The sequence below is a fragment of the Acinetobacter pecorum genome, from assembly GCF_014837015.1.
In the GTDB taxonomy this organism is placed as follows: Bacteria; Pseudomonadota; Gammaproteobacteria; order Pseudomonadales; family Moraxellaceae; genus Acinetobacter; species Acinetobacter pecorum.
In genome coordinates, this window is sequence record NZ_JACSPT010000002.1 from 1 (window position 1) to 57671 (window position 57671).

Genomic DNA, 57671 nt, shown 5'->3' on the forward strand with positions numbered 1-57671 from the left:
GCCATTTCTTGTATCTCCAAAGTTAACGTTACGTTATCTTTAGAGGGAAGTACTGTCCATTATTTTGGCTAGGATCAAATAAAAGGGTTTAGATTTGATAATGGATAGGTGATACGGCAGATTGATGAAGTGGTAGAGATAGGTTATCAGTGTTGCGTAAAGAAGTTTATATAAAATAAATACTAGCTTTAAATTCTTGTATTTCCTTTAATTCTCAGTTGTTTTATGATGATTTATAATCATAAGTATTTGTTCTAATTTAAACTTACTTATACGAAAAAATTGACAAAAATAAGTTTTTGAATGGGGGTAACATGTTACTAAGTATGAGTAATATCAAGAAATTTGGGTTATTTCACGATTTTAAATGGAATGATACCGTTCGTGATCAAGGAAATAATATTCTAAAATTTAGTAAGATGAATATTATTTATGCAAGGAATTATTCAGGTAAAACAACTTTATCTAGACTTATACAATGTATAGAAGCAAAACAAAAAAATCCTTTCTATCAAAATGCAGAATGTGATTTTTACTTTCAGGACACTCAGTTTTCATTAGACAACCTAGCTCAAAGTTCTAAAAAAATAAAAGTATACAATGTCGATTTCGTAAAAAAGAATTTAGATTGGCAAAACGATATAAATGGAAATATTAAACCTTTTTCTGTAGTCGGTGAGGTAAACATAGATATTGAACAGCAGCTTACTTTTTTTGAAAAATACTTAGAAAAAGAGTCGCAAGGTATTCATACGTTTGAATTTTATATTGAGCAAGCTGCTGAGGAGTTAAAGCAGGAAAATTTAAAATTTACAGCATTGGAAAGACAAATAAGGGCATCATTGGCAGAATATGCTGTTTATATGAAGAGTAATACGCAATATTTCAATGTGCCGATTACTTTTAGACAAGATCAACTAGAGCAAAAAGTAAGAGAAATATTAAATTTACAATATGTTCCATTCGTAGGCGAAATAAAAAATACGAAAGAAATTAAAGTTAAAGAAGTTATAAAAGATATAATAGATGTTAAATTTAAAAAAGAATTTAACCTGGAAAAAGTAAAAAATGACGCTATAAATTTACTCAGTAAAGAGGTGAAGCCATCAATAATATTAGAAAGAATAAATACACCTATAGTTGAAGATTGGGTGTTAGAAGGCATTCATATTCATAAAAAAAATCATATAGAAAATTGTAGTTTTTGTGGTTCCAAGTTAGAAAAAACAACATTAGAAGATTTAGATGCATATTTTAATAAAGAGGTTTTAGAATTTCAAAAAGAAATACAAAACTTAATACTTCATGTAGAAAATTATATGAATGAACTAAAGGCTTTATTCAAAGGGTTACCTGATAGCTCACTTTTTTATTCTGATCTATCAATAATATACAAAGATGAATTATCAAAGTTTAAAGGTGATATTACAGAAAGTGGTCTTTGGTTAAAAGATTTGAGAGATAGATTAGACCATAAGCTAAAAAACCTCTTTATAAGTATTGATTCGAATGTTAGTGAAGCTCCAAAGAAGCTAATTTTTATAAATTTAGAAAAAATTATAGAAGATCATAATCTAAGATCAAGCCAATTTAATGAAAGTATCGAAGCGGAAAAGAATAGTTTAACACTACAAGCATTTTTCGAATATATTGTTAAAAATGAGTATGATTCAAATCTTAAGCAATTGAATTTACACTCTAAAAAAATAGATGAAGCTCTAAAAAAAGAACGAGAAATAGATGAAAGAAAGAATGCCTTTTCCGCTGCAATCGATGAATTGAGAAAGAAAAAAGTATCAGAAGTATCGGGTATAAGAATTGTTAATGATTATTTAGAGCATTTCTTTGCAATTAATCATTTAAGATTGATTGATTATGATAATGGCTCTTCATTCAAAGTTGAAAGAAGCGGAGAGTTGGCTCATCATTTAAGTGAAGGAGAATGCAGTCTTATTTCCTTCTGTTACTTTATGGCTAAGTTAAAGGAATTAGAAAACCTTAAAGAAACTATTATATGGATAGACGACCCAATTAGTAGTCTGGATTCAAATCACATTTTTTATATTTTTAGTCTTATCGAAAATGAATTGGCGAAACCAATAATTATTCCGAATAAACCTAAAGAGTATAAATATAAACAGTTGTTCATTAGCACTCATAATTTGGATTTTTTAAAGTATTTACACAGAATTTCTCAACCAATTATCAAGAAAGATCAAATCGTACAAGCTTGTAATCATGCACCACAATGTACTAAAAAAGTCGATAGCAATGAATGTTTATATTTTATTCTTGAGCGTTCAATTGACAAAAGCTTGTTAAAGCCTATGCCTAAATACATGAAAAACTTTTCTACAGAATATAACTATCTGTTTTCTAAGATATTGATGGTTGCCACAATTCCTTTGTCTGATTTAAATGAGGATTATGTATATAGTTTCGGGAATAATCTAAGAAAATTTCTGGAAGCACATCTATATTTTAAATATCCAACGAACAAAATATCGGATGAAGATAAACTTTTAAAATTTATTTCTGATCCAAAAATTACAACGATATGCCAAAGAATTTCAAATGAAATGTCACATTTACAAGAATGTTTCGACAGAGGAATTTCAGTTTTAGATATACCTGAATGTCAAAAGTTGGCTAAGGCTGTTCTAGAAATTTTGAAGGCAAGTGATCCTGATCAATATGATGCTTTGTTTAAATCAGTTACTTAAATGATCACAAAAAAATCCCCTCGATTGAGGGGGATTTTTTATTCTATACGAATGGATTCTTCCCCCTTTGAAAAAGGGGGATCGAGGGGAATTACACCACAGAATCATCCAAATTCGGCGCTAACCAACGTTTCGCTTCATCCAATGTCCAGCCTTTGCGCTTCGCATAATCTTCCAACTGATCGCCAGAGATTTTACCCACGTTAAAGTATTCAGTTTCAGGGTTTGCATAATAGAAACCGCTCACTGATGAAGGTGGCCACATTGCAAAGCTCGAAGTCAGGTAAGTACCCATCTTCTCTGTCGTACCTAACCAGTCGAACAATGGCGCTTTTTCAGAATGTTCAGGACACGCAGGGTAGCCCGGTGCAGGACGAATACCCACATACTTCTCTTTAATCAACTCATCATTGGTTAATTGTTCGTCTGTCTGGTAGCCCCAGAACTCTTTACGGATACGTTGATGCAAGTGCTCAGCAAAAGCTTCAGCAAAACGGTCACCCAAGGCTTGAACCATAATCGCGTTATAGTCATCGCCTTTGGCTTTGTATTCTTGCGAAAGTTCTTCCGCACCAAAGATCGACACGGTGAAGCCACCCAAGTAATCCTGAGCCACATCTTTTGGCGCAATAAAGTCAGCCAGAGAGTAGTTCGCTTTACCGGTGACTTTGTCAGACTGCTGACGAAGGTGCTCGAAGCTATGCGTCACATTGCCATTTTCATCAGCAACCGCAACCGTATCTGCCGCCACACGGTTCGCAGGGTAAATGCTAAACGTCGCACGGGCATCGAAACGTTTATTCTCGATGATGTCTTTCAGCATTGCTTGTGCTTGTTCATACAAATCCCGTGCTGCTTCACCCACCACTTCATCTTCAAGGATTTTCGGGAATTTACCCGCCAGGCTCCATGAAATAAAGAACGGTGTCCAGTCAAAGTATTCCACCAAGGTTTCTAAAGGATAGTTGGTGAATGTTTGTGAGCCAATGAAATTTGGTTTAACTGGTGCATTCTTGGCAAAGTCGATCTTGAAACCATTTTCAACTGACTCAGCATAAGAAAGCTTCGCAGCTTTCGGCTGCTTATTGGCAAGACGGATACGGATTTTTTCATAATCCGCGGCATAGTCTGCTGCCAGTTTTGGTTTCATCTCGGCAGAAAGCAATTGCGTTGCCACACCCACCGCACGAGAAGCATCAGCCGTGTAGTACACGCCATCATTATGATACTGCGGTGAGATTTTCACAGCGGTGTGCGCTTTAGAGGTCGTCGCACCACCAATCATCAATGGAATGTTAAAGCCTTTACGCTGCATTTCTTTAGCAACAAAGACCATTTCATCCAATGACGGTGTGATCAGACCAGACAAACCGATGATATCGACTTTTTCATCAATCGCAGTTTGTAGAATCTTCTCGCAAGGTACCATTACGCCTAGATCCACGATGTCATAGCCATTACAGCCCAATACCACGCCCACGATGTTTTTACCGATATCGTGTACATCGCCTTTCACTGTAGCCAAGAGGATTTTACCTTTGGCTTCAGCCTGGGTTTTTTCAGCTTCAATGAACGGGTTTAACCATGCGACGGCCTGTTTCATGACACGTGCTGATTTCACCACTTGTGGCAGGAACATTTTACCGGCACCAAACAAGTCGCCGACCACGTTCATACCCGCCATGAGCGGACCTTCAATCACATCCAGCGGGCGCGTCGATTTTAAACGGGCTTCTTCCGTATCCTGATCGATGTAAGTGGTGATGCCTTTTACCAGTGCATACTCAAGACGTTTTTCAACTGACTCAGCTCGCCATTCAAGGTTTTCTTCAGCTTTTTGCTGACCGCCTTGACCACGGTATTTTTCTGCAATGGTCAATAATTTTTCAGTTGCTTCCTGACCGCTTTCGCCCTGGTTGCGGTTCAAGACTACATCTTCAACGGCATCTTTAAGCTCTTTGTCGATGTCATCATAAATCGCCAGCTGGCCGGCGTTCACGATCCCCATGGTCAAGCCTTTCTGGATCGCGTGATACAGGAACACTGCATGGATCGCTTCACGTACAGGCTCGTTACCACGGAATGAGAATGATACGTTTGAAATACCGCCTGAAATCATCGCATTTGGCAGATTTTCTTTAATCCAGCCGGTTGCTTCAATGAAGTCCACGCCATAGTTGTTGTGTTCTTCAATACCCGTTGCCACCGCAAATACGTTCGGGTCAAAGATAATATCTTCAGAAGGAAAGCCCACTTCGTTCACAAGTACATCGTATGAACGCTTACAGATTGCTTTTTTACGTTCTGCTGTATCGGCCTGACCATTTTCATCAAATGCCATCACGATCACGGCTGCACCGTACTGATGGCACAGGCGGGCACGTTCTACAAACTCGTCATAACCTTCTTTTAAGGAAATCGAGTTCACAACGGCTTTACCTTGAACGCATTTCAAACCTGCTTCAATGATCTCCCATTTAGAAGAATCCAGCATGATAGGCACACGTGAAATATCCGGCTCAGACGCAATCAGATTCAGGAAGTGCACCATCGCACCTTGTGAATCAAGCATGCCTTCATCCATGTTGATGTCGATGATCTGCGCACCAGCTTCAACCTGTTGACGGGCAACGTCCAACGCTTCTGTGAAGTTTTCTTCTTTAATTAAACGAAGGAATTTTTTAGAACCAGTGACGTTGGTACGTTCACCGACGTTCACAAATAACGAATCTTTAGTGATGTTAAATGGTTCTAAACCACTTAAACGGCATGCAGGCTCAATTTCAGGAATCTGGCGAGGGGCAATACCTTCAACCGCCTGCGCAATCGCGCGGATATGATCTGGCGTAGTACCACAGCAACCACCGGTAATATTGATTAAACCACTTTCAGCAAATTCTTTAATGAATGCCGCAGTTTCTTCGGGGGTTTCATCATAACCACCAAACGCATTTGGCAAACCTGCGTTAGGATGCGCAGAAACGAAGGTGTCGGCAACGTCAGACACGGTTTTTACGTGTGGACGCATGGCATCTGCACCAAGTGCACAGTTAAAGCCGATTGAAATCGGTTCTGCATGACGCATTGAGTTCCAGAACGCTTCAGCGGTTTGACCTGTTAATGTACGGCCTGATGCATCGGTAATCGTGCCTGAGATCATGATTGGCAGTTCATAACCCAGTTCCTTGAACACTTCTTTTACTGCAAAGATGGCAGCTTTAGCATTGAGTGTATCGAATACAGTTTCGATCAGGATGATATCAACACCACCTTCAATTAAGGCTTTGGTCGATTCGATATAATCAACTTTCAGGGCATCAAAGGTGATGTTACGAAATGCTGGGTCATTTACGTTGGGCGAAATAGAAGTAGTACGTGATGTTGGCCCGATGACTCCGGCTACAAAACGCGGTTTTTCCGGCGTTGAATATTTAGCACAGGCTTCTTTGGCAAGACGCGCAGCAGTGCGATTAATCTCAGGAACCAGATCTTCCATATGATAGTCAGACATAGAAACACGCGTACCGTTAAAGGTATTGGTTTCAATAATGTCTGCGCCGGCTTCAAGATATGCTTCATGAATGCCTTGGATAATCTGCGGTTGGGTCAGGACTAAAAGGTCATTGTTGCCTTTGAGGTCAAAGGCCCAATCGGCAAAACGTTCACCACGATAATCGGCTTCTTCCAGTTTATGGCGTTGGATCATGGTACCCATCGCACCATCGATAATTAAAATTCTTTTGGCAAGAAGTTCTTTTAAGGTGGTTAATGTCGACATTCAAACGTTCTCAGCAGTCTTTTAAAACGGCTGTAATCTTAGCAGATTAGTGAACTGATTTCTGCTGACATTGCTCAGAATGATGGATAAGTATGATATGAAAATTTGATAAGTCAGTAGATAAACAGGAAATTATGAAATCTGGACCAGAAAATATAGTTAACCTGGCTCTGATTTGACCGGTTTAGGGCAGGGCAGAAACACAAAATTGAACTGAGGCATCTATTCATAAAAATGTCATATTCATTCCTTATGCTATGCAACTGAAACTTTATTCAGCCTGCTGACAGGCAGGGCTTCGATGGTTTTAGTAGTAAAATGTGTGTGCTTTTTGAGCATAAACAAGCTGGAATGCTATCTCAAGTGAATGATTTATAAAATCAAAATTTAGTTTTTTAGTCGGAATTAAACAGGACGAATGACAGCAAGAAAATCCAAATAATTGCATCATATGACAACAGTTTGTCATATAATTGTCACAATTTAACTGAACAATATGAGGATCCTTGAATCCTCTATTCCTGCTTGCATGAATCCTAATCCAACTCCCGTAGATTCAGCACACAAGTCGGCTTCGAAAAAGTCGACCAATGTTCATGTGCCAACACCGAAATTTTTTATGCCGGTGTTCTTGACTCTTATTATCACTACGCTGATTTATATCGGCTTCCAATTGTCTTCAGATTTAGCACATGTACCGGCCTTAAGCCTGTATTCAGTTATTTTGTTAGCAACTGCACTTTTTATCGCGTTGAGCTTTGAATTCGTCAATGGCTTCCACGATACAGCCAATGCTGTTGCTACCGTCATTTATACCAATGCACTCTCAGCTCCCGTCGCAGTGATGTGGGCCGGCTTCTGTAATTTCCTTGGGGTTATGGTGGCCAGTGGCGCGGTTGCTTACGGTATTATTGCGTTATTGCCGGTTGAGCTGATTATGAATGTCGGCTCTGGTGCAGGCTTTGCCATGGTCTTTGCCATGCTGATTGCGGCCATTCTCTGGAACCTTGGAACCTGGTTCCTTGGTATTCCTGCATCCAGTTCGCATACCCTGATCGGTTCGATTCTGGGTGTTGGCATCATGAATTACATTCTGAATGCCGGCAGTGGCGCTTCAGGTATAGACCTGGAGCAGGTGATTAAAGTTGGTAAGGCGCTATTATTTTCGCCTCTCATCGGTTTTGCATTTGCAGCGGTGCTGTTCCTGCTGGTGAAAAAAATCTTCAAGCGTCAAATGGAACTGTTTCAGCCACCTGAAGGCAACAAGCCACCACCTCCATTGATTCGTGCCATGCTGATTTTTACCTGTACAGGTGTGAGTTTTGCACACGGTTCAAATGACGGTCAAAAAGGCATGGGTCTGATCATGCTGATTCTGATTGGATGTGTACCTCTGGCGTACTCGTTGAACAAGAATCTGGATGCCCAGCATATTCAGTCTTTTGGCCAGTTGTCGGCACAAACAGCCAATGTGATCTATCCAAATCATCAGGATATTCCGGATGAGCAAGCCCGTGCTGTCATCACCAAGTATATCCAGACCAAGGAAATTACCCCTGAAGTCATTCCGGCACTGGCAAGTTTGACCGATCATCTGGGTGAAAAAGTAGCTAGCTACAGCAACATTAAAGATGTGCCTGAAGCTCAAGTTTCTGAATTCCGTAACGACATGTACCTGAGCACAACCGCTTTTAAACGTCTGGATAAAGCAGAAGCTTTACCTGCGATGTCTGCTGCGCAAGAAAAAACGGTGGATAAATACCGTGATAATCTTGACTCATTCCTACAATATATTCCAACCTGGGTGAAAGTTGCAGTTGCGCTTGCACTGGGTCTAGGTACCATGGTGGGCTGGAAGCGTATTGTTGTGACCGTGGGTGAGCGTATTGGTAAAGAACATATGACCTATGGACAGGGCATGTCTGCCGAGCTTGTTGCGATGTCGACCATTGCTGCGGCAGATGGCTTCGGTATGCCAGTATCCACTACCCATGTACTGAACTCAGCAGTAGCCGGCACCATGGTGGCAAACAAGTCAGGACTGAATTTCCAGATGGTGAAAACCATTCTGTCTGCCTGGGTATTTACCTTGCCAGCAACGATCTGTCTGTCAGGTGGTTTGTATTGGATATTGTTAAAAGTGTTTTAAGTTATTTAGACATAAAAAAAGCTGCTCTAGAGCAGCTTTTTTTATGGGTGATTTTTACCTCTCCCTTGCGCACTCAGAATATATTCTGAGGATGCTCATCTCCTAAGAGGAGAGGGGATTTTATATAATATATCCAAATATGGGTATTGACGCTAAATCTTGCTCTTTTACCTCATGGAAAAGTAGCTTGGAGGCAGATATCTAATAGTTACTAAAATTTATGATGGATACTCCCTCTCCCTTTGGGAGAGGGTTGGGGTGAGGGGATAAACATTAAATAAAAGTTTATCTAACGTAGAAGAAGTTTCGAAAGAAGGAAATAAATTACTTCTTCAACTTACTCAATAATCCCATTGGTAACTTCTCCGTCGCAAAACCATATAGCGCAGCAAAAGGTAGTGCGGTACGCGCCAGATAAGCCACTCGCCACAAACCACCATGATTCGCACCATGCATCATCAATTCAAGTGGATGGTTCAGCTCCACTTCAGGATTGGCCACCGATTCCGGATTGCGAAGGTCATGAATCCATAATGCTGCCATCAATGCATTGGTGGTTTCAGGTGCGAAAGCTTCCACATCAAACAGGCTTGCGCCATTGAATGCGGCTTTTAATAGCGGATTTTTGGTAACAGAATGAGTGGTCGTAGAAGGTGCAATATTGATGCTGACCCGTTGACCTTGAGCACGCGCCAAGGTTGCACGCCATTGCTGAATACGTTTTGCCAGCGCATAGTTTGGACCTTGTTCAACCACCAGACAGTCACAAATGCCATATGCCTGATCGCCAGACTGAATCAGCTCATGACTATTTTTCTGGAAAAAGTGTTTACGGCTTAAAGTCGCAACACTTTTAGAAATCAGGGTCTGTGCCTTGGAGCGTTCTGCATATTTTTCTTTTGAGGCTTCGATCACTTCAGCTGGAACGGCATATACATCAGTCGGCGTACACATATACATCAGGCTGGTATTGGCTTTTTGCTGACTAACATAGTGCATGATGGCATCCATCGCCATGGAAACGCGGACATGCTTTTCACCATCCAGATAGGCAATTGCAGCCAGATCCAGATCCTGCTCGAATTGTAATAACCATTTGGCAATTTCGGGAATCTGGGTGAGCAAATTTGCGCCCAGTTTTTCTTTTAAGATGTTCGGTGAAGTATCGGCAGGCAGGTCTTCAGTACAAGGTGCATACAGGGTGGCATTGCCTTGGCTGACGGTATCGATAATCTTGCCCCAGACCCGGCTATTCGGTAAATCAATCGCCACAATATTGGCTTTCCATTTTGTCAGCCAGGTCAGAGGTCCTGCTTCAGATGCAGCACCAAACAGCACTGTGGTCCGATCTGACAGGTCAAACCATTCCGGATGCACGGCACATTCACGTAGGGCATTGGCATGGCTGGTTTCCATGATGCCTTGAGTTTCCCAGCGTTCAATCTGCTCCAGTAAGGCATCACCTTGCAGCTTTTGCCCCTGGTAGGGCACATACCATTCTGGTGCTGATTTGCTATGACCTGTCAGTTTGAAGGTATGCAACTGGCCTGCGGGCAGGGAGAAGACCTCCTGCAGTAAATGCTTTTGACCGTCACGATAAAACTCAAACGTCTGATGGGCCTGTGCCAATCCATCCTCTGCAATTTTCAGGCTGGCCTCAGGAGAGCTCAGACCCTGCTCGACCAGCTTTTTAAAATGTACGGTGTAGAGTTTGCGCCAGTTTTTTTCTGATTGTGCCTGTGCAGAACTGTGAGGGGCGACATTGGCTAGCGCTGCCGCGATAATTGCGCGCCCTGCTTTTGAGCTACTGGGTTTTTGTTGTGGAGACTGAAGAGGAAATTGGAGACCGTCTGGTGTAATGGACATGCAAAATATCTCGATAATGACAGTGATTAATATACAGATGTATACATTATCGCTGCAAAATTCACTTCAAGATTGGCATTAAGTGACATCATGGCTTTCTAATATATTACGAGATGTTTCAACTGACCAAGAGAGCCGCAGCTCTCTTGTCGATTTTTAGTGAAAAACTCCGGCCCAACTTACAGCTGATTAAGTTATCTCAGGATTTAAAAATCCGCGTTAAAACGGAATCTGCATCAGTTTATTCAGGAAGTGCGGAATCAGGCGTGGCTCCAGAATAATCGTCATAATCACACCATAGGCTGCTCCCCATAAGTGCGCACTGTGATTAATATTGCTATTGCCTTTTTTGCCTGACCAGATGCTATAGGCCACATACAGCACAGCAAAAATAATTGCAGGAACTGGAATGAAGAATACAAAAATCAGTTTCCATGGTTCAAACAGAATATAGGCAAATAGCACAGCCGACACTGCACCGGAAGCGCCTAGACTGGCCCAGCGCGCATCATTTTTATGCTTCAGGTAACTTGGCAGAATCGCAGCAACCAGAGCACCCAGATAGAACAGGATGAAACCCAGGTCGTACAGATATTGACGATAAAAGCTTTCAATTACACTGCCAAAAAAGAACAGGGTAATCATATTGAACAGCAGGTGGGTTCCATCCGCATGAATAAACCCATGCGTAATAAAACGGTCATATTGTCCACGTTGCAGTGCCGGAGGCCAAAAAATCAGCCGGTTCATTACCGTCTCTTTGGAGAAAGCAATAAATGACACAATACAGGTGATCAGAATAATGGTAACAGTATGATTAAAAGGTAAATCAAGCATATAAATGATTCTAATGGTGCCTATTTGCTAATTATCATGCCATTAAAATTGAGCTAAAGTTGTACTTTTATAATAAATCCGACAATTTTAGTTGATTTTTAAAAATTACCCCGCATCTTCAGTTAAAATGGTCACTTGAGCTTGAGGAAATTATTGTTATGTCGACTGAGAACAGCAGCACTCCAGTTGTTGGTGAAATTCCCAACTTATTGATTACACCAACAGCACAAGAGTATTTAAAGGATTTACTGGATAAACAGAACACCCCGGGTATTGGTGTGCGTGTTTTTGTAGAGCATCCGGGTACTCCTCGCGCTGAATGTTGCATGGCCTATAGTGCACCTGATGAAGTTGTACCGACAGATTATAAGCAGGAATATCCTGATTTCCCTGCTTTTATCGACTCGCCATCTATTCCGTATTTACTTGATGCCGTAATTGACTACAACAAAGACCGTTTTGGTGGTCAGTTGACCTTCCGTGCGCCGAATTCTAAAGTGCCGCGCGTGGGGCCAGATGCATCAGTAGAAGAGCGCATTACCTATGTCTTGCAGTCTGAAATTAACCCGGGTCTGGCAGGCCATGGCGGTAACTGTGCACTGGTTGAAGTCAAAGAAGACCCTGAAAAAGGTTTAACCGCTGTACTTAAATTTGGTGGTGGTTGCCAGGGTTGTTCAGCGATTGATATCACCTTGAAACAAGGCGTAGAAACAACGCTAAAACAGCATATTCCTGAATTGATGAATGTCGTTGATGAAACGGATCATAGTCAATCTGAAGGTGCGTATATGAAATAAGCTGTTCTATATAAACAGTTCATTTATAGCATTTAAAAAAACCTCGAAAGTTCGAGGTTTTTTTATATCTGGCTTAAAATTTAGTGAATATTAATGATAATAATTATCAATAGCAATTGCATTTGAGTGAAAAGCTGTTACACTTCGCAACCGAATAAACATGATCTCTTCATAAATATTGGGGCGCGCAAGGTATGAATAAGCCATTCTTAAAAACCACTTTGGCATTTGCTGTAACTTCAGTCATGACGGGTAATGCATTTGCAGTCGAAGCTGTTGTTCCACAGGCGGAAGCGACTAAACTGCAAACGATTGTGGTGACCGCAACAGGTTATGAGCAAGATTTGGCTAAAGCACCTGCTTCCATTACCGTGATTGATCGTGAAGAATTGGATAAACGTGAATATAACGACATTACTGATGTGCTGCGTAATACGCCTGGCGTAGTGGTTTCGGGTTCAGGTTCTGCACAGACCATCAGTATTCGAGGCATGAGTTCAAACTACACCTTGTTTCTGGTCGATGGTAAGCGTCAATATGGTAAGGATGTGAACCCGAATGGGGATGATGGCGGTTTTGAGAAAAATATTCTGCCACCGCTTGCCGCCATCGAACGGATTGAAATTATTCGTGGTCCAGCTTCTACACTGTATGGTACGGATGCCATGGGCGGGGTAGTCAATATCATTACCAAAAAAGTCTCGGATGAATGGTCTGGTCATGTCGAATTAGGAACCACGCTTCAGGACAGTAGTCGTTCAGGTGATATTAAAAATGCTTCTGCATATCTTACCGGTCCTTTAATTGCAGACAAGCTGGGCTTGCAGCTAGCAGTCAATAAGCAGGAACGTAATGAAGACCGTTATGTTGGCGGTTTTCGTGGCACAGAACGTGAAAGCTTAAATTCACGTCTGAGCTATGCCATTAATGATGATCATGATGTGCAGGTTGAAGCCAATTTTGTGCAGCAGGAATCCACGACTTCAGTCGGTAAGACGGTAGCAGCCGTTCAAGGCGCTGCAGATTCATTCTCGCGTAATTACCGTAACGTTTATTCAGTAACCCATAATGGCCGTTATAGCGATAACTTGGACAGTTCATCTTATATCCAGTATGAAAATTCAAAAAATCCGGATCGTGGAAATACGGAACTCGGCACCAAAGGGATTACCCTGGATACCTGGACAGCAAACAGTCAATGGAACTGGGCCTTAGGTGATCACATGCTGTCATTCGGTGGGTATCTTAAAGATGAAAAACTGGTCGATAAAGCCACTAACCGGAATCCCACTGCACCTGAATTTAGTGAGTTAACACGATGGTCTGCTGCTGCATTCCTTGAAGATACTTGGGGCATGACAGATCGTTTCGATTTAACCGCCGGCCTGCGTTATGACCATGATGAAAACTATGGTGGCCATTTATCGCCACGACTGTATGGGGTGTACGCGGTAAATGATAACTTTGTAGTAAAAGGTGGTGTGGCCACAGGTTATAAACAGCCTGATATTCGTGCAGCCACAGAAGGGTTCTATAGCGTCACGGGTGGTGGCGGTTCACCCTTGCCAACAGGCCGTGGCATTATTCGTGCCAATCCGGACTTGAAACCTGAATCAAGTGTATCGACTGAATTAGGTTTCAACTGGAAAAATGATTATATCAATACATCGTTAACTGGCTTTATCACTAAATATAAAGACCGGATTACGGAAGTTCGTGCCTGCGAAACCGATACTGATGGCACAACAACAAACCGTAATAACTGGCAGAATTGGAAATGTTTCGAAGGAGATATTCCATTCTACTTTATTAGTGAACGGATTAATGTAGATGAAGCGGAAATTCGTGGTGTAGAAGCAACGATAGAAGCCAGTCTGAATGATTACACGACCATGACTGCAAACTATACCTATACCGATTCAGAGTTTAAATCGGGTGCTTTTAAAGGCCAGCCACTGAACCAGATGCCAGAACACATGTTTAATATTGGTGTCGATTATGAGCTAAACGATGCATTAAATGTATGGAGCCGCTTGCACCACCGTTCTGAAACCTCTGCATACTTGAGCCGTACTTCGATGGCTCAGCCAAATCCAGGCTACCAATTTGTAGATGTCGGCTTTAACTATAAATTCAGTCCGAATTTGACTGGTAAATTCGGCGTCTATAACCTGCTGGATGAAAAAGCTGAAGATATTGATGGGGATCAATTATTGGATGGCCGCCGTTACGGTATCAGTCTGAATGCAAAATTCTAAGCACACAAGAAAATAAAAAAGCCGCTATAAAGCGGCCTTTTTATTTAAATTTTAAGGATTTTCAAAGTATCTTCATGATAATAAAATTGTTCCAGATATTTTCGTGCGCGTTCACGTAAATGGCCTTGAGAAACCATCTGCTGGATTATCGGGCTGAGCAGTTGCTGCAATTCATTCTGAATGAGAGCTTCATCAATATTCAGATCACGTAAAAACTGATCAAAAGTATGTTCCTGATTGCGGACATACCAGGTATGAATTCCGTCATGTAACTGCTGCTGCAGATAGTCGGTCTGGCGTATGTGATCCCAGATGTCATGACCTAAGCCGACCGTCTGATTCAGATCCTGTAGCTCAATATACTTCTTCAAGACAGATACAGGCATGACCTTGATTTTATGCCAGAGATTAGCCTGAAAATGATAGAGTTTTTCATCGTCAAAATGTTGGTTTAGCACATGCTCACTCATCTGGCTGAGCTTCAAAATGTTCTTTTGCAGATAACGCGCAATGGTGCTATCGAGGTTGGTGTCGGTGACATTTTCCAGAACGGATTTGCCCATTTTCATAAAGCGGGAGACCCCGGGCACACTTTTGGCAATCATGGAGTTATCCAGATAATCCTGAATGGAGTGCTGGATCAATTGGGTAATCATGGCTGAAAATGCCGGATTATTGACTACGGTTTTAATCAGACGCTGCCGATGGTCACTTTTGCTGGCCACATACTGGGCAATCTTGTCTATGGTCAGTACTGGAATCAGATCGGCAATCGTGGTGGTGTCATTGGCTGGATGCACCAGTGCAAAACGGATATGCTCGGCAATCTGTTCAATCAGAAAGCTACTGGTAGCTGTATCCAGAATCTGTTTCTGTAAAAGCTGATTGATTGCTTCACAGCTCCACAGCTCTTTTAGTGTCTGTTTACGCAACCACAAATAAAATGCATGAAACTCGCTTTGAATCGTTTCAGATTGAGAAAATGCCTGATCGAGAAAATCAAGTTGAGCATCGATCAACTGCTCAATCATCGGGTGTTTCTGCATAGCATCTCTGAAACTTAATATAAAGGAATGAGTTTATCAGCAAGCGGGTTTTTTAGGGTCTGCGTCTTGGCCAGAAAAGGTAAATAATGCTGTGCGACCTGTTTTTCTGCTTCCAGAATCGGCATATGCCCGACATTATTCAAAATCACCGGTTTTTCGGCACGTTTCAGCAGGGCATGCAGTTCTTTGACCACCTCAACATTAATGATCCGATCCTGTCTGCCCCATAAAATCAAGGTGGGTGCTTCAACTGTACGGGTCAGACGGGCAAAGGTTTCCGGTGTATAAATCCGGTTTAGCATCACCACCTGATCAATCGATTTGCTGGTTTGTTCAGCGCGTGAAATCAGCAGTTTTTCCTGTGCATGCCGCAACTGATAAGGAATTACTGGCGGGTTCTGCATCAGCTCTTTGGATACATCCTGTAGATCGCCGGGTTTGCTGACGATCAGATCTTTTAAGGCTTGTGGGTCTTTGGTGTAGGGAGTATTCCCCATTTTGTAAAGACCAGCACTATTAATGAGAAATAGACTCTGAGTATCGAAAGGATATTGTGAAGCATACACCGTAGCAATCGAGCCACCCAGAGAGTGGCCGGCAATGTGTAAATTTTCATCCACATTTAAGGTTTCAAGGAGCAAACGCAGTTGAGAGGTAACATTGGGCACTGAAACATCAAAATCGTCTGGTACTTTGGTATCGCCATTGCTCGGCAAGTCAGGAATGATGACATGATAATAAGGTGTCAGAAACTGGGCCACCCGATTCCAGTTGTCACGGGTGCCGGCCAGACCATGAATCAGTAGAATTGACGGTTTGTTCTTGGACCCGCCTTCGCTATAGCTCCAGGTCACCTCTCCAATTTTGAGGGTCTTGGACTTGAGTCCGGCAAGGCTACGTTCCTGCAACAGATGTTGCTGCAATACTTGGGCAGACTTTTCACTTTTCTGGCCAAACAGATTTTGACCATGGGTCAGGCCTGGTAATGCCATGCTTAAGGCAACCAGGGTTGAACAGATCATTTTCGAGCGCAATCTTATTATTTTCTTCATTGGCTATTCCCCAAAATAAACCCACTAAGCAAAATGCTCAAAATACTTCCATGTTATCGATTTGCAATTTATAGATGAATCAAATCGTAATCTTTCAACTTATTTTAAAACATTCCTTAATATTGTACATCTGTTAATGAATAGTCTGGGCAGAAAAATCCTGAATGAAATGTGATGAATTTCACAGAAAAATACACAGAACAAGAAATCATCAAAAAGCTAAAAAATTTAAACGGGTAATTTTTTTGCAAGTGACATTCAAAAAATCTAGCAGTAAGATATTCCCACTAAAAACATCGATGGTAAAAAAGAATGCTCACAGCTCAGGAAGCTATAGATCGTCTTAAAAAGGGTAACCAGCGCTTTGTCAATGGTGAAACGCAGCATTTAAAATTATTATCGCATCAGCAACGCGCTGAAATGGCAGAAAGTCAGGAACCATTTGCTATTGTTTTAGGATGTTCGGATTCGCGTGTCCCGGCAGAAATGGTATTTGATCAGGGGCTGGGTGATCTGTTTGTGATTCGGGTAGCAGGCAATATTGTGGCACCCTCTCAAGTCGGCAGTGTTGAGTTCGCTGCAGACAGCTTTGGCTGTCCAGTGGTTATTGTATTAGGTCATACGCATTGTGGCGCAATTCATTCTACAATTGAAGCTTTGACCAATCCGGCAACACCGCCATCTGCAAATTTGATGTCAATTGTGAACCGGGTACGTCCATCAGTCGAAATTCTGATGCAAACTGAATTAAAAGATGATTTGGACAAACTGTCCATACATGCTATTCGATCGAATGTATTCGCTTCAGTAAACCAGCTTCGTCATGGTTCCGCCGTACTGGAAAACCTGATTGCCAAAGGTAAATTACTGGTCGTGGGAGCAGAATATTCACTTGAAACAGGTGAAGTTACATTCTTTGATTTCTAAGTCAGATTTTAAGATTTGAATATATTAAAGGCGCTTTATAAAGCGCCTTTAATATATGGATAAGCATTGTTTAACAGGATGGTTTGCGCTTTGGCATTCGGATGAACCAAATCTTTTTGCATCAGGGTTTTGTTGCCGGCCACACCCTCCAGGAAGAAAGGCAATAATTTCACCTTATATTGCTGACTGACCACTTTATAATTATTTTCAAAAGCCTTGCTATATGCCTGACCGTAGTTAGGCGGCATTTTCATACCAAATACAATAACCTTGGCTTTGGCTTTCTGGCTCTGCTGAATCAGGCTGGCTAAGTTTTTTTGAATCATTTGTGGCGGTTGTCCACGCAAGCCATCATTGCCACCTAACTCAATCACCACAAGGTCTGGACGATGCGTTTGTAGCAATTTTGGTAGTCTGGCCAGCGCTCCGCTGGTGGTTTCGCCACTGACACTTGCATTGACCACTTTATGCTGTTTCGGATACTGTTGCTCTAAACGCTTTTGTAACAAATTTACCCAGCCTTGCTGAGGCTGGATACCATATCCTGCACTTAAACTATCACCTAAAATCATAATCGTCTTTGCTGAAACTCCAAGAGGTAACAGGCACAGACTGAGCAAAAACAAGTAAGGCAATAGCCGGGTTTTCTGATTAAGATTTTTCATATAGGACACGTATGATTCAAAGCAGCAACGATTCGACCATCATGCCACAGGCTATTATTTCTGCCCAGAAATTGACACAAAAGATACAACTTTCACAAAAACAGCTCACCATTTTTGAGAATCTTGACCTAGAAATTCGGGCTGGGGAACAGGTAGCGATTACGGGTCGTTCCGGTTCCGGAAAATCCACATTACTGGGTATTCTGGCAACACTGGATCAGGCCAGTTCAGGTCAGCTTATGGTCTGTGGTGAATTGGTGTCAAGTCTGGATGAAGAACAGCGTGCACTGGTGCGTTTGAAAAATATCGGCTTTGTATTTCAGTCTTTTCAGCTGTTGCCACATCTGACTGCACTTGAAAATGTGATGCTGCCCCTGCGCCTGCAACCCGATTTTAAATATGCAGAAGCCGAGCAAAAAGCCTTGGCACTACTGCATAAAGTAGGGCTGGATCGACAGGCGCAGCAAACCCCGAAAGTGCTGTCGGGGGGAGAGCAGCAGCGTGTGGCGATCGCCCGGGCACTGGTCAGTGAACCAAAAATCATTTTTGCCGATGAACCCACGGGTAACCTCGATGGCGAAACTGCCAAAGAAATTGAACAACTGCTATTTCAACTAAATCGGGAACTGGGAACGACCTTGGTGCTGGTGACGCATGACCGAAAACTGGCACAGCAGTGCCAGCGGCATTTTGAGCTGCTGAATGGCGAGCTGATTGAACATCCGAGTGGAGGATGAAATGAATCCATTATTTCGTCCTTTACTGACACAAAGCTTTAAAACGACCGGGATTTATCTGCTGATTATTGCCTTAACACTGGCGATCAGTGCGACCACTGCGCTTAAATTTAGCAATGAGCAGATTCAAAATGCAGTCGCCTTGCAGGCAGCAGAAATGCTGGCTGCTGATCTGGTACTTTCAGACAATGAACCTTTGCCTGAGCAGTGGCGTGATCAGGCCAGACAGCTGGACCTAAAGCAGTCAGAAGTTATTGTGTTTAGCAGCATGGCCTATACTGATGCAGAGTTTGTCATGGTCAATGTCAAAGCGATTGATCAGGCTTTTCCTTTGCGTGGTGAGCTGCGGGTGCAACCGGCCAAACGCTCGATTCAATCTGGTGAAATCTGGCTCAGTCAACGGGCCATGGATCTACTCAAGGTCAAACTGGGCGATCAGCTCCATATTGCCGATGCTGCGTTTAAAGTTACTGCAAAGATTGAACAGGACTCCAATCAGGAGCTTGGATTTTCCGGCTTTTCGCCAACGGTGATTATTTCCCAGGCAGATGTAGCAAGAACCAATGCCATTCAGGTGGGGAGCCGAATCGAATATCGCCTTCTCATGGCGGGCCGTCCGAATGATACCCAACAATTTGAAGCCTTATTCAAGCAGCACAAGTCAGCAAACGACACCTCAGAAACGCCAGCAGAAGTACAGGGGCAGGAGTTTGAGGAGCAAAGCAGTCTCAAGTTGCGCAATGCCAGTGAGGGTAATACCCGTTTGATGAAGCCAATCGCCAATCTGGATACTTTTCTGCAACTGGCGAATATTCTGACCATTTTATTATGCGGGATTGCCATAGCCTTAACCGCACAGCGTTATGTGCAGCAGAATCAGGATCATATTGCCTTGATGCGTTGTATCGGTGCCACCAAGCAGCAGATTCTGTCAGCTTATCTGGCTTTACTCGGGATGGTGCTGCTGATTGCCATGCTGATCGGTACTGTGCTCGGGATCGGTCTGGGTTATGGATTGTTACAGTTAATGTTGCAGCTGATTCCAAATTTGCAGATTGAATTTTCTGCCATTGCAATGTTGCTTGGACCATTGCCGGTCGCGATGCTGACCAGTGCGGTGGTGCTGCTCGGTTTTGTGATGCCTAGCTTATTGCAACTGCTAAATACGCCGCCGATTCGGGTGATTCGCCAGCAGGAAAAATCAGTACAGTCCATGCTGTGGATGCTGCTGACCGGAACGCTCAGCCTGATTATTTTCAGTGTGATTTTGACTGAAAACTTGCTGCTGACCGCCTGGGTGATTGGCGCGATTATTGTGTTATGTGTGGTGCTGTATGTGACGGTCTGGATGGTGTTAAAGCTGCTGCGGAATATGAAGCTAAATCTATCATCGTATGTCAGAACACCTTCACATACCGCCTTGCAGATTACGGCGTTAGCTTTGGGTCTGAGCCTGATTACGGTACTGGCAGTATTACGTACTGATCTGCTAGATCGTTGGCAGCAACAGTTACCAGAAGGTACGCCGAACCAGTTTGTTTATGGTTTACCACCTTTTGAGATGCCAGCCCTGAAAGCCCAACTGGAGCAGAATGGCTGGAAAAGCACACCACTCTATCCGAATATTCGCGGGCGTCTGGTCGCCAAAAATGATCAGCCTTTTGCTGATGAACTGGTCAAAAGCAGCAATACCTTAAAGCGTGAGCTGAATCTGACCCAGTCAAACCGCTATCCTCAGGATAATGTCATTGTTCAGGGTAAGGCAGAATTAAAACAGCCGGGTGAGGTTTCAGTCGAGGCCAATACGGCCGAAGAATTAGGCATTAAGATAGGAGATAAACTCAGTTTCAGTCTGCCTGAAGGCATACTGGAAGCTAAAGTCGTTAATCTAAGAACCGTCGAGTGGGAAAGTTTTAGTCCGAACTTTTTCTTTATTTTTGCCCCGAATAGCATGGATGCCAATGCAGGCAGTTATCTGGGCAGTTTTTATGTGCCGGAGACAGATAAAGGCAAACTGGTGTCGGTAATCCAGCAATTTTCCAACACGGTTTTTATTGATGTCAGCCTGATTCTGGAAGAGATCAAACGCCTTGTGAATGTGCTGGTGCAAATCGTGACGATTCTGGCGGTACTGGTCAGTATTTCCGGTTTTCTGGTGCTGATGGCCTGTTTGAACCTGTTAATGGATGAACGCAAACGTGAAGTGGCTTTGCTACGTTCATTTGGTAGTTCCAAGCAGAAACTGAAGACCATGATGAGTCTGGAAATTGGTTTTATCGGGCTGTTTGCCGGAATTGTTTCCTGCCTGTTTGCCGAAGTCATCAGTGCAATTGCCAGCTATAAAATGGATTTGATGATTCAGCCGCATTGGGAAATCTGGATTATCCTGCCGATCTTTATGACCGTTTTATGTATGTTAATTGGCCGTTATCGTCTGAGTTATCTGTCGGATATTCCGCCTTTACAAAGCTTGCGCGAGATGAATCAGTAAGATTCATCTCTTGGGCTTTTAAACCGGTTCTGATTTAAAGTTGTAACTGCTGCTGCATGAGTTCCAGCATTTCTTGCCAGAGTGGACGAATGGGTTCAAGCAAGACTAGGTTATATTGATAAAGCAGGACACACAGCCCAAAACCGATACACAAGGCTATCAGATTGAACAGGCGGCTACGCTGCATTTTTTGACCCATATACCATAACAGGGTGAGCAAAGCACCCATCAGCATGCCGCCTATATGGGCGGCATTGTTGATTCCGCTGATCATAAAGCCCAATGCCAGGTTTAGACCCAGAACCATTACCAGGGTTTTTTTATCCAGAATAAAGCGTTGCTGGGGTAGCATCGGCAATAAGGCCAGCACTGTCAGTGAAGCCCCGAGTCCCATCACAGCACCAGATGCCCCGGCACTGACTGCAGGTAATAGATCTGGATTGGCGACACCACCTTCAATCAGGTTATAGCTGTTTTGAATATTTATATAACCACTGAGCAGACTACCCATCAGACCGGCGCAGAGATATAAGCCGATAAAATACATCCGGCCAAAAAGTTGTTCGGCCACACTACCAAAAATATACAAGGCCCACATATTCAACATCAGATGAATCAGGCCAAAATGAAAAAACATGCTGCTAAACAAGCGCATGGGTTCCGCTATATAAGTTAAAGGTGCATAATCTGCACCCCAGAGAATAGCATCTCGGGTACTCGGTTGGGTCACGTCCATGCCATGCATGACTTGCCAGACAAATAATCCCACATTGATGCCGATTAAAATGGCGGTAATCCACCAGAGATGCATATCAAGTTTGCGATGTGCGACAGGGGGAGAGTATTCAGACATGCTATTTTTTTGCTGTGATTGTATATTTCGAATAAGCTTAACACGAAAAATTAAATTTTCAGGAGTAACGCACTGACATGAAAGCCTTTCTGATCCGCACGATGCTCGTCATCGTCAGTGTGATCCTGCTGGTTCAATTGTGGATCTTTGCCAGTCTGGCCTGGTGGCGCACCCATCCGGTAAACACCACCATGATGATGCGGATCGATTACTGGTCAGAACCTTCCAAACCGATTCAGCATCAGTGGCGGCCCTACGACGAGATCAGCCTGAATCTGAAACGTGCAATTGTCACTGCGGAAGATGGAAAATTTATTCATCACCATGGTTTTGACTGGGAGGGCATTCAACAGGCGCTGAATAAAAACCGGGATCAAGGCCGAGTCGTCGCAGGAGGTTCCACCATTTCCCAGCAACTGGCGAAAAACCTGTTCCTCGTCAATAAGCGTTCATTTGTACGTAAAGGACAAGAAGCTGTCGCCACCTGGATGATGGAACGCATGTGGTCCAAACAGAGAATTCTGGAAGTGTATATGAACTCGATCGAGTTCGGGGACAACATCTATGGAGTGGAAGCCGCGGCCAAACATTATTTTGGTAAAACCGCGCAAAGCCTGACCCAGGATCAGGCTATCTTTCTGGCTGCCATTCTCACCAATCCGAAATATTTTCAGGATCATCGTAACTCGTCTGCTTTAAATGCACGTAAGCGGATGATTAAGCGTTATATGCGTTATGCAGAATTACCTTAAGATATTATTTAGAGAGAAAGCCCAATTATTTGGGCTTTTTTTATGAAATTGTCATAAAATTGAAGCATACTTGGAACGATAAGCACAATTTTAAATCCACGTAGGTTTGATATGAATACGGCAGCCAGCAGCACTTCAGTACAGCCCGAATATACGTATAATGATCGTTATATCAATCGTGAACTGTCTATCCTGGACTTTCATTTACGCGTTCTGGAACAGGCTGTCGATCCTTTACATCCATTGCTCGAACGCATGAATTTCCTGTTGATTTTCTCGCGTAATCTGGACGAGTTTTTTGAAATTCGCGTTGCAGGTGTTTTAGAGCAGCTTGATCTGGGAAATGAAAGCCGCAGCCCGGATGGTCTCACACCCAAGCAGGTCATGGAGCAGATTTCTAAAACTGCGCATGCCGCGATTGAGCGTCAGTACCGTATTTTGAATGAAGAAATTTTGCCAAAACTGCGTGAGGAAGATATTTGTTTCCTGCGCCGTGGTGAGCTGACTCCAGCACAATCTGCCTGGGTTAAAAAATATTTTCAGGAGCAGGTGGCGCCGGTTCTCACGCCGATCAGCCTAGACCCAGCGCATCCATTCCCGCGGCTGGTGAATAAATCACTGAACTTTATTGTGACGCTGGAAGGTAAAGACGCCTTTGGTCGTCAGATTGATCTGGCCGTAGTGCCTGCACCGCGGTCATTGCCACGCGTGGTACGTTTGCCCGATGAACTGACCGATGGCAAAGAACATCATGTGATGCTGTCTGCCATTATTCACGAGCATGTCTCCGATCTGTTTCCGGGTATGACGGCGACCGGCTGTTATCAGTTCCGTGTTACCCGTAATGCCGATCTGGCCTTGAATGAAGATGTGGAAGATCTGGCCAAGGCACTCAAAGGTGAACTCAGTTCACGCCGGTTTGGTCGAGCGGTACGTCTGGAAGTCACAGAAAACTGTCCACAGCATATTTATGAATATCTGCTGAATGAATTTGATCTGGATGAGGATCAGCTTTATAAAGTTGCTGGCCCGGTCAATCTGGCACGTTTGCTGTCTAACTTTAAGCGTCCACATTTACGCTATGACTCGCATACGCCGGTTATTCCCAAAGTACTAAAAAAATCTGAAAATATTTTTAGTGCAATGCAGAAACAGGATATCTTGCTGCATCATCCGTTTGAATCTTTTGCACCGGTCATTTCATTATTACGTGAAGCGGCACGTGATCCACAAGTCTTGGCGATCAAACAGACCTTATATCGTAGCGGACCGGATTCTGAAATTGTGCAGGTACTGGCTGAAGCTGCCCGTAATGGCAAAGAAGTCACGGCAGTGATTGAATTGCGCGCGCGTTTCGATGAGGAATCCAATATTGAAGTCGCCAATGTACTGCAGGAAGCGGGTGCGGTGGTGGTGTATGGCATTGTGGGCTACAAGACCCATGCCAAGATGATTCTGGTGGTACGCCGGGAAAATAATAAACTGGTGCGCTATGTGCATCTGGGTACCGGTAACTATCATGCCGGCAATGCGCGAATCTATACCGACTATGGGCTGTTAACTACGGACAAAGACCTGTGTGAAGATGTGCATCGGATTTTCCAGGAACTGACCGGTATGGGGAAAATGGCCAAGCTGAAAAAGCTGCTACATGCGCCGTTTACCTTGCATGCCCAGTTACTGAACTATATCGATAATGAAATTGCCTTTGCCCAGGCAGGTAAGCCGGCGCAGATCATCGTCAAAGTCAATGCCCTGACCGAAATGCAATTGATTAATAAACTTTATGAGGCCTCTCAGGCCGGGGTGCAGATTGACCTGATTATCCGTTCGATTTGCAGTTTGCGTCCGGGATTACCGGGCCTGTCTGAAAATATTCGGGTACGTTCAATTGTCGGGCGTTTCCTGGAGCATACCCGTGTGTATTATTTCAGCAATAATGGCAATGCACGGATTTACTGTTCAAGTGCCGACTGGATGGATCGTAACCTGTTTAACCGGGTCGAAGCCTGTTTCCCGATAGAAGATGAAGGCTTGAAAAAACGTATCTATCAGCAGGGTCTTTTTAATTACCTGAAAGATAACCAGCAAGCCTGGTTATTGCAAGGTGATGGAACCTGGGTGCGAGCACATCCGCAAGAAGGTGAAAAGCCGCATAATGCACAACGTGTTTTGCTAGAGCTGTTTAAATAGGTTTAGGTATTTCCAGAGGCTGAATCTTCAGCCTCTTTTTCATTCTGAAAAGAGGATTTAACTGTGCTGCAGAATAGGTGCAGGTGCAGTAAATGAAATGATCTGATATTTATTTTAGACTGCTTATCTTCTATCTCGGAATATTTTTACTCATGTTCAACCTGAGGCCTTGCTGGCTTTATTTGAGTTGGAGTATGAGTTTTAGGATATAAAAAAAGGAGCACGCTTGTTGCTCCTTTTTATCATACTGGGATTAAGCGCCGTCGTGACGGGTAATCTTCTGGAAAATCTGTAACAACACATCAAACTCGCTTTGTAGCGGAGTGCTTTTACGGGTTACCAATGCCAAGGTACGACTTGGGGCTGACTCGATGGCTTTTACCTGAATCTCAGGGTTAGCTTTTACCATATTGGTATGGATCGCAATTTCAGGCAACAGGGTAAAACCAAGATTGGCTGAAACCATTTCGATTAAAGTCGGCAGTGAGCTGGCTTTTAGCCGATGATCATTTTTACGCTCACCAATCGGGCAGGCACTTAAAGCATGATCACGCAGGCAATGACCTTCTTCAAGTAACATCAGGCGAGACAGGTCCAGATCTGCCAGAGAATTGGCTTGTGCCGCATGCTGATCAGATTTTTGATAAACCAGATACAGATTCTCTTTGGCAATTTCAGCGACTTTCAGACCACGGGTGTCGAAAGGCAATGCCAGTGCCACCATATCCAGATTACCGTGTTCCAGCTTTTCTACAATCTTTTCACTTTGTGCTTCATGCAGATGCAACTGAATTTTTGGTAACTGTTTATGCACTTCGTCTAGCAGCTGGGACAACAGGAAAGGAGCGATCGTTGGAATGATTCCGAGATGTAAATCACCGGTTAAGGGTTCACTCATCTCACGACTTAAACGCATTAGATCCTGAGCATCGGCCAGTAGAACACGTGCGCGAGCAACCACTTGTTCACCAAGAGGCGTTAAACGAACATTCTGACGGTCGCGTTCAACAAGTACGCCACCGAGTAAACGCTCCAGCTCCATGATGCCGCCAGACAAGGTAGACTGGGTGACAAACGAGCGGCGAGCAGCTTCTGTAAAATGCAGCGTCTCTGACAGTGTTACGAGGTATGACAGCTGTCTTAGGGATGGTAATGCAGCCATAGTGTCCTAATGTTTATGATTTAAAATGATCAGCAAATAATTCGCTAAGATATGGAATAAAATGCGGTGGGATATCATGCCCCATTCCATCAATTAATTCAAATTTAGCCCCTGAAATTGCTTTCGCAACGGCCTTGCCATGGCTAGGAGGTAGCAATCGATCTCGAGAACCATGGATCACCAGGGTATCTTGTTTGATTTGCTTGTCCAGTTGCAGCAATGAGCCTGTACATAATATTGCTAAAAACTGCTGAAGTATACCGGCAGGATAGTAACTTCGCTTATATAATTTGCGTGCGGTCTGCACTGCCTCCAGATGATTGACATAACCTGGTGAGCCAATGATCTTAAACAGTTTCAAGCTATGGTCGACAATACCATCTTCATCTGTTGAAGATGGTTTGTCAATTAAACTAAAGAGCTGCTTGGGAAAGGGTGGTGGTAACAGCGGCTGGTTATTGCTGGTAAATAATAACCCCAGTTTTTTAACTTTGTCCGGATAGCGGGCTGCCAGAATCTGCGCAATCATACCGCCCATTGAGGCACCCAGCACATAGACCTGCCCCAACTGCATTTTTTCAATCAGCAGACTGACATCTTCCGCCATATCATACAGATCATAAGGTGCACCCTGATTGCCCAGACCCAGAACAAAACGGCTCATCATTTTCAGGGTGTTCAGACGTGGGCCTTTATGATGGATTTTTGAAGACAGCCCAATATCACGATTATCAAAACGTACAATATGATAACCTTTATCAATCAGGGATTTACAAAAAAAATCCGGCCAGTATAGCATTTGCCCACCCAGACCCATAATCAGCAGAATGGTAGGATGTTCCGGATTGCCACCAACCTCGACATGTAGCTGGATCCCATTACCAAGATCGACCTTAGTTTCATGCATGAACGGGGTATAAGGGGAAAGATTAAGCTGTTCTAAGCTATACATGGTCGCTGTCCTGATAAAAGGATATTTTGTTTAAAAAATATCCTTGCTATTAAACCTCTAAACTGCCGCAGGAATCAAGTCAGGAACCTGCTTGGTCAAGGCCAGACGCTGTTTGGCTGCAGTGGCACCCAAAAGTACGAAACCGCGTAAGGTTCCATGGGTGTCAATTGCTTTAGCCAGCATGCCATCGTCAAACTCTTCAGTTTCCCAGATGACATCAACATCGACGGGTGCAGGCAATACCGTTAAAGGTGCAGCAGGTGTTTTAACTGCCACAGGCATGGCAGGATAATGTACGGCAGTGTGTTCACCGTTCAAGGTTTTTGCCAGAGCGCGAGCTTGTTGCATGATGGGCATGACGTAAGGCAGTAAGATTCCATTGACTTCGGCACAGTCACCTACAGCATAAATATCGGCCTGACTGGTTTCCAGTTGTGCTGTGGTTAAAACTCCGCGACTGGTATGGATGTCTGCCTGTTTTGTCAAAGAAATATTTGGCTGCAAGCCTACCGCAGATAACACCACATCTGCGACCAGAGACTGGCCATTGGCCAGCGTGACCAGATAATCACCGTTATTGGCTCGAGAAACTTTTTCGACCGTGGTGCCCAAGACAAAGTGGATGCCGGTTTCTTCAAGATTTTTCTGGAATGCTGTGGCAACATATTCCGGCAATAAACGGCCAAGCGGCTGCGGTGCCAAATCAATGACTGTAACTTGGTGATCGGTATTTTGCAGGTCGTTGGCAAATTCACAGCCAATCAGGCCGGCACCTAAAATCACCACACGCTTATCTTCACGTGCTGCCAGATTATTACGGAAAGCTTTATAGTCATTTAAATTGTTGACGACATGAATATCATCGCTGGCGTCCCCGGCAATGGCCAGACGTACCGGATTAGCACCGACTGCCAAGACCAGTTTGCTATAAGGTTGCGTGCTTTCCTGACCATCTTTTTCAAGAATAAGCTGATGATCTTCCGGATGAATCGCTTTGACCCAGGTGTGCTGTTCAATGTGCATATTAAGCTGTGCTGACATTTTAGCTGCATCGCCCAGTGGAATCTGTTCAGGTGCTTTATTGCCGGCCAGAGCATTGGAAAGCGTCGGTTTAGCATAATTGACTGCATCATCGGCACAAATCATTAGCAGTTCATGCTCTGGATTCAGCTTGCGAAATTCACGTGCTACGGCATAACCCGCCATACCTGAACCAATAATGACGATAGGATGCATAGTTGTTTCCATATGGTAGAGCTCCATGCTGTATAAATGATAGAAAGGCATAAAAAAAGACCATATAGATATGGCCTTTAACTGGGCGTCATTAGACTTCGATCATTTCGAAATCGACTTTAGACACGCCACAATCTGGACAGGTCCAGTCATCCGGAATATCTTCCCACTTGGTTCCCGCTACGATTCCGTCTTGAGGCCAGCCTTCTGCCTCATCATAAATCCATCCGCATACGATGCATTGAAACTTTCTCATGTAACTCTCCAAAACTAAGCAATTCTAGGCGTCAGCTTAAAATCCATAAAATAGCAAGACTCTAAAAGAATATAACTTTTTAACAGTGAACATATTTGGCTAAATTTTTACGCAGTTCTGTTCAGAAAGTAAAGTGAATAAAAGCTTAATCAGCGAAATTAGCAGCAGAATAGAGCTCGCATTCCTTATTTATCAGGAAACTACTTTATCAGGAAACTACTTTTCATCTGCTGTTGTAGGTGGTTGAAGATACCAATCTGATTATGAGTAAAAATTACAGTTTTCTGGTGTGACCGACCAAAGTCTTGCAGTAAAAATTCTCCTTTTCAGGTAATTTAAAATAGCTAAAGTCTGGATTAAATATTTTTTAAAATAAATGAATTAAATAAAATCAAATAGTTGTTATTAAATATCGGGTTTTTATTATACAGCTTGGCTTGTCCACATACCTCAAATAAGTTTAAAATTCTTACATTCCTTTTCTTTTTTTAAGATCTCCCATGAGCAATTTGTCTACTTCTTTGTGGTCTCACATTCGTACGGTCCAAGATTTTCCAAAACCTGGAATTTGCTTCTATGATTTGACACCACTTTTCATGAGCAATATTGGTCCATTGACTGATGCCTTGATTGCTAGCATTCCTGCTGACAAATTGGCAGAAGTAGAAAGCTTTATTGCGGTTGAAGCACGTGGTTTTGTCTTGGCAAGTTTGTTAGCGCAACGTACAGGTAAAGGCTTATTGCTGGTTCGTAAAGCAGGGAAATTACCACCTCCAGTGGTCGGTGTCGGTTATAGCCTGGAATATGGGCTGGATCGGTTAGAAATGTCTGCGGAAGTTCAATCCCAAAAAGTAATTATTGTGGATGACGTTCTGGCAACTGGTGGAACTCTAAAAGCGGTTCATGAACTGGCTCAAAAATGCCAGCATGAAGTTCTAGGTGCAAGTATCTTCCTTGATCTTCCTGACCTGCATATGGAATTAGGCATGGAGATCTGGTCAGTACTGGATGATAAATCCCAGCCTGAAGCTGCAGTAGCCTAAGCTTAAAGCATATAAAGAAGCCCCGGATATTGGGGCTTTTTTATTGTCGGATAAAATGATATTCGATTTCCTGAATCAGCTCGTTCACCTGTTCTGGGTGTTCCAGACGATGATGTCCGCCATCAATAGCATGAATCTGCATATAATCTTCCAGCTGAGCTTGTACAGCATGCATATCCAGAATTTCATCGCCTAATTCCAGATAAGCCATTTGCGGAATATCGTGCTGCAAATCACTGTCGCAAATTGCAGGATAGTCATCACGAAAATTGGGTTGCAGGCTGGGATTTGCAATGACGCATGGAATCTGATGGGCATGGGACATTTTCAATGCCCAATAGCCGCCCAGACTGTGTCCGACCAGAATATCCGGTTTGATGGTTTCAATCGTCTCATGATAAAACTCGGTAACCGAACTATAGCTCAGATTTCGGTAATCGACATCGATACAGTATTTAGGGGCTATATCGATAGCATGGAACTTGGTGGATTCTTTCGAGGAATCTAAGCCATGTAAAAACAAAATCTTAGACATAGTTTATTACTCATTTTTATGAGACATGCCATATTGCTTATTTGTGGATGGGCATGCCTTCTTCAATCTGAGCATCATTGTAAAACGTCTAGCTGTACAAGACAGTTAGCTATTGGTCTAAGCCGCCGTTTCACACTCCAATAATTTTATGTAAAACCTCTTTGCTTTGGACTTTAATCGTAGTTGAGAGCAGCCGAATGCTGCAAAAAATTGGGCAAAAGAAATTTAACAGGGTGGCAGATGGATGCAACTGAATTGCAAAAAGAAGGGGATAGTAGATATTTCCAAAGAAAAGCCGGTTCGTGGAAGGGTTTGCGCTACGATTTGGGAACGATTTCTGCTATTCTATGCAACATCTATTTTTTAACTAATCTTATTCGAGGCAGAGATGACGCAAACTAACGCTCAATCGACTTCTGAACAAATCATTTCCGAAAACGATTTAATTGCACAGCGTCATGCCAAGTTAAAGCAAATCGAAGCTCAGGCACAAGAAACAGGTAAGAGCCCATGGCCGAATACCTTTAAGCGTGAGCATTATGCCCAGGATTTACAAGACCAGTTCGCTGATAAATCTAAAGAAGAAATTGAAGCAGGCGAAAAAGTCTACGTTAAAGTTGCCGGTCGTGTGATGTTGAACCGTGGTTCATTTATCGTGATCCAGGACATGACCGGTCGTATTCAGCTTTATGTGGCGCGTAAAGAACTCCCAGAAGATGTACTTGCTACCATTAAAGGTCTGGACCTAGGCGATATCATCGCAGTGGAAGGTTATATCGGTCGTTCGGGTAAAGGCGATCTGTATGTACATATCGAGCATTTTGAATTATTGACCAAATCATTGCGTCCGCTTCCAGACAAGTTCCATGGCCTGAACGATACTGAAGTAAAGTATCGTAAACGTTATCTTGATCTAATCGTCAATGAAGAAACGCGTAAGACTTTTGAAATTCGTGCCAAAGTTGTGGCAGGTATCCGTGCCTTCCTGACTGAAAAACGCTATATGGAAGTTGAAACGCCAATGATGCATGTGATTCCAGGCGGTGCATCTGCGCGTCCTTTCGAAACACATCATAATGCATTAGATATGCCATTGTTCTTGCGTATTGCGCCAGAGCTTTATTTAAAACGTTTGGTAGTCGGTGGTTTTGAACGTGTGTTTGAAATTAACCGTAGCTTCCGTAACGAAGGTGTTTCTACCCGTCATAACCCTGAATTCACCATGATTGAATTCTATCAGGCTTATGCAGATTACAAAGACTTGATGGAATTGACCGAGCAAATGCTGGAGCGTCTGGCGATTGATATCTTGGGCACCACTGACGTGCCTTATGGTGATGAAGTGTATAGCTTCAAAGGTCCATTCAAGAAAATTTCAATGTTTGATGCGATTCTTGAAAATAACCCACAATTTACTCCTGAAAATGTCAATGACCGTGAGTTCCTGGCAAAATTCCTTCAGGAAGAATTGAAAGAGCAGGTGAAGCCAGGTTTTGGTCTGGGCAAACTGCAAACGATGGTATTTGAAGAAACCGTAGAAACCAAATTGCGTCAGCCAACGTTCATTACAGAATATCCAGCGGAAACCTCTCCATTGGCGCGCCGTAATGATCATAATCCGCACATTACTGACCGTTTTGAATTCTTCATCGGTGGCCGTGAACTGGCAAATGGCTTCTCGGAGTTAAATGATCCAATCGATCAGGCTGAACGTTTCCAGGCACAGGTTGCTGAAAAAGATGCTGGTGATGATGAAGCCATGCATTACGATGCAGACTTTGTCGAAGCACTAGAATACGGTCTTCCTCCAACCGCAGGTGAGGGCATCGGTATTGACCGTCTGGTGATGATTTTTGCCAATGCAGCAAGTATCCGTGATGTAATCCTGTTCCCGCATATGCGTCATAAAAATGCTTAAGTGCTGAATACAAAAAACCCGCTCTGGCGGGTTTTTTTATGCTTGAAATAAAATATACTCAAAACTTCAAGACAAAAAAAACGCAATGATTGGGGTTGTCATTGCGTAGAAAAAGGAACGTCTTTCAAACTACTTCATTAACTGTGGAGAGAGTTAAATCTGATTCCTTACTGAATATGATCATAATAGGATGCATTCTCATATGACTCATCAGTATTCATGTTAATACATGTTAAATAAGGTTAAAACTATGGAGATTATGTGGGGATATTTGCATTATTACTGCGCATTTTCAACTTAAATAAAAAAGCTCTTCATCAGAAGAGCTTTTAAAAGCAATTTTTTATATTTAAAAATGGAATACGCCGAGTCCAGATTTAACTTCATCCAGTGTTGCCTGAGTAATATCGCGACATTTATCAGTTCCGGTTTTCAGAATATCCATGATGTAGTCTGGATCTTTAGCCAGTTCAATACGACGCTCACGAATTGGACCAATCAATTCTTTAAGAATGCCTTCCAGACGTTTTTTTACCGTACCATCACCTAAACCGCCACGACGATAATGAGCTTTGAGTTCTTCCAGCTCTTCTTTATTTGGATCAAAAGCATCTAGATAAGTAAATACTACATTGCCTTCTACCTGACCAGGATCTTCAATGCGCAGATGATTCGGATCGGTATACATGGCGTTTACTGCTTTCTTGATATCTTTATCTGTCGCATCCAGCACAATGGTATTGCCCAAAGATTTTGACATTTTTGCTTTACCATCAAAACCAGGCAGGCGACCAACATTGGAAAGAAGCGCCTTACATTCTGGTAACAGGTCATGACCAATTTGACGGTTTAAACGTCGTACGATTTCGTTGGTCTGTTCGATCATTGGAATCTGATCTTCACCCACAGGAACCACAGTGGCCTTGAAGGCTGTGATGTCAGCAGCCTGAGCCACCGGGTAGCATAAGAAGCCGGCTGGAATATCACGTTCAAAACCACGCATCTGGATTTCAGATTTGATGGTCGGGTTACGCTCTAAACGTGAAACGGTCACGAAATTGAGGTAAAGCATGGTCAGTTCGTTTAAGGCAGGTAAACATGACTGAACACAAATGGTGGTTTTGGTTGGATCAATACCCACAGCCAGATAATCAGTTGCCACTTCAATAATGTTACGGCGTACCTTTTCAAAATTGTCCGCGTTATCGGTTAAGGCTTGGGCATCCGCAAGTAACAAGTGTTGATGATGGGAATCCTGCAGACCTACACGAGAGCGTAATGAACCCACAAAGTGGCCGAGGTGGAGTTGTCCGGTAGGACGGTCGCCCGTCAAGATCACTGGACGATTATCTTGATTACTCATTATCTATTCCAAAGGGTAGTCAGTACTACAGCTGTATTTTAACGAATGGCAACATTGTACGGCATTCTGTTTTTGATTGTCAGCCAGAAAAAAAGCTGTAGTAAAAAAATCTTATAAATTAAACAAGTGAATACAATATTTTTAAGAATATTGATTAAAATAAGCTGAAATACGATAAGGATAATAAGTATGGCGAGCAGTTTATTACTATTATTAGATGATATTGCTACTGTTCTGGATGATGTCGCTGTCATGAGTAAAATGGCAGCAAAAAAAACAGCAGGCGTCCTCGGTGATGATCTGGCATTGAATGCCCAGCAAGTCAGTGGTGTACGCTCCGAGCGTGAACTGCCTGTCGTGTGGGGAGTTGCCAAAGGGTCTTTTGTTAATAAACTGATTCTTGTTCCTTTAGCCTTACTCATTAGTGTGGTAGCTCCATGGCTCATCAATCCTTTACTGATGATTGGTGGTTTGTTTCTATGTTATGAAGGTGTGGAAAAAGTACTGCACAGCCTAAAACATAAAAAAGCCCAGACCAAAGAAACTGCTGAAGCAGAATTCTCTGCCATTGAAACTGATTTGCTCAAGTTCGAGAAAGACAAAATCAAAGGTGCGATTCGTACCGATTTTATTTTGTCTGCTGAAATTGTGGTGATTTCATTAGGCACTGTGGCGACTGCAGCTTTTGGTACGAAAGTCATGGTACTTTCACTGATTGCTATTTTAATGACCGTGGGTGTGTATGGATTTGTAGCCATGATTGTCAAAATCGATGATCTGGGATTGTATCTGACTGAGCAGGCATCGGGTTTTAAGCAAAGCATTGGACGTGGATTACTGGCTTTTGCTCCAAAATTAATGAAAACACTGACGATCGTGGGAACCATTGCCATGTTTTTGGTGGGCGGCGGGATTATTGCCCATACTATTCCGTGGTTTCATCATTTAACTGAAGATTCTGTTGATCATATACAACACATTCCAAATGTTGGAAATATTATCGGTGCAGTTACTCCCACATTAATTAATCTGGTCATTGGTTTTATTGCGGGCATGGCGGTATTGCTTATAGTTGCCATGATCCAAAAGATTTGGCCCAAATCATCAAAAGCTTAAGATACAGAAATATCTGGATATTGAGCAGATTAAAAGAAGGGAAAGGCTATGCGTTGGAAAGGTCGTCGTGTCAGTAGTAATGTAGAAGACCGTCGCGGTGGTGGTGCCAAAGCGGGCGGAATCAGTATTGTCGGGTTGATTGTGGCCTTTGTGGCCTGGAAGTTTTTTGGCGTTGATCCACAACAAACCTATCAAACTACCAAACAGGTCACTCAGGGTATCTCGGGTGCAACAGAAACCCGTGGACTGGAAAATCCCACCCCGGAGCAGCAGGAATCGATTGAGTTTGTCGGAACCGTATTGGCAGATACTGAAGATACCTGGAATCAGGTGTTCCAGCAGCAGTTAAACCAGCAGTATGTTCCTCCGAAACTGGTCTTGTTTAATGGTATCGTGAATTCAGGTTGCGGTACGGCTCAGGCGGCGATGGGCCCTTTCTACTGTCCGGCAGACCAGAAAGTATATATCGATACCGCGTTCTTTAAAGATATGCGTACTCAGATGGGCATTAGCGGAGAACAGAATGCCACTGAACTTTCCCGTAATGATCAGGCTGGGGACTTTGCGCTGGCCTATGTTGTGGCCCATGAAGTAGGTCATCATATCCAGACAATTTTAGGTATTTCCTCTCAAGTACAACAGGCGCGTCAGCAGGCAAGCGAAGTGCAGAGTAATCAGCTTTCAGTACGTCAGGAATTGCAGGCAGACTGTCTGGCCGGAGTCTGGGCCTACCATAATCATCAGCGAACCCAGTTTCTGGAACAGGGTGATGTGCAGGAAGCCATGGATGCTGCACATAAAATTGGTGATGACTATTTACAGAAACGTGCGCGCGGACAGGTGGTACCGGACAGCTTTACTCATGGCAGCAGCGCACAGCGAGTACATTGGTTTAATACAGGCTTGCAATCCGGTCAGATTGCGAATTGCGATACCTTTAATCAAAATATTTAGTTCATTTGCTTATAAAAAAGGAGCTTTAGGCTCCTTTTTTATTTGTACAGAAAACGTCGGAAATTTCTTAATATTTTGATACTGACAAATAACGCAGCCAAAGCAAACAGGGTAATTGCAAAGACCGTATATTTCAGGTTGCTGATGTCATTCTGATAAAACTGCTGAATATCCTGTTTGGAATATTTAAGAGTAGTTTCTTTGCCGGTCCGGCTGTCTCTAAACTGGATTTTTTCAATATAAAACAGGTTTCCTGCTTTAATGAGGTCAATGCTCTGGATTTGGCGGGTATGCGACTGATTATAATCATCGCTGCATAAAGTGCTGTAATGCTCACAATTAATTTTGGCCACATAACCATTTCCTGCTATCAGAATGAAAATAGCATTGTCCGGTCGCTGGTTATTAGATACCAGAACATACTGTTCGCTAGCGGTACTTTTTAGGGGAATGCTGGTTGCCTGCTGATAATGCTGTCCTGCTTGTAGAATTTCCTGAATTTTAGCGAAGCTGGTAAAACATAAGGACAAGGTGACCAGAAAAATCACACTTGCAAAACAGAGGCGGAAAATGGTTTTGACAGTTTGATGCATGGGAGAGAAATTCAAAATAGAAAGGGGAGGAAAGCAAAAGCCAAGTGCTGATCTGTATGTTAAATCATCATTCGGAAATACTGAAAAGAAACTTAACTCAATTCGATAAAAAGAGGATTAAACTTGTTTTGTCAGAATACGCTGCTATTCAAACCTCTATTTTAACAATGCCGCTCTGCGCATAGTGCTCCATCTCGCCCGATTTTAGGAAACCGAATGGGAAATTTCTTTTTTCTTCAGCTACTCACAGTCGTCTTTGCCTTGTCCATTGCCACAACCATGTTTAATAAGCGTGTTTTAGGCTTTCCACAAGCGATCGGCGTTCCGATTGTCTCGGCAATTTTTGTTTTTATTTTGCAGTGGGGTGCCAGTTTACTGCATGGCAATCCATTCTTTAGCATCAATATTGACAATATCGAGCAGGCTGTTCGTCATGTGGATTTTTATGATTTTCTGATCAATGGCGTGATCTGCTTTATTCTGACCTCATCTGCACTGAAGTTTAAGGTCTCGGATTTGCGTAACCACTGGCGGCCCATCAGTATTCTGGCTGGACTGGCTTTGGTGTTTTGTGCGGTATTCTTTGGTGTGGCCTTATATGGTTATCAATTCCTGATTGGTAAGCATGTCGACCTGCTGGTTTTACTGTTGCTCGGTGCGGCTTTGGGTGCCACAGACCCGATCGGTATTAAAGGGGTATTGAGTTCGGTTCGCGCACCGCATCATCTGATTGTCAAGCTGGAAGGCGAATCACTATTTAATGATGCGATGTGTATTGCCCTATTTATGACTTTGCTCAATGTTCTGCAAGGTGAAAACTTTACGGTCTTGGGGGTACTGCAAACCCTGCTTTATGAGATTGTGGTGGCAGTGCTGATCGGTCTGGGATTTGGTTTTGCGATCTTGCGAATTCTGCGCGGCAAGCATGAAATGGAGTCGCTTATTCTGACCACAGCCTTGCTGGCCTGCGGTTCATATCTGGTGGCATTACTGGCCCATGCTTCAGCGCCAATTGCTTGTGTAATTGGTGGCTTGATTGTCGGTAATAAATGGAAAGAAATCCTGGCTGATGCTGAAATTGGTGATGTTAATCATTTCTGGCATACTGTTGAAGGAATTATTAATTCATTCCTGTTTACCCTGATTGGTCTGGAATTGTTTATTCTGGACTTGAGTACCAGCCTGGTTCTGGGCGGAATGGTGGCCTTTGTAATTCTGCATTTGGCCCGTTTTGCAGCTAACTATCTGGCCTTTGCTATGTTTCCAAAAGTCAGCAAGAAAAGCTATAACGGCAGTTTAACCATTCTGTCTTGGGGCGGAGTACGGGGCGGGATTTCCCTGGCACTCATTTTAGCTGTAGCCAATGTTCCACAACTGGAAGCCTATAGCAGTATTCTGGTGGGCTATACCTTTATTGTGGTGCTATTGTCTGGTGTGGTATGTGGCTTGGGCTTACCTGCAGTGATGAATGCCTTTTACTATAATCCCAATGAAGAAACTGAGGGCTTCAAAGGCTGGTATCAACGCATGTGCCACAAGCTGAACCGTAAGGGCTTTCGCTATATTGTCGGGGAAGATACCAAAGGAAATGAAACCATCACCGTCTTTCAGCCTGATATCATGATTGATCAAAAAGATGAAGATGGCGTCGCTACGGTGCATCATCCAGACAAGGTTCAGGAAGTCAAACGATTGGAAAACCCGGATAACTTCTAAATATAATATCAAAATATTATGGGATTTTCTGTTGAGGCAAAGAATCGAACAAGCCTAAATGTATAAGCAGGCTTGATTATTCTCAGAGAGTTTTTTAAGGAGACAGGTATATTTTCATTTAAACGGGTTATTAAAACATGCCAGTGATCAAAATAGCTTCAGCCAGTCAGGAAATGGCAGAGATGATTTTGGCTGTGGTGAATCAGATTCCGTATGCCAAAGTCGCTACTTATGGACAGATTGCCAGACTGGCAGGTTTGCCTAAACATGCACGCTTGGTCGGACGAGTATTAAGCCATTTAGAACCTGATAGCGATATTCCCTGGTATCGGGTCATCAATGCTCAGGCGAAAATCAGTCTGAAGCAACAGGATCAACATGGCCACAATATCCAGCAGCAAAAACTCATGCAGGAAGGAGTTGTTCTAAGAGGTGAGCGTGTGGATTTAAAACGCTATCAATGGAATGGTCAGATTGAAATATAAAACCCCCACTTTTTGAGAAGTGGAGGTCTGTATAAATGGAAATTTATAAGATTATTTACTTGCGAATCACCATGACTGGAATGTCCGCCTGTCCAAGAATACTTTGCGCTACGCTACCAAGGAACAGTTTTTTGAAGCCAGTACGGCCATGGGAACCGATTACAATCAGATCAGCATTTAAATCTTTTGCGGCTGCCAGAATCTCACTGTGAATCACTTGACCTTCAAGCAGCTGTGTATCCACTTCAATACCTGACGCAGAGAATTTTGCTTTGGCTTCATCCAAGGTTTTTAAGATTGAAGTGCGGGCACGTTCAATCAGGTCATTGGTCTGTGCCGCAGAGATATATTCTGCAGCGATATAAGGATCCAGTGCCAGCACCTGAACGACTGTTACTTTACTGTTGAATGCTTTGGCAATTTCTACTGCTTTATCTACTGCAGCATAAGATGTTTCTGAACCGTCGATGGGTACTAAAATATGTTCAAAAGGCATTAGAATTCTCCTGAGAAGAAGTAAGAGTTATAAATTGTGACGCGTTGAACTGGAATACGAATAATTGTTTATACTTTGATCATAGCCTGTATTTTATAAAAATAAAACCAAGTAAATACATAGGTATAAGATCTAATAGATTGAAGAGTAAAGCATCTGCTAACAGTGCTTTAATCGGATTATTGATGGAATCTAAGTGAATCATTTATATGTAAAAAATCAGCTTACCCAAAATTGCGGTCAGTCACATTGAATAGAGGCGGGGTCTAGTTTTATTTGCGGTGACAGCTGTTCATAGCGATTTAAAATGGTTTGGGTTTCATCTGCATAAATTTGCTGCTGCAGCTGCCGGATTTTATGTTCTGTCACATACAAACGTGCACAATGTAAGGCGATCTGATTTTCTCGGGTCACTTCCAGTCGTTGAGTTTGCTCATATTCCGGATAGCGTTTGATTTTCTGCTGTGCTCTGCTGAGTTGTGCCAAAGAACGTTTCTGCTGCATGCTCATCAGTTGCTGCTGGTTAATCCACTGTGCGACATCGCGTCTGACGCCATTGTAATCTACAAAAATCGGGGAAATGATCTGACAGGCACTGAGACATGAAAGTCCAGTTACTGAAATAAGTATTTTGATTTTATGCATTTGATGAATCCTATAAGCAATAAATAGTGTTATGAATACGTGAATTACCTACTAAAAAAGCTTTATTGTTTATATTTTAAAAGTTTATTGGGTATTTGCATAAAGTCTGAACATTTGTGTTCTAAAATGCTTGACGATACACGCTTAAATTACGATAATGCGCACACAGTTTACGGCTATGTAGCTCAGTTGGTTAGAGCACCGCACTCATAATGCGGGGGTCACAAGTTCAAGTCTCGTCATAGCCACCATTTTTAAAGACCAAGCTCTCAGCTTGGTCTCTTTTTTTGTCTATAGAAAAGCATTGCAAAGAAAATCATAAATAATACTTGAAGTATCTACTAATTTTGCACATGTTCTCAACATATCAGTTTTATTTGATGTGAGATATGATCTTGAATCTTTAGTACGGCATAAAAAATCGTCCCAGCACTCGCTGGAACGATTTTAATTTATCTCATCGAAACAGACTTAGTTTCCTGCTTTCCAGCCATTGACGAGTGGATAGCGGCGTTCACGACCAAAAGACCGTGAACTGATACGCGGACCAATTGCTCCTTGGCGACGCTTGTATTCATTGGTATCAACCAGACGAATCACTTTCTTCACCACTTCAGCATCAAAGCCTTTAGCAATAATATCGTCCTGACTCATATCTTCTTCAATATAAGAATACAAGATCGCATCCAGAATGTCGTAGGCAGGTAAAGAGTCTTGGTCGACCTGATCTGGGCGCAATTCTGCTGAAGGCGGACGTGTAATGACACGTTCTGGAATTACTGGCGTTTCTGAAATGCTGTTACGGTATTTCGCCAATTCGAACACAATAGTTTTATACACGTCTTTCAGAACAGCATAACCACCCACCATGTCGCCATACAGGGTGCAATAACCTACAGAAATTTCGGATTTATTGCCAGTTGCCAGCACCAGGTTACCAAATTTGTTGGACAGAGCCATCAATAAAGTACCACGCGAGCGTGCTTGCAGGTTTTCCTCGGTCGCATCGACTGGAGCATTACCAAAGAATGGGAACAGCACCTGCATAAAGCCGTTTACCACTGGATTGATTTCGGCAATACCGAAAGTCACGCCCATATTTTTGGCCTGAGCAGCTGCATCTTCCACACTGATTTGTGCGGTATAAGTATAAGGCATCATCACAGCTTGAACTTTATCTGCACCAAGTGCATCTACGGCAATTGCCAGAGTCAGGGCAGAGTCAATACCGCCAGACAGCCCTAGAATTACACCAGGAAAGCCGGAGCGCTGTACATAATCACGTGTTGCCATGACCAGGCTTTGATAAATCTCAGCCATGGTGTCTAAGGCAGGAGCGATGCTACCTGTCTTGAATTGAAGCTTTTCAGCATCATACTCGGCAATCGCCAGTTTTTCCTGAAAGCTGGGGGCCCGTACAGCTACCTCACCAGATTTGTTCAGCACAAAGCTGGTACCATCAAAGATCAAATCATCCTGTCCACAAACTTGGTTACAGTACACCAGATTGATATTCAGCTGCTTGACTAAGGCCGCCATGGTTTCAATACGATGTTGGGGCTTACCTACTTCATATGGAGAGGCATTGAGTACCAAAGCGGTGTCAACATTCAATTTAGCCAGTTGCTGAACGGTCGCTAAAGACCAGACATCTTCACAGATCAGTATGCCAAATTTGTGTCCGAGATACTCAAAAACCAGGTGCTGATGACCTTCGCCAAAATAGCGCTTTTCATCGAATACCCCATAATTTGGCAGCACTTGCTTGTTATAGATCCCCAGCACTTCGCCATCTTTCATGACAGCAGCTGAGTTATAACGCTGACCATCTTCGGTTTGATTGACAAAACCAAAGACCATGACAATATCTTTTACTTCAGTCAGTTTTTCAAAAGCCGCCTTGGTACGTTTCACCAGACTTGGGCGAATTAATAAATCTTCTGCAGGGTAGCCCAGTGTTGAAAGCTCAGGAAAGATGATCAGATCCGCTTTATCTTCTTTGGCCTGACTGGCCAACTCAATCATTCTTTGCGCATTTGCATCCAGATTGCCGACATGTGGAGAGAATTGAGCAATCGCAATTTTAAAACTTTTCATCCAATTAAATCCTATTCCTATAGGTTAATACACTAAATTACTGATTTTTATTATTCTAATTATCCAGTTAAGTGCACTTCGATATTCATAAAATGCCAAATGGCTAAAATAAAAAACTTTTTATCGCATGATTACTGAATCTTAATGTGCGAAGTAAAATAATCATACTGGCTTATTTTATCGAAATTTTATCGATAAGCTAGACTTGACTTAGCAAGAAGAGACATCGAATGGGAAAGTAATGATATAAAATTACAAAATATGCTGATGTTTTATACATGTATACATATACAGAAGTAAAGACTTAAGCGGGAATAAGGGATTTTAAAATATGTGCTTTTGATTTTTCTTCAAATTAAAGTAATTAAATATCATCTGCTTATTTAGGGATTTAAAATTATATTCGGGATTCTTTTTAAGAAAATATCTCGTGCAATATCACCTTGTTGTTCAATATTGTAGTGTGAAAATGATTTGTTGGGATTAAATTGATATTTGTAAGGATTATATTTTCTCAAGCTTAAAAAATAAGCACTTTGAAGGAGCGCGCCTTTTAAAACCACATTAATCTTCTGTTGGTATTGATAAATATGCGTCATCTCATGAATGAATAATGCCTGATATGCCAAGCTTTCATGTGAATAGTCTTCTCGATAATTTAAATTGCGTGCATGAATATAGCCGCTAGGTGCCATAATGACATGTCTGGATTGCCAAGGAAGGTAGGGGTGGTTCATGACTTTGACTGTTGAATAGTCAATCAGGTTGCCAAATACCTGTTGGCAGATGCTGATTTCACCAGGGGTTAGGCTGCGACATTTGAATTGTTCAAAACGGACAAGCTTCAGAATGAAAGGTAGAGCAGCATAAAACAACATCAAGTACAAATCCTGTTCGAATTTTAATCTATGAATTTGGTTTAGATTTATTCATTTTAAAAGATATTAAATAACCTAAGTGTAGGATTTTGTCAGTAATAAAAAACCACCCTAAAGGGTGGTTTTTCTGTCTTCCAACGTCGTTCGAATTAACGAGCGATATCGCGTTGAACTTCGCCAGTATAAAGCTGACGAGGACGACCGATCTTGTAAGGACCGCTGTGCATTTCTAGCCAGTGGCTGATCCAGCCAACAGTACGTGCAAGCGCAAAGATCACAGTAAACATTTCTGTTGGGATACCAATCGCTTTAAGAATGATACCTGAGTAGAAGTCTACGTTCGGGTAAAGGTTACGTTTGATGAAGTATTCGTCAGAAAGCGCGATACGTTCAAGTTCCATAGCCAATGCAAGCTGTGGATCATTGATGCCAAGCGCACCAAGAACTTCGTCGCAAGTTTCTTTCATTACTTTCGCACGTGGATCGAAGTTTTTGTAAACGCGGTGACCGAAGCCCATCAGTTTAACTTCTTTGGTCTTCACTTTTTCCATGAAGCCAGCAACGTTTTCTACAGTGCCGATTTCGTCCAGCATCTTAAGAACAGCTTCGTTCGCGCCGCCGTGAGCAGGGCCCCAAAGTGCAGAAATACCAGCTGCGATACATGCATACGGGTTCGCACCGGTAGAACCAGCTAAACGTACTGTAGATGTAGACGCATTTTGTTCATGGTCAGCATGCAGCGTGAAGATACGGTCCATTGCTTTTGCAAGAATTGGATCAACTTTGTAATCACGGTCTGCAGGAGTTGCGAACATCATGTGAAGGAAGTTTTCAGCATAGTTCAAGTCGTTACGTGGGTAAACGAACGGTTGACCTATCGTGTACTTGTAGCTCCAAGCCGCCAGTGTTGGAATCTTCGCGATTAAACGAATCGCGGTGATTTCACGGTGGTTTACATCTTCAATGTCAAGGTTGTTGTGATAGAACGCAGATAACGCACCAACCACACCCACCATGATCGCCATAGGATGCGCGTCACGACGGAAACCATTGTAGAAACGGCTAACTTGATCGTGAACCATCGTATGGTTACGTACTTTAGCGTCAAATTCTTCTTTTTGTTCAGCAGTTGGAAGTTCACCATTTAACAGTAAATAGCAAGTTTCCAGGTAATCTGCTTTAGTCGCTAACTGGTCGATTGGGTAGCCACGGTGTAAAAGAACACCTTTGTTACCGTCGATGAACGTGATTTTAGATTCGCACGCCGCTGTCGCCATAAAACCAGGATCAAAAGTAAAGTGACCTGCAGCCAACACATCTTTAACGTCGATTACATCTGGGCCCAATGTGCCGCTGTAAATTGGTAGTTCAATTTCTTTGCCATCAAGCTGTAAAACGGCTTTCTTGCCAGTTGCTTCAGACATTCAATAGATCTCCTGTCCTGGTGAATGTATATCCGGTTTGCCTATCAATTTTTTAATGCACAAAACGGACGGATCAAAAATTTGCTATAAGATTAGTGAGTACTGAAATTTTGTCAATTATACTTATGGATGAAAAATGACAGTCGCACAGCAATTTAGTCAGATCTGTTCAGTATAAAAAGTTCAGTAAAATCACAGCATCAAACCTCTATAATAAGTCAAATTAATGCCTAGGTGCAGAAAAAAATAGATTGTCTGGGGTATTTGTAAGCGTTTTTTTCTTATAAGAAATCGAGATAAAAGCTGTCAGAAGTTAAAGCCAATATGCTTAAAACTATATAAATCTCATAACTTACATCGTTTTTATCATCCAAAACGTCACATTCGGAATTATAAATAAAAGCAATTAATTGGATTTTTAGTTCTGTTTAATTGATTAAAAAATAGCTTAATAAATGGCCAGTTTTATAGCAGAAGGGCGTGGTATAAAAATAAATAAATGATTTTTTGAATCCAAATAGCCTAAATCGATTGAAAAAACCATCGTAATGAATATTAAGTGGCTATTTAACAACGAGATATCTTCATGATTGATCTGCTTTTTATGGAGGGCAATTGGTCTGTAGAATATAGGCAATTGATTTTAATCTGATTTAAAAAGAGATTTAAATAATATTTGTGTTTGAACTGTGCGTCTTTAGTCTAAAACGAGCACATGAGTCTTTAGGTTGAAAGTAGATTAAATTAATCAAATTAATTTTTTAAAAACAACCATATAGATAAGATTAAGGAGGACTGGGAGGGTAGAGAGATTTAAATTTTTGATGTTAATGATTCTTATTTAATGGCTTTTTCTCCAAAAAGCCAAATTCCGCCGTTTGTATTTTGATAGTTGACGTTTTATAATTCAGTGTCGTTTTGATTTTAGGTAATGAATTTGCCTAAAAATGCCAGCTTTCCTTCGAATTAATTCCAACAAACTCCGGATGGAGTTTTTACTTACAGGATGCCCGCTGTGAAAAGCAACAGACCTGTCAATTTGTCCATGGGTCAAGTTTTAGAAGTAAACTTAAAATCACCCGTGGCTATTGCATCAATTCTACACCGTCTTTCAGGTGTTATCGTATTTTTACTCGTACCGGTCCTTCTATGGCTCTTAGATAAGTCATTGTCTTCGCCTGAAGGTTTTGCGCAAGTTCAAGAAATCATGAGTGGTTTCATTGTTCGTTTCATTGTATGGGTATTTGTCGCCGGCTTGATTTTTCACTTCATCGCTGGTGTTAAGCATTTACTTGCTGACATGGGTGTTGCTGAAGAACTAGAAAGTGGCCGTGTTGCATCTACTATCGCATTAATCTTGTCTGCAATTGGTATTGTTGCAGCATTTGTATGGATCGTACTCTAATGAAAAGCGCTACTGGTTTAACAGGTTCAGGTTCTCGCGATTGGTTTCTCCAACGTATCAGTGCTGTAGTTCTAGCTGTTTATACCGTTGTTGTACTGGGTTGGATTCTCCTAAATGGCGGTTTCAACTTTGAACAATGGTACGGCTTTATGATGACAGTTCCAATGAAGATCATGTCTTTATTGGCGGTCTTATCTCTTGTTGCACACGCATGGATCGGCATGTGGCAGGTATTCACTGATTATGTGACTACTCGTCAAATGGGTCCTTCAGCTTCAGGTTTACGCCTTGTACTGACTTCAGCAGTGATCATTGCTGTACTTGCATATGCAATCTGGGCCATCCAGATTTTTTGGGCGAATTGATAGGAAACAATCATGGGCGCTATAAACCCTAAAGAAGATTACACAAATATTCCACACGAAACTTTCGATGCTGTCATCGTTGGTGGTGGTGGTTCAGGTATGCGTGCGTCTTACCAACTTGCTCAAGCTGGTTTGAAAGTTGCCGTTCTGACTAAAGTATTTCCAACCCGTTCACACACTGTTGCTGCGCAGGGTGGTATCGGTGCATCTCTTGGTAATATGCAAGAAGATAACTGGCACTACCACTTCTATGACACAGTTAAAGGTTCGGACTGGTTAGGTGACCAAGACGCGATCGAGTTCATGACTCGCGAAGCGCCACAAGTTGTATATGAACTTGAACACCTGGGTATGCCATTCGACCGTAATGCTGATGGCACAATTTACCAACGTCCGTTTGGTGGTCACTCAGCAAACTACGGTGAAAAAGCGGTTCCGCGTGCATGTGCTGCTGCCGACCGTACAGGTCACGCACTTCTTCACACGCTTTATCAAAGCAACGTGAAAATGGGTACTCAATTCTTCGTAGAATGGATCGCGCTTGATTTGATCCGTAATGAAGAAGGCGACGTACTTGGTGTGACTGCAATTGACCAGGAAACAGGTAAAATTGCAGTATTCCAGGCGAAAGCAACATTATTCGCTACAGGTGGTGCGGGTCGTGTGTACCGTGCTTCCACAAACGCTTATATCAACACTGGTGACGGTCTTGGTATGGCAGCTCGTGCAGGTATTCCATTACAAGATATGGAATTCTGGCAGTTCCACCCAACGGGTGTTGCGGGCGCAGGCGTATTGTTAACTGAAGGTTGTCGTGGTGAAGGTGCAATCCTTCGTAACAAAGACGGCGAACCGTTCATGGAACGTTATGCGCCTACTTTGAAAGATTTGGCACCGCGTGACTTCGTATCACGTTCTATGGACCAGGAAATCAAAGAAGGTCGTGGTTGTGGTCCTAAAGGCGATTACATCCTACTTGATATGACGCATCTGGGTGCGGATACGATCATGAAACGTCTTCCATCTGTATTCGAGATTGGCAAGAAATTCGCGAACGTTGATATCACCAAAGAGCCAATTCCGGTAGTACCAACAATCCATTACCAAATGGGTGGTATTCCGACGAATATTCATGGCCAGGTTGTTGTTCCTGAAACTCGCGAAACTGAAGCGCTTGTTACTCATTACGACAAAGAAAATGACGTTTATTCAACCAATCAAGAAGGCCGTGACTTCACTAAACCAGTGAAAGGTTTTTATGCAATCGGTGAATGTTCATGTGTATCTGTACACGGTGCAAACCGTCTAGGTACAAACTCATTACTTGACCTGGTTGTATTTGGCAAGGCTGCTGGTCAGCACATCATTGATTACGTGACTAAACATCACGGTGATGAATACGAACCACTGCCTACCACTGTACTTCAACAAACTGTTGAGCGCGTTCGTAAACTTGACGAATCGACCTCAGGTGAGAATGCACAAGAAGTTGCTGATGCAATTCGTGACATCGTTCAAGATCACGCTGGTGTATTCCGTACATCTGCACTGCTTGAAGAAGGTGTAAAACAGATTCTTGCAATTGAACCGCGTGTACGCAACATTCACTTGAAAGACAAATCTAAAGTATTCAATACAGCACGTATTGAAGCACTTGAAGTTGAAAACCTGTATGAAGTTGCTAAAGCAACGCTTATTTCAGCTGCAGCGCGTAAAGAATGCCGTGGTGCGCATACGGTGGTAGACTTTGAAGAGTCTCCAGACCATCCTGCTTACCCATACGGTCGTCGTGATGATGAGTGGATGAAACATACTCTTTGGTTCTCTGCTGACAACCGTCTAGAGTACAAGCCAGTTCGTTACCGTCCATTGTCGGTTGATGCGATTCCACCTAAACCACGTACATTCTAATCAGGAGAATTCAGATGAGTAGAGGTACTCGTACATTTCATATCTACCGCTATGATCCTGATAAGGATAAAGCACCGTACATGCAAACTTTTAAGCTGGAACTGACTGATAAGCACCGTATGTTGCTTGATGCGCTTCTTGCATTGAAAGTACAGGACGAAACTTTAACGTTCCGTCGTTCATGTCGTGAAGGGATCTGTGGTTCTGATGGTGTGAACATCAATGGTAAAAACGGTTTGGCGTGTCTTTGGAACCTGAACGATTTACCAAATGAAATTACTGTTCGTCCATTGCCTGGTCTTCCTGTGATTAAAGATCTGGTGGTTGACATGAACCAGTTCTACGATCAGTACAACAAGATCCATCCGTTCTTGATCAACAATCAGCCTGCACCTCCTAAAGAGCGTTTACAGTCTCCGGAAGAGCGTGAGCATCTTGATGGTCTTTACGAATGTATTCTATGTGCATGCTGTTCAACTTCATGCCCATCATTCTGGTGGAACCCGGACAAGTTCTTGGGTCCTTCAGCATTGTTGAATGCTTACCGCTTCATCATTGACTCGCGTGATACTGGAACACAAGAGCGTTTGGCTCGTCTTGACGACCCGTTCTCATTGTTCCGTTGTAAAGGCATCATGAACTGTGTATCTGTATGTCCGAAAGGTTTGAACCCTACTAAAGCAATCGGTCACATCCGTAATATGCTTTTAGATATGGCTGGCTAATAGGCTGCTTCTGCGGTTTGAAAAAAGCACACCTGAGGGTGTGCTTTTTTATGCAAATTATTCAAGAAAAAATAATCAATCATAAGATAAAAATAAGAAGACCATACTTAATATGTATAGAGTTGATTCAGGCAATTCGGGAATAAGGAAGATGTTGAACATCATTAACGGCGGACACTGGATTATTTGGGGGTATTTATGACTTTTAGAGCTAAAAATGAGCTGAAAAATAACAAGATCGGTGTAAAACTGACCTGAAAAATAACAAGAACGATGTTATTATATAACGGAAATTTGAAAAGGGAGTGGATTGAGAAGTTTGCTCTCTTTTTATTTATCGGAAATGCTTAGAACTTAAGTCTACATTGAATCTATTTTTAGGATAAAGCACCATATATTAGAGTAAAATATCTGAACTGTATTTAGCCAATTTATAGAAGGTATGTGTCAAAAAAATCAATTGAAAAGTGGAGAACATGGTAGCATTCAGCCCATGTATATCTTTAAAAAAAGCACTTTTAGGTACATTTTTTAAACACTGTAGAATCTGGGACTGGTATATAAAGATAGAACTGAGTCGCTTTAGAAAAAACTTTTGTTCATGCTTATTTTTTTCTAAGTCGATTTGCAAAAAATTGCCCGGTTTCGATCGGGTATTCGATGAGTGATGATACCGCTGAGGGGTGTTATTGTTCATTATACATATCAAGATTTTCTTGGTGTGGTGATAACGCCTCATGGCTTATGCCTTATGGGGGACTAGTATCATATTACCAATTTGATGCTAATAATCCTGGGTTTTGCTTAAAAAGCATCCTGAAAATGTTTTTGCAATAGGAAATGGGTCCACAAATGCAAGAAGTTGCTGACGCTCTGCGTCTTGACACTGAACTTTCCGCTGATAGTGCAGCGTACATTGAAGAACTTTATGAGCAGTATCTGACTGCTCCAGATTCAGTGGGTGCTGACTGGAGAGCGTACTTCGATAAATTCCCAAAAGGTGATCAACCACACAGTAATGTACGTGAGCAATTCCTGCTGCTAGGTCGCAATTCAAGCCGGATTCAGCCTGTTGTTCAGTCAACAGTCAGCTCAGAACATGAACGTCGTCAAATTGGCGTGTTACAGTTGATTGCTGCGTACCGTAATCGTGGCCACCAGAAGGCAAAACTGGATCCATTAGGTTTGGCAAAGCGTGAAGTTGTACCTGACCTTGATCTGGCTGCGCACGGTTTGACTCAGTCTGACCTGGATACTGTATTTAATACTGGTAATCTGGCGATTGGTAAAGAAGAAGCGACCCTGGCAGAAATTGTCGAAGCATTAGAATCTACCTACTGTAATACAGTAGGTTCTGAATACATGCACATCGTAGACACTAAAGAGAAACGTTGGATTCAACAACGTCTTGAAGGTGCGCGTGGTAAATTTAACTTCTCTGCAGATCAAAAGAAACATATCCTTGAGCGTTTGACTGCAGCCGAAGGTCTGGAAAAATATCTTGGTAATAAATTCGTTGGTGCTAAACGTTTCGGCGTTGAAGGCGGTGAAGCATTCATCCCGATGGTCAACGAAATCATTCAGCGTGCAGGTTCTGTAAGTTGTAAAGAAGTTGTGATCGGTATGCCTCACCGCGGCCGTTTAAACCTTCTTGTTAACATCATGGGTAAAAACCCGGCTGACCTGTTTGGTGAGTTCGAAGGTAAGTCTATTCACAAGAAAGGTTCTGGTGACGTTAAGTATCACCAAGGCTTCTCTTCAAACGTCATGACTCCGGGTGGCGAAGTTCACCTGGCATTGGCGTTTAACCCTTCACATCTGGAAATCGTTGGACCTGTAGTTGAAGGTTCAGTACGTGCACGTCAAGTACGTCGTAAAGACATTGGTGGCGATGATGTATTGCCATTAATCGTACACGGTGATGCTGCATTTGCCGGTCAGGGCGTCAACCAGGAAACTTTCCAGATGTCACAAACTCGCGGTTATACCGTGGGTGGTACGGTTCATATCGTGATCAATAACCAAGTGGGTTTCACCACTTCTGATCCACGTGATGCGCGTTCTACAGAATACTGTACTGACATCGCAAAAATGATTCAGGCGCCAATCTTCCATGTCAATGGTGATGATCCTGAAGCGGTGGTGTTCATTTCACAATTGGCACATGACTTCCGTCATACTTTCCGTAAAGATGTTGTGATTGACATGTTCTGCTACCGTCGCCGCGGTCATAACGAAGCAGATGAGCCGGCTGCAACTCAGCCAATGATGTATCAGGTGATTAACAAGAAAGCGACTACACGTACGCTTTATGCGGATCAATTGGTACAGCAGGGTATTCTTGATCGTGCAAGCGCAGATCAGATGGTAGAAAACTACCGTTCAGATCTTGAAGCGGGTAATCACGTTGCCAATGCACTGGTCCTTGAGCCGAACAAAAAAATGTTTGTGGACTGGACGCCTTATCTGGGTCATGAATATACTGACGAATGGGATACAACTTTCCCAATTGAACGTCTGAAAGAGCTGGGTGTAAAAATGCGTGAGCTTCCTGAAGGCTTCGTGATGCAGCGTCAAGTTGCAAAAGTAATTGATGACCGTCTGAAAATGCAAACAGGCGAAATGCCACTGAACTGGGGTGCTGCTGAAACTCTGGCGTATGCATCTGTACTAGATGAAGGTTACTTGCTTCGTTTAACAGGTGAAGATGTAGGCCGTGGTACCTTCTCGCATCGTCATGCGAAACTGCATAATCAGGTAGATGGTTCAACTTATATTCCACTTTGTCACATCAAAGAAAACCAGCCGCGTACTGCAATCTATGATTCTTTATTGTCAGAAATGGCGGTATTGGCATTTGAATATGGCTATGCGACCACTCTTCCAAAGAGCTTGATCATCTGGGAAGCACAATTTGGTGACTTTGCAAACTGTGCACAGGTTGTAATCGATCAGTTCATCTCATCTGGTGAAACCAAATGGGAACGTGTGTGTGGTCTGACCATGCTTCTTCCGCATGGTTTCGAAGGTCAGGGTCCAGAGCATTCATCTGCACGTTTGGAACGTTTCTTGCAGTTATGTGCTGAAGACAACATGCAAGTGATCACACCGACTACACCTGCACAGATTTTCCATGCATTACGTCGTCAAGCGATTCGTCCAATTCGTAAGCCGCTGATCGTTACTTCGCCGAAATCTTTACTTCGTCACAAGCTGGCTGTATCGAGCCTGGAAGAGCTGGCAAACGGCACATTCCAAACTGTGATCGATGAAGTAGATAACATCAACAAGTCAGAGGTAAACCGTCTGATTCTGTGTGGGGGTAAGGTGTATTACGATCTGATTGAAAAACGTCGTGAAAAAGAATTGAACAATACTGCTATTGTACGTATTGAACAATTATATCCATACCCAGAAAAACGCCTGGCAGAAGTTCTGGCTCAGTATCCAAACGTGAAAGATCTTGTTTGGGCACAAGAAGAACCGAAAAACCAAGGTGCTTGGTTGTTCATTGCACCGCGTCTTTATGATGATGTGATGAAAGCGGGTAAACAAGTACGTATTAGCTATGCCGGCCGTGAAGCTTCTGCTGCACCGGCATGTGGTTCACCATATTTGCATGCAAAACAACAAGCTCAGCTCATCAACGACGCGCTTGCGATCGATGCTGAATAATCCAGGAGATTCTAAGTAATGGCAACCGAAATTAAAGCACCGGTATTTCCAGAGTCAGTTGCGGACGGTACGATCGCAACTTGGCACAAACAACCAGGTGAAGCAGTTTCACGTGATGAAGTGATCTGCGATATTGAGACTGATAAAGTTGTTTTAGAAGTTGTCGCTCCTGCAGACGGTACACTTGCATCTATTATTAAAGGTGAAGGCGATACTGTTCTTTCAGCTGAAGTAATTGCACAGTTTGAAGAAGGTGCTGTTTCTGGCGCTACGCAAACTCAAGCAGTTCAGTCTGAAGAGAAAGTTGAACAAGCTGCTGCGCAAACTGAAGCGGGTAATGCACCGATCGTTGAACGTCAACAGGTACAGGATCAGGCTCCAGCCGTGCGTAAAGCATTGACTGAATCTGGTGTGGCTGCTGCTGATGTCGAAGGTACGGGCCGTGGTGGTCGCATCACTAAAGAAGATGTGGCAAATCATCAGGCGAAGCCGGCAGCACCTGCAGCGCAGCCATTAAGCGTTGCGGTGGGTGAGCGTATTGAGAAACGTGTTCCGATGACACGTCTTCGTAAGCGTGTAGCTGAACGTTTACTTGCAGCAACTCAAGAAACTGCAATGTTGACCACGTTCAACGAAGTGAACATGAAACCAATCATGGAAATGCGTGCTCAATACAAAGATGCATTCGAGAAGCGTCATGGTGCGCGTCTTGGCTTTATGTCATTCTTCGTTAAAGCAGCAACTGAAGCCCTAAAACGCTATCCAGCGGTAAATGCTTCAATTGATGGCGATGATATTGTTTATCATGGTTACTATGACATCGGTGTTGCAGTTTCATCTGAACGTGGTCTTGTGGTTCCTGTACTTCGTGATACAGACCGCATGAACTATGCTGAAGTTGAAAACGGCATCCGTGCATATGCTGCGAAGGCACGTGACGGTAAGCTGGGCATCGAAGACATGACTGGTGGTACATTCACGATCACCAATGGTGGTACTTTTGGCTCATTGCTTTCTACACCAATTCTAAATACGCCACAAACTGCGATTCTGGGTATGCATAAAATCCAGGAACGTCCGATGGCTGTAAATGGTCAAGTAGAAATCTTGCCGATGATGTATCTTGCATTGTCTTATGACCACCGTTTAATCGATGGTAAAGAAGCAGTTGGTTTCCTTGTAACAATCAAAGAATTGTTAGAAGAGCCAGCACGTCTTATCCTTGATCTTTAATTTTTAAGAATATATTTATGGGCTTAGGGCAAAACTCTAGGCCCATTTTTGGAGATGAACATGTCTCAATTCGATTTAGTCGTAATTGGTGGTGGCCCGGGCGGCTACGAAGCAGCAATTCGTGCAGCTCAACTTGGTTACAAAGTTGCGTGTATCGAAAAACGTATTCATAAAGGCAAGCCAGCTTTGGGTGGTACTTGCTTAAACGTGGGTTGTATCCCGTCTAAAGCATTGCTTGATTCTTCACATCGTTATGAAGATACCGTTCAGCATTTAGATGACCATGGTATTACGACCGGTGAAGTTAAATTTGATCTTTCTAAAATGATGAGTCGTAAAGACAAAGTTGTAGATCAGTTGACTGGCGGTGTTGCCCAGTTGCTTAAAGGCAACGGGATTGAATGGTTGCAAGGTACAGGTAAATTGCTTGCGGGCAAAAAAGTTGAATTCACACCATTTGAAGGTGAAGTTCAAGTTTTAGAGCCTAAATACGTGATTCTTGCGACAGGTTCTGTACCAATTAACATTCCTTCAGCTCCTGTAGATCAAGACTTAATCGTTGATTCTACTGGCGCACTTGAATTCACTGAAGTGCCTAAGCGTTTAGGTGTGATTGGTGCGGGTGTAATCGGTCTTGAGCTAGGTTCAGTATGGCGTCGTCTTGGTGCAGAAGTTGTTGTATTTGAAGCAATGGACGCATTCTTGCCAATGGCTGATAAAGCATTGTCTAAAGAATACCAAAAAATCCTGACTAAACAGGGTATGGATATCCGTATCGGTGCGAAAGTTTCTGGCACTGAAATTAACGGTCGTGAAGTGACAGTTAAATATACCCAAGCTGGTGAAGATAAAACTGAAACTTTCGATAAATTGATCGTTTGTGTAGGTCGTCGTGCCTATGCTGAAGGTCTACTGGCTGAAGATTCAGGTATCAAGCTGACTGAACGTGGTCTGGTTGAAGTAAATGACTGGTGTGCAACTTCAGTTGAAGGTGTATACGCAATTGGTGATTTGGTACGTGGTCCAATGCTTGCGCATAAAGCCATGGAAGAAGGTGTGATGGCTGTTGAGCGTATTCACGGACATGCTGCGCAAGTAAACTATGACACCATTATTTCTGTGATCTACACACACCCAGAAGCGGCGTGGGTTGGTTTAACAGAGCAGCAGGCTGTAGAAAAAGGTCACGAAGTAAAAACTGGCCAATTCGGTTTTGCTGTCAATGGTCGTGCTTTGGCTGCGGGTGAAGGTGCTGGTTTCGTGAAGTTTGTTGCTGACGCAAAAACGGATCGTCTATTGGGTATGCATGTGATTGGACCTGCTGCGTCTGATATCATCCACCAAGGCATGATCGCACTTGAGTTTGTATCGTCAGTTGAAGACCTGCAGTTAATGACATTTGCTCATCCAACCTTCTCTGAAGTGGTGCATGAAGCAGCTCTTGCTGTTGATGGCCGTGCAATTCACGCGATTCAGCGTAAACGTAAGTAATGCAAAAAAAGAGCGACTTAGGTCGCTCTTTTGTATTTCATGGTTGTTTTTATTGGAACAATCATCTAAAAATAAAGATAACGATTTGAAGAAATGCTGGTGCTGCTTTGACGGACGTCTGGGTGCTGGTGAGTTATAACAAGCTAAAGAAGTAATAAAAGGTTATTCCATGAATTTACATGAGTATCAAGCAAAAGCGCTATTAAAAAAATATGGTATGCCTGTACAGGAGGGCATACTGGCCACTAATGCCGATGAAACGGTGCAAGCTTTTGAGCAGTTGGGTGGAAAGTTCGCAGTATTGAAAGCACAGGTACATGCCGGCGGTCGAGGTAAAGCAGGCGGTGTAAAAGTAGTAAAATCGGCTGCCGAGGCTGCTGAATATGCCAACCAGATAATTGGTTCACGCTTGGTCACTTATCAGACAGATGCCAATGGTCAGCCAGTCAATAGCATTTTAGTCTCGGAAGATGTTTATCCGGTTGAGCGCGAGCTGTACTTGGGTGCTGTAGTCGATCGCTCGACTCGCCGGATCACTTTTATGGCATCAACTGAAGGCGGTGTTGAGATTGAGAAGGTAGCTGAAGAAACCCCGGAAAAAATCATTAAAGTTGAAGTTGAACCTTTAGTCGGTTTGATGCCATTTCAGGCACGTGAAGTTGCTTTTGCACTGAAACTGAAAGATGGACAAATCAATCAATTTGTAAAAATCATGACAGCTGCCTATCAGGCATTTGTAGAGAATGATTTTGCACTTTTTGAAATCAATCCGCTATCTGTGCGTGAGAATGGTGACATTCTGTGTGTTGATGCCAAAATCGGAATTGATTCAAATGCGCTATACCGTTTGCCAGAAATCGCCGCTATGCGAGATAAGTCTCAGGAAAATGAGCGCGAACTAAAAGCCTCTGAATTTGATCTGAACTATGTGGCACTTGAGGGTAACATTGGCTGTATGGTTAATGGCGCGGGTCTTGCCATGGCAACCATGGATATTATCAAGCTCTATGGCGGTCAACCAGCCAACTTCCTGGATGTGGGTGGTGGTGCTACGAAAGAGCGTGTGATTGAAGCCTTCAAAATTATTCTTGCAGATAGCTCTGTACAGGGCGTATTAATCAATATTTTTGGTGGAATTGTACGTTGTGACATGATTGCTGAAGCAATTATTGCAGCGGTTCAGGAAGTAAATGTGACTGTTCCTGTGGTTGTTCGCCTTGAAGGCAACAATGCGGAATTGGGTGCAAAATTACTGGATGAATCAGGTTTGAAGTTGATTTCTGCACATGGTCTTGCTGATGCTGCAGAAAAAATTGTTGCTGCTGTAAAAGCTTAAGGAGTATCCATCATGAGCGTATTAGTTAATAAAGACACCAAAGTGTTGGTACAAGGTTTTACAGGTAAAAACGGCACATTCCATTCTGAACAGGCTTTGGCTTATGGCACTAAAGTTGTGGGCGGTGTCACTCCAGGAAAAGGCGGTCAAACCCATCTGGATTTACCCGTTTTTAATACCATGCGTGAAGCGGTGAAGGAAACTGGCGCAGATGCTTCGGTGATTTATGTTCCGGCACCTTTTGTACTGGATTCCATTATTGAAGCGGTTGATTCCGGCATTGAATTAATTGTGGTAATTACTGAAGGTGTACCAACCCTCGACATGCTGAAAGCCAAGCGTTATCTGGAAACCAATGGCAACGGTACACGTCTGATTGGACCAAACTGTCCGGGTATTATTACGCCGGGTGAATGTAAGATCGGGATTATGCCGGGACATATTCATCAACCAGGTAAAATCGGAATTATCTCGCGTTCAGGTACACTGACTTATGAGGCCGTGGCACAGACCACTAACCTAGGTTTAGGTCAGTCGACCTGTATCGGTATTGGTGGTGACCCGATTCCGGGCATGAACCAGATTGACTGCTTAAAACTGTTCCAGGAAGATCCGCAAACTGAAGCCATCATTATGATTGGTGAAATTGGTGGTACGGCAGAAGAAGAAGCAGCTGAATATATTCAATCGAATGTGACTAAGCCGGTTGTTGGTTATATTGCGGGCGTAACTGCGCCTAAAGGCAAACGTATGGGTCACGCAGGTGCGATTATTTCAGGTGGCAAGGGTACAGCTGAAGAAAAATTTGCAGCCTTTGAGCGTGCGGGCATGGCCTATACGCGTAGTCCTGCTGAACTCGGTTCAACCATGCTGCAAGTGTTAAAAGATAAAGGTTTGGCTTGATATCTAAAGTAAGGCTGTAATAAAAAAGCTCCCAGATGGGAGCTTTTTTATATCTCAGTCTATTTTTCAGGTTTTAGCTTTGAGACTCTGGGTCATGCCATTGATATCACCACCTTGAATACCCAGCTCACTCATCAAGCTATCAATTAAAGGTGCCTGACTACGATAACGCAGGGCACTATTGACAACCTGATCTGAAAGGGCAACATTGCCCCCTTCATGATGTGCATCTGCCTGACAAGAACCGGCATGACTGCCATGTAGTCCATTGACCTGAAGAATTTTGATATCGTCAATATTTTCCATTGGCTTGACGCTTTCCCGGATAATTTCAGGCAAGTATTTCAGCATGGCCAGACGAATCTGCATTTCAACCTGTTCTGGTGACAGAACATTATTGGCTTCATTGACCGCACGGGTACCTTCAGCATCTACCTGATACTGTTTCTCCATCGCTTGAGCCAGTAGGATTTTCGCATCCGCTTCACCCTTGGCTTTGAGACGGACCTTTTCAGCTTCAGCTTCAGCAGCAATGCGTACGGCTTCTGCATCGTCTGCTGCCGCCTGTTTGCCAGCTTCAGCGGCCACTGTAATTGCAATCGCATCTTTTTCAGCATGTTCTTTGGCCGCAACC

The 57671-nt window shown here is 42.9% G+C and carries 45 protein-coding genes and 1 tRNA gene (1 of these 46 running past the window's edge); 26 read left to right on the top strand and 20 right to left on the bottom strand.

The window, feature by feature from the left end:
• Positions 1-326 precede the first annotated feature (326 nt).
• Complete coding sequence (locus tag H9629_RS01560) at positions 327-2723, top strand: AAA family ATPase (RefSeq protein ID WP_191730432.1); 2397 nt, start codon at positions 327-329, stop codon at positions 2721-2723.
• A gap of 91 nt (positions 2724-2814) precedes the next feature.
• Here the strand turns inward: H9629_RS01560 and metH are convergent, their stop codons facing one another.
• Entirely contained in the window at positions 2815-6501 is a 3687-nt protein-coding gene (metH, locus tag H9629_RS01565; protein WP_191730433.1) for a methionine synthase, read from the bottom strand.
• Between the two features lie 529 nt (positions 6502-7030).
• Here metH and H9629_RS01570 point away from each other — a divergent pair.
• On the top strand, positions 7031-8650 hold the full coding sequence (locus H9629_RS01570) for an inorganic phosphate transporter (protein ID WP_191730434.1): 1620 nt from the start codon (positions 7031-7033) through the stop codon (positions 8648-8650).
• Between the two features lie 324 nt (positions 8651-8974).
• Here H9629_RS01570 and H9629_RS01575 read toward each other — a convergent pair whose 3' ends face one another.
• Complete coding sequence (locus tag H9629_RS01575; RefSeq protein WP_191730435.1) at positions 8975-10516, bottom strand: hypothetical protein; 1542 nt, start codon at positions 10514-10516, stop codon at positions 8975-8977.
• Positions 10517-10735: 219 nt separating this feature from the next.
• Complete coding sequence (locus H9629_RS01580) at positions 10736-11353, bottom strand: rhomboid family intramembrane serine protease (RefSeq protein WP_064095679.1); 618 nt, start codon at positions 11351-11353, stop codon at positions 10736-10738.
• Positions 11354-11511: 158 nt separating this feature from the next.
• On the opposite strand from H9629_RS01580, the gene nfuA reads away from it, so the two are divergent.
• The gene (gene nfuA, locus H9629_RS01585) at positions 11512-12150 is read left to right on the top strand and encodes a Fe-S biogenesis protein NfuA (protein WP_044111637.1); all 639 of its coding nucleotides are present in this window, start codon (positions 11512-11514) and stop codon (positions 12148-12150) included.
• A gap of 194 nt (positions 12151-12344) precedes the next feature.
• On the top strand, positions 12345-14408 hold the full coding sequence (locus tag H9629_RS01590) for a TonB-dependent receptor domain-containing protein (protein WP_064101568.1): 2064 nt from the start codon (positions 12345-12347) through the stop codon (positions 14406-14408).
• Positions 14409-14452: 44 nt separating this feature from the next.
• On the opposite strand, the gene H9629_RS01595 is transcribed toward H9629_RS01590, so the two are convergent.
• Complete coding sequence (locus H9629_RS01595) at positions 14453-15454, bottom strand: hypothetical protein (RefSeq protein WP_064101567.1); 1002 nt, start codon at positions 15452-15454, stop codon at positions 14453-14455.
• Between the two features lie 14 nt (positions 15455-15468).
• Positions 15469-16506: an alpha/beta fold hydrolase gene (locus H9629_RS01600; RefSeq protein WP_064101566.1), complete on the bottom strand. Its 1038-nt coding sequence runs from the start codon at positions 16504-16506 to the stop codon at positions 15469-15471.
• Positions 16507-16818: 312 nt separating this feature from the next.
• Here H9629_RS01600 and H9629_RS01605 point away from each other — a divergent pair, with 312 nt between their 5' ends.
• Entirely contained in the window at positions 16819-17433 is a 615-nt protein-coding gene (locus H9629_RS01605) for a carbonic anhydrase (RefSeq protein WP_064095675.1), read from the top strand.
• Positions 17434-17468: 35 nt separating this feature from the next.
• On the opposite strand, the gene H9629_RS01610 is transcribed toward H9629_RS01605, so the two are convergent.
• On the bottom strand, positions 17469-18098 hold the full coding sequence (locus H9629_RS01610) for an arylesterase (protein WP_191730436.1): 630 nt from the start codon (positions 18096-18098) through the stop codon (positions 17469-17471).
• Positions 18099-18109: 11 nt separating this feature from the next.
• On the opposite strand from H9629_RS01610, the gene H9629_RS01615 reads away from it, so the two are divergent.
• On the top strand, positions 18110-18835 hold the full coding sequence (locus H9629_RS01615) for an ABC transporter ATP-binding protein (protein ID WP_191730437.1): 726 nt from the start codon (positions 18110-18112) through the stop codon (positions 18833-18835).
• Between the two features lies 1 nt (position 18836).
• The gene (locus tag H9629_RS01620) at positions 18837-21326 is read left to right on the top strand and encodes an ABC transporter permease (protein ID WP_064095673.1); all 2490 of its coding nucleotides are present in this window, start codon (positions 18837-18839) and stop codon (positions 21324-21326) included.
• A gap of 34 nt (positions 21327-21360) precedes the next feature.
• Here the strand turns inward: H9629_RS01620 and H9629_RS01625 are convergent, their stop codons facing one another.
• Complete coding sequence (locus H9629_RS01625; RefSeq protein ID WP_064095672.1) at positions 21361-22179, bottom strand: rhomboid family intramembrane serine protease; 819 nt, start codon at positions 22177-22179, stop codon at positions 21361-21363.
• Between the two features lie 77 nt (positions 22180-22256).
• Between H9629_RS01625 and mtgA the strand changes: the two genes are divergently transcribed.
• Positions 22257-22931: a monofunctional biosynthetic peptidoglycan transglycosylase gene (gene mtgA, locus H9629_RS01630; RefSeq protein WP_064095671.1), complete on the top strand. Its 675-nt coding sequence runs from the start codon at positions 22257-22259 to the stop codon at positions 22929-22931.
• 111 nt (positions 22932-23042) lie between these two features.
• Positions 23043-25124, top strand: a complete 2082-nt coding sequence (gene ppk1, locus H9629_RS01635) for a polyphosphate kinase 1 (protein ID WP_064095670.1) — start codon at positions 23043-23045, stop codon at positions 25122-25124.
• Between the two features lie 253 nt (positions 25125-25377).
• On the opposite strand, the gene oxyR is transcribed toward ppk1, so the two are convergent.
• From oxyR to rubA, 4 genes are all read right to left on the bottom strand, one after another.
• Positions 25378-26286 (bottom strand): LysR family transcriptional regulator OxyR, encoded by a 909-nt coding sequence (oxyR, locus tag H9629_RS01640; protein ID WP_064095669.1) that lies wholly within the window; start codon positions 26284-26286, stop codon positions 25378-25380.
• Positions 26287-26299: 13 nt separating this feature from the next.
• Positions 26300-27238 carry an esterase EstB gene (estB, locus tag H9629_RS01645; RefSeq protein ID WP_064101494.1) on the bottom strand — a complete coding sequence of 313 codons (939 nt, stop codon included), beginning with the start codon at positions 27236-27238 and terminating at the stop codon, positions 26300-26302.
• A 57-nt stretch (positions 27239-27295) separates the two neighbouring features.
• Complete coding sequence (rubB, locus tag H9629_RS01650) at positions 27296-28474, bottom strand: rubredoxin reductase RubB (RefSeq protein WP_191730531.1); 1179 nt, start codon at positions 28472-28474, stop codon at positions 27296-27298.
• A 91-nt stretch (positions 28475-28565) separates the two neighbouring features.
• A complete protein-coding gene (rubA, locus tag H9629_RS01655) occupies positions 28566-28730 on the bottom strand; it encodes a rubredoxin RubA (RefSeq protein WP_004279415.1) in 165 nt (54 codons plus the stop codon).
• 500 nt (positions 28731-29230) lie between these two features.
• Here rubA and H9629_RS01660 point away from each other — a divergent pair, with 500 nt between their 5' ends.
• The gene (locus H9629_RS01660) at positions 29231-29773 is read left to right on the top strand and encodes an adenine phosphoribosyltransferase (protein ID WP_064095666.1); all 543 of its coding nucleotides are present in this window, start codon (positions 29231-29233) and stop codon (positions 29771-29773) included.
• 40 nt (positions 29774-29813) lie between these two features.
• On the opposite strand, the gene H9629_RS01665 is transcribed toward H9629_RS01660, so the two are convergent.
• Entirely contained in the window at positions 29814-30308 is a 495-nt protein-coding gene (locus tag H9629_RS01665; RefSeq protein WP_191730438.1) for a YqiA/YcfP family alpha/beta fold hydrolase, read from the bottom strand.
• A gap of 240 nt (positions 30309-30548) precedes the next feature.
• Between H9629_RS01665 and H9629_RS01670 the strand changes: the two genes are divergently transcribed.
• Together H9629_RS01670 and lysS are read left to right on the top strand one after the other, a co-directional pair.
• On the top strand, positions 30549-30710 hold the full coding sequence (locus tag H9629_RS01670) for a hypothetical protein (protein WP_191730439.1): 162 nt from the start codon (positions 30549-30551) through the stop codon (positions 30708-30710).
• Entirely contained in the window at positions 30697-32226 is a 1530-nt protein-coding gene (gene lysS, locus H9629_RS01675; RefSeq protein ID WP_191730440.1) for a lysine--tRNA ligase, read from the top strand. The genes H9629_RS01670 and lysS overlap by 14 nt, the downstream gene beginning before the upstream one ends.
• A 349-nt stretch (positions 32227-32575) precedes the next feature.
• Here the strand turns inward: lysS and trpS are convergent, their stop codons facing one another.
• Positions 32576-33589 (bottom strand): tryptophan--tRNA ligase, encoded by a 1014-nt coding sequence (trpS, locus tag H9629_RS01680; RefSeq protein WP_064095663.1) that lies wholly within the window; start codon positions 33587-33589, stop codon positions 32576-32578.
• Between the two features lie 189 nt (positions 33590-33778).
• Between trpS and H9629_RS01685 the strand changes: the two genes are divergently transcribed.
• Both H9629_RS01685 and ypfJ read left to right on the top strand, forming a co-directional pair.
• On the top strand, positions 33779-34705 hold the full coding sequence (locus H9629_RS01685; RefSeq protein WP_191730441.1) for a DUF808 domain-containing protein: 927 nt from the start codon (positions 33779-33781) through the stop codon (positions 34703-34705).
• A 48-nt stretch (positions 34706-34753) separates the two neighbouring features.
• Positions 34754-35659, top strand: coding sequence for a KPN_02809 family neutral zinc metallopeptidase (gene ypfJ / locus H9629_RS01690; protein WP_144724954.1), 906 nt, complete (start codon positions 34754-34756; stop codon positions 35657-35659).
• Between the two features lie 38 nt (positions 35660-35697).
• Here the strand turns inward: ypfJ and H9629_RS01695 are convergent, their stop codons facing one another.
• Positions 35698-36252 (bottom strand): hypothetical protein, encoded by a 555-nt coding sequence (locus H9629_RS01695; protein ID WP_144724956.1) that lies wholly within the window; start codon positions 36250-36252, stop codon positions 35698-35700.
• 216 nt (positions 36253-36468) lie between these two features.
• Between H9629_RS01695 and H9629_RS01700 the strand changes: the two genes are divergently transcribed.
• Both H9629_RS01700 and H9629_RS01705 read left to right on the top strand, forming a co-directional pair.
• Positions 36469-37968, top strand: a complete 1500-nt coding sequence (locus tag H9629_RS01700; protein ID WP_064095659.1) for a cation:proton antiporter — start codon at positions 36469-36471, stop codon at positions 37966-37968.
• Between the two features lie 182 nt (positions 37969-38150).
• A complete protein-coding gene (locus H9629_RS01705; protein ID WP_191730532.1) occupies positions 38151-38453 on the top strand; it encodes an MGMT family protein in 303 nt (100 codons plus the stop codon).
• 55 nt (positions 38454-38508) lie between these two features.
• Here H9629_RS01705 and H9629_RS01710 read toward each other — a convergent pair whose 3' ends face one another.
• Together H9629_RS01710 and H9629_RS01715 are read right to left on the bottom strand one after the other, a co-directional pair.
• Complete coding sequence (locus H9629_RS01710; RefSeq protein WP_064101489.1) at positions 38509-38949, bottom strand: universal stress protein; 441 nt, start codon at positions 38947-38949, stop codon at positions 38509-38511.
• A gap of 240 nt (positions 38950-39189) precedes the next feature.
• Positions 39190-39594 carry a hypothetical protein gene (locus tag H9629_RS01715; RefSeq protein ID WP_064101488.1) on the bottom strand — a complete coding sequence of 135 codons (405 nt, stop codon included), beginning with the start codon at positions 39592-39594 and terminating at the stop codon, positions 39190-39192.
• A gap of 174 nt (positions 39595-39768) precedes the next feature.
• On the opposite strand from H9629_RS01715, the gene H9629_RS01720 reads away from it, so the two are divergent.
• Positions 39769-39845: transfer RNA gene (locus H9629_RS01720), tRNA-Met, on the top strand.
• A gap of 220 nt (positions 39846-40065) precedes the next feature.
• On the opposite strand, the gene H9629_RS01725 is transcribed toward H9629_RS01720, so the two are convergent.
• The 3 genes from H9629_RS01725 to gltA all read right to left on the bottom strand — a co-directional run bounded on the left by H9629_RS01725 (position 40066) and on the right by gltA (position 43993).
• Complete coding sequence (locus H9629_RS01725) at positions 40066-41691, bottom strand: NAD+ synthase (RefSeq protein ID WP_191730442.1); 1626 nt, start codon at positions 41689-41691, stop codon at positions 40066-40068.
• A 383-nt stretch (positions 41692-42074) separates the two neighbouring features.
• Complete coding sequence (locus H9629_RS01730; RefSeq protein WP_064101486.1) at positions 42075-42569, bottom strand: hypothetical protein; 495 nt, start codon at positions 42567-42569, stop codon at positions 42075-42077.
• 149 nt (positions 42570-42718) lie between these two features.
• Entirely contained in the window at positions 42719-43993 is a 1275-nt protein-coding gene (gene gltA, locus H9629_RS01735; protein WP_064095640.1) for a citrate synthase, read from the bottom strand.
• A 1006-nt stretch (positions 43994-44999) separates the two neighbouring features.
• Here gltA and sdhC point away from each other — a divergent pair.
• The 9 genes from sdhC (at position 45000) to sucD (ending at position 57037) form a co-directional block, all read left to right on the top strand.
• The gene (gene sdhC, locus H9629_RS01740; protein ID WP_081406340.1) at positions 45000-45398 is read left to right on the top strand and encodes a succinate dehydrogenase, cytochrome b556 subunit; all 399 of its coding nucleotides are present in this window, start codon (positions 45000-45002) and stop codon (positions 45396-45398) included.
• Positions 45398-45763 carry a succinate dehydrogenase, hydrophobic membrane anchor protein gene (sdhD, locus tag H9629_RS01745; protein WP_064095638.1) on the top strand — a complete coding sequence of 122 codons (366 nt, stop codon included), beginning with the start codon at positions 45398-45400 and terminating at the stop codon, positions 45761-45763. Before sdhC ends, sdhD begins: the two co-directional genes overlap by 1 nt.
• A 12-nt stretch (positions 45764-45775) precedes the next feature.
• On the top strand, positions 45776-47674 hold the full coding sequence (locus H9629_RS01750; RefSeq protein ID WP_064095637.1) for an FAD-binding protein: 1899 nt from the start codon (positions 45776-45778) through the stop codon (positions 47672-47674).
• 14 nt (positions 47675-47688) lie between these two features.
• The gene (locus H9629_RS01755; protein ID WP_064095636.1) at positions 47689-48399 is read left to right on the top strand and encodes a succinate dehydrogenase iron-sulfur subunit; all 711 of its coding nucleotides are present in this window, start codon (positions 47689-47691) and stop codon (positions 48397-48399) included.
• 852 nt (positions 48400-49251) lie between these two features.
• On the top strand, positions 49252-52074 hold the full coding sequence (locus H9629_RS01760) for a 2-oxoglutarate dehydrogenase E1 component (protein WP_064095809.1): 2823 nt from the start codon (positions 49252-49254) through the stop codon (positions 52072-52074).
• Positions 52075-52092: 18 nt separating this feature from the next.
• Complete coding sequence (odhB, locus tag H9629_RS01765) at positions 52093-53307, top strand: 2-oxoglutarate dehydrogenase complex dihydrolipoyllysine-residue succinyltransferase (protein WP_064095634.1); 1215 nt, start codon at positions 52093-52095, stop codon at positions 53305-53307.
• Between the two features lie 60 nt (positions 53308-53367).
• Entirely contained in the window at positions 53368-54798 is a 1431-nt protein-coding gene (lpdA, locus tag H9629_RS01770; protein ID WP_064095633.1) for a dihydrolipoyl dehydrogenase, read from the top strand.
• A gap of 169 nt (positions 54799-54967) precedes the next feature.
• A complete protein-coding gene (gene sucC, locus H9629_RS01775) occupies positions 54968-56134 on the top strand; it encodes an ADP-forming succinate--CoA ligase subunit beta (RefSeq protein ID WP_064095632.1) in 1167 nt (388 codons plus the stop codon).
• Positions 56135-56146: 12 nt separating this feature from the next.
• Positions 56147-57037, top strand: a complete 891-nt coding sequence (gene sucD, locus H9629_RS01780; RefSeq protein ID WP_064095631.1) for a succinate--CoA ligase subunit alpha — start codon at positions 56147-56149, stop codon at positions 57035-57037.
• 66 nt (positions 57038-57103) lie between these two features.
• On the opposite strand, the gene H9629_RS01785 is transcribed toward sucD, so the two are convergent.
• Positions 57104-57671, bottom strand: the end of a protein-coding gene (locus H9629_RS01785; RefSeq protein WP_064095630.1) for a flotillin family protein. It continues 1139 nt past the right edge of the window; only the last 568 of its 1707 coding nucleotides appear in the window; the start codon falls outside the window, past its right edge — the gene reads right to left on this strand; its stop codon occupies positions 57104-57106.

Coding starts and splice junctions, on each gene's coding strand:
- H9629_RS01710 (WP_064101489.1), bottom strand. CDS start 38,949: ATGCCTTTTGAACATATTTTAGTACCCATCGACGGTTCAGAAACATCT.
- sucD (WP_064095631.1), top strand. CDS start 56,147: ATGAGCGTATTAGTTAATAAAGACACCAAAGTGTTGGTACAAGGTTTT.
- ppk1 (WP_064095670.1), top strand. CDS start 23,043: ATGAATACGGCAGCCAGCAGCACTTCAGTACAGCCCGAATATACGTAT.
- H9629_RS01595 (WP_064101567.1), bottom strand. CDS start 15,454: ATGCAGAAACACCCGATGATTGAGCAGTTGATCGATGCTCAACTTGAT.
- H9629_RS01590 (WP_064101568.1), top strand. CDS start 12,345: ATGAATAAGCCATTCTTAAAAACCACTTTGGCATTTGCTGTAACTTCA.
- lpdA (WP_064095633.1), top strand. CDS start 53,368: ATGTCTCAATTCGATTTAGTCGTAATTGGTGGTGGCCCGGGCGGCTAC.
- H9629_RS01620 (WP_064095673.1), top strand. CDS start 18,837: ATGAATCCATTATTTCGTCCTTTACTGACACAAAGCTTTAAAACGACC.
- H9629_RS01700 (WP_064095659.1), top strand. CDS start 36,469: ATGGGAAATTTCTTTTTTCTTCAGCTACTCACAGTCGTCTTTGCCTTG.
- H9629_RS01705 (WP_191730532.1), top strand. CDS start 38,151: ATGATTTTGGCTGTGGTGAATCAGATTCCGTATGCCAAAGTCGCTACT.
- H9629_RS01615 (WP_191730437.1), top strand. CDS start 18,110: ATGATTCAAAGCAGCAACGATTCGACCATCATGCCACAGGCTATTATT.
- H9629_RS01575 (WP_191730435.1), bottom strand. CDS start 10,516: ATGTCCATTACACCAGACGGTCTCCAATTTCCTCTTCAGTCTCCACAA.
- nfuA (WP_044111637.1), top strand. CDS start 11,512: ATGTCGACTGAGAACAGCAGCACTCCAGTTGTTGGTGAAATTCCCAAC.
- rubA (WP_004279415.1), bottom strand. CDS start 28,730: ATGAGAAAGTTTCAATGCATCGTATGCGGATGGATTTATGATGAGGCA.
- H9629_RS01665 (WP_191730438.1), bottom strand. CDS start 30,308: ATGTCTAAGATTTTGTTTTTACATGGCTTAGATTCCTCGAAAGAATCC.
- lysS (WP_191730440.1), top strand. CDS start 30,697: ATGACGCAAACTAACGCTCAATCGACTTCTGAACAAATCATTTCCGAA.
- H9629_RS01605 (WP_064095675.1), top strand. CDS start 16,819: ATGCTCACAGCTCAGGAAGCTATAGATCGTCTTAAAAAGGGTAACCAG.
- odhB (WP_064095634.1), top strand. CDS start 52,093: ATGGCAACCGAAATTAAAGCACCGGTATTTCCAGAGTCAGTTGCGGAC.
- H9629_RS01610 (WP_191730436.1), bottom strand. CDS start 18,098: ATGAAAAATCTTAATCAGAAAACCCGGCTATTGCCTTACTTGTTTTTG.
- H9629_RS01695 (WP_144724956.1), bottom strand. CDS start 36,252: ATGCATCAAACTGTCAAAACCATTTTCCGCCTCTGTTTTGCAAGTGTG.
- trpS (WP_064095663.1), bottom strand. CDS start 33,589: ATGAGTAATCAAGATAATCGTCCAGTGATCTTGACGGGCGACCGTCCT.
- mtgA (WP_064095671.1), top strand. CDS start 22,257: ATGAAAGCCTTTCTGATCCGCACGATGCTCGTCATCGTCAGTGTGATC.
- H9629_RS01685 (WP_191730441.1), top strand. CDS start 33,779: ATGGCGAGCAGTTTATTACTATTATTAGATGATATTGCTACTGTTCTG.
- H9629_RS01760 (WP_064095809.1), top strand. CDS start 49,252: ATGCAAGAAGTTGCTGACGCTCTGCGTCTTGACACTGAACTTTCCGCT.
- gltA (WP_064095640.1), bottom strand. CDS start 43,993: ATGTCTGAAGCAACTGGCAAGAAAGCCGTTTTACAGCTTGATGGCAAA.
- sdhC (WP_081406340.1), top strand. CDS start 45,000: ATGCCCGCTGTGAAAAGCAACAGACCTGTCAATTTGTCCATGGGTCAA.
- sucC (WP_064095632.1), top strand. CDS start 54,968: ATGAATTTACATGAGTATCAAGCAAAAGCGCTATTAAAAAAATATGGT.
- H9629_RS01750 (WP_064095637.1), top strand. CDS start 45,776: ATGGGCGCTATAAACCCTAAAGAAGATTACACAAATATTCCACACGAA.
- H9629_RS01570 (WP_191730434.1), top strand. CDS start 7,031: ATGAATCCTAATCCAACTCCCGTAGATTCAGCACACAAGTCGGCTTCG.
- H9629_RS01560 (WP_191730432.1), top strand. CDS start 327: ATGAGTAATATCAAGAAATTTGGGTTATTTCACGATTTTAAATGGAAT.
- H9629_RS01725 (WP_191730442.1), bottom strand. CDS start 41,691: ATGAAAAGTTTTAAAATTGCGATTGCTCAATTCTCTCCACATGTCGGC.
- H9629_RS01600 (WP_064101566.1), bottom strand. CDS start 16,506: ATGAAGAAAATAATAAGATTGCGCTCGAAAATGATCTGTTCAACCCTG.
- H9629_RS01755 (WP_064095636.1), top strand. CDS start 47,689: ATGAGTAGAGGTACTCGTACATTTCATATCTACCGCTATGATCCTGAT.
- estB (WP_064101494.1), bottom strand. CDS start 27,238: ATGTATAGCTTAGAACAGCTTAATCTTTCCCCTTATACCCCGTTCATG.
- H9629_RS01660 (WP_064095666.1), top strand. CDS start 29,231: ATGAGCAATTTGTCTACTTCTTTGTGGTCTCACATTCGTACGGTCCAA.
- H9629_RS01625 (WP_064095672.1), bottom strand. CDS start 22,179: ATGTCTGAATACTCTCCCCCTGTCGCACATCGCAAACTTGATATGCAT.
- ypfJ (WP_144724954.1), top strand. CDS start 34,754: ATGCGTTGGAAAGGTCGTCGTGTCAGTAGTAATGTAGAAGACCGTCGC.
- metH (WP_191730433.1), bottom strand. CDS start 6,501: ATGTCGACATTAACCACCTTAAAAGAACTTCTTGCCAAAAGAATTTTA.
- oxyR (WP_064095669.1), bottom strand. CDS start 26,286: ATGGCTGCATTACCATCCCTAAGACAGCTGTCATACCTCGTAACACTG.
- H9629_RS01730 (WP_064101486.1), bottom strand. CDS start 42,569: ATGTTGTTTTATGCTGCTCTACCTTTCATTCTGAAGCTTGTCCGTTTT.
- sdhD (WP_064095638.1), top strand. CDS start 45,398: ATGAAAAGCGCTACTGGTTTAACAGGTTCAGGTTCTCGCGATTGGTTT.
- H9629_RS01715 (WP_064101488.1), bottom strand. CDS start 39,594: ATGCATAAAATCAAAATACTTATTTCAGTAACTGGACTTTCATGTCTC.
- rubB (WP_191730531.1), bottom strand. CDS start 28,474: ATGCATCCTATCGTCATTATTGGTTCAGGTATGGCGGGTTATGCCGTA.
- H9629_RS01670 (WP_191730439.1), top strand. CDS start 30,549: ATGGATGCAACTGAATTGCAAAAAGAAGGGGATAGTAGATATTTCCAA.
- H9629_RS01580 (WP_064095679.1), bottom strand. CDS start 11,353: ATGCTTGATTTACCTTTTAATCATACTGTTACCATTATTCTGATCACC.